This window comes from Paenibacillus sp. HW567 (assembly GCF_000374185.1).
Lineage (GTDB): Bacteria > Bacillota > Bacilli > Paenibacillales > Paenibacillaceae > Paenibacillus_AQ.
This window is the reverse complement of the sequence record NZ_KB910518.1, coordinates 1796162-1853832: the sequence shown is the minus strand read 5'-3', so window position 1 is coordinate 1853832 and position 57671 is coordinate 1796162. Positions and strand designations below refer to the sequence as shown.

Here is a 57671-nt window from a genome sequence, read left to right as displayed (position 1 = left end):
GGACGTCCGTACCATTACGATGGGAATCAGCCTGATGGACTGCGCCCATACGGATATGCGGGTGTTTAACCAGAATGTGTATGACAAAATCACCCGTTCCGCCGAGAAGCTGGTCAAAACCGGCGAAGATCTGGAACGGCAATTCGGCGTGCCGATTGTCAACAAACGGATTTCGGTCACCCCGATCTCCATTGCTGCGGGAGCGGTTCATACCGATACCTATGTGCCGGTGGCCGAAATACTGGACAAGGCGGCCAAGGAGGTCGGCGTTAACTTCATCGGCGGCTTCTCGGCGCTTGTACAGAAGGGCTGCACGAAGGGCGACCGGATTCTGATTGACAGCATCCCGGAAGCGCTCGCGGTTACCGAAAGAGTCTGCTCCTCCGTCAACGTCGGCTCCTCGCGCAGCGGAATCAATATGGACGCGGTAAAGCTGATGGGCGAAATTATCCTCCAGACGGCTGAGCGCACCAAGGAACGCGATTCCATCGGCTGCGCCAAGCTGGTCGTTTTCTGCAATGCGGTTGAGGACAACCCGTTCATGGCAGGCGCTTTTCACGGGGTTGGTGAGCGCGAATGCGTAATCAACGTCGGGGTCAGCGGACCAGGCGTAATTAAGCGTGCGCTTGAGGAAGTAAAAGGACAGGACTTCGAAACGCTCTGCGAAACAATCAAGCGGACCGCCTTCAAGGTTACCCGCGTCGGCCAGCTCGTTGCCCAGGAGGCCTCCAAACGGCTGGACGTGCCTTTCGGCATTATTGACCTGTCGCTTGCACCCACCCCTCTGATCGGTGATTCCATTGCGGAGATTTTCCAGGTAATGGGACTTGAGGAAGCCGGAGCGCCGGGAACTACGGCTGCGCTCGCCATCCTTAATGACAATGTCAAAAAAGGCGGCGTCATGGCCTCCTCCTATGTCGGCGGGCTCAGCGGCGCTTTTATCCCGGTCAGTGAAGACCACGGCATGATCCAGGCTGTGCAGCGCGGCGCACTGACGCTGGAGAAGCTCGAAGCCATGACCTGCGTGTGCTCGGTCGGTCTTGACATGATCGCTATTCCCGGCAGCACCAGCAAAGAAACCATCGCCGGTATCATCGCCGACGAAGCCGCGATCGGCATGGTGAACAACAAAACAACTGCGGTTCGTGTCATCCCGGTCATCGGCAAGGAAGTAGGCGAAATGGTTGAGTTCGGCGGACTGCTCGGCTATGCGCCGGTAATGGCCGTGAACCCGTTCAACTGTGCAGGGTTCGTAGGCCGGGGCGGTCGTATTCCCGCTCCGATCCACAGCTTCAAGAACTAGCAGATCGTAAGACTCTTAGTGTCGGAGTTCAGACGATTCTCCGCCGGACGGAGTAGGGCGTGGAAATCACGCCGCAGGTGTATCTGGCCTATGAATAGAACCATCTCCTGTTCGGGAGAGTCTGCCGCTTTGTAACGGACTGAACCGCTCTTATTCCTATTGGAAGTCAATTTTGCGCAAGTGTTCGGACTCCAGAGCCTTTATGAGCGGACATTCGCCCTAAATATAGCTGCCGAAGAAGCAATAAGCGCTTTACGGTCCGTTCGCTCGGCTAATTGTATCCCTTTCGGGATAATAAGGGCTTTTCGGTCCATAAGGAACAGGAGGATGGATATGACGAATCCCTCTTTCCCTGAACCACAAAGGCTCCGTTATGCGCCACAGATCTAGAACAGATACTGGTTTAGTACGCGCTCATTGGCGTACTCAAAAGCGCCGCTCCCCGGCAGCAGGGGGCGGCGCTTTTGAGTTACAATTGGGGTCTCGGCGTAACTGCGGGGAAGGCTTGGGACTTCCGGCCGCTGTTGTCAACATGCCCAAGCTTGCCCGGGGCCAGCATGAGATACAGTTCTTGAATCTGTTCCCCGCTTTTGCCGAGAGCCAGGCAGAGCACTGCCTTGATCTCCCCTTGCTGCTTGAACACGAGATTCTGCTCTCCATTGATCATGGCGAAGGAAATCTCCCATTCCCGCATCTTCTGCAGAACCCGCTTTGAGGTCAGCAAGGCCAGCACACCCTTGCGTCCAACCATTGGTCGTAGAATCGTTTGTGCCTCCTGCCCGCCGCCGTCGCCGACAAGCACTGGCTGCTCGGCGAGCAGCTTCAGCATTCCGCCGACATCATAGGCGGTGAAAGCTGCGGTGAACCGGCGCAGCAGCCTTTCTCGGGAAGTACCGGAGCCCGGTGCCGCTGACACTGGCAATAGCTGCTTGGCCTGAATCGTCCGCTTGGCCCGGCTGTAAATCTGCCTGCAGTTGCTCCCGGACTTGCCAACCATCTCCGCAATGGCATCATATTCATACTGAAAGGCCTCTCTTAGCACAAACACGGCTCTTTCGGCAGGCGACAGCCGCTCCAGCAGCACCAAAAATGCGTAGGAGAGTGTATCCTTCCGTTCCGCCGCCGCTTCCGGCCCATCGTAAGGCTCGCTCACCGGCTCAGGCAGCCATTCTCCGATGTACATCTCTCTACGGCTGCGCGCCGAGCCCAGCAGGTTCAGACAGCGGTTGGTAATGCCTTTAGCTACATATGCCTTCATGTTGAGAATTCCGCTGCGGTCCCGCCGCTGCAGCTCAGCAAAACAATCCTGCACAGCATCCTCGGCATCAGCCACGACTCCCAGCATTCGATAGGCAATCGAGAAAGCGTACCTGTAATAGCTGCGGTACAGCTCCTCCAGGCTCAAATTCTCCACCGCCCCCGTACCTGTGCCAGCGCTAAGCTCACTGTCCCGGTCCTTCAACGCTACACCTCCAATCAGTTAAAACAGCCCGGATACATCCCTGTCGATATGGCAATCCGGTTCCAGCTATTGATGGTGTTGATCCCCATAATCCAGTCCACGTATTCCTCCTGGCTGAAATGCTCCATAACCTTGTCATACAAGGCTTGAGGCACACCATCTTGACTGATCAGAGTAACCGTTTCGGCAAGCTCCAGCAGCGCTTTTTCCCGCTCCGTAAAGAGCGGAACCTCATGCCAGACGCTCAGCAGCAGAATGTGATCGGCATAATCGCCCAGCTTCAGCAAATCCTTCGCATGCATATCCATACAGAAGGCGCAGCCGTTGATCTGGGAGACCCGTATCTTCACCAATTCATACAATACCTTATCCTTGATGCGTCCGCCCGCATGCTGCTCTAGTGCCATCATTGCCCGAAAAGCCGGTTCATTAGCCGTTCTGTAGTTAAAGCGTAAACTCATTTTCATCGCCTCCATAATAGATATACATAGTGGAGACAACATAACCTTCTGATTTGTGACAAGCTATGCTTTTATCGCTCTTTTTGCTCTTCTTATGGAGAGCATCCGCCAGCCGGTGAGCAGCGCCGACACCAGGCAGATCACCGATGAGGTCAGGAACACGGCATGCATTCCGGTGAGAAAAATATCCGGACGGCCCGGAATCAGGCCGGTTACCCGGTAGCCCGCCCTGCTGCTCATTACGTTGAACAGAATCGAGGTGGCAATAGTGATGCCGACGACCATGCCCACGTTGCGGACAAGTGAGTTGACGCTGCCTGCCGACCCGAGCTGTGTGCGCGGCACGGTGGACATAATCAGCGAATTGTTGGGCGACATGAACAGACCGCTGCCGATCCCCAGCATGGCAATCCACACACCTGCAAGCACAACCGGGCTGCCGTCATGCAGGCGGGCCAGCCCGAATTGGGCGATGACCATTACGATCAATCCCGCGAAGGTAAGGAATTCGGAGCCGATTTTATCCGACAACGCCCCGCTCAGAGGCGCAATGATAACCATACAGATCGGGAAGAGCATAAGCAGAAAGCCCGCATAGAATGGCGACAGGTTCAGCATGTTCTGCGCATAGAACGGGGCAATAATATTGAAGCAGAAGTTAGCGACAAAGACCAGAAATGCACACAGGATGCTGAGCGAGAACAAGGGATTTTTGAACAGCGACAATTGGAGCAGCGGCTGAGTGCGGCGCAATTCCACTATGATAAAAGCGATAAAAGCTGCGGCTGCGGCAATCAGCGACGAGACAATCCGGCTGTCCCCATATCCGAGCTGTTGTCCAAGCAGCAGTCCGGCAAACAAAGCAACAATGAAGACGGCAAACAGCAGGCTGCCGGGAACGTCGATTTTGGATTTTACATGAATCAGATCCTTCGGCAGCACCTTCCACCCGAGAGCGATGGCAATGAGTCCAATCGGAACATTGACCCAGAAAATATACTCCCATCCCAAGGTAGAGACAATGATTCCGCCCAGGCTTGGCCCGGCAATACTTCCGAGTGATACGAAGGTTCCGATTAATCCAAGCGCCTTACCCCGTTCATTGGACGGGAAAATATCCGTAACAATTCCCTGGCTGTTAGCCATCGTCATCGAGGCGCCGATCGCCTGAATGATACGGGAACCAATCAGAAACGGCAGGTTAGCGCTTAGGCCGCAGAGCAGAGACCCGATGATGAAGATCACCGTGCCGAGTTTGAAAATTCTGATCTTCCCGGCGATATCGCCCAGCTTTCCGAAGAATAATATGACCGAGCAGATCGCCATCAGATACCCTGTCGTCACCCACTCTACCTGCGCTATAGGCAACGAGAGCTCCTTCACAAGCACAGGCAGGGCAATATTTACAATGCTGCCGTCCAGCGTAGACATGAAGGTGAATAAATTAAGTACGATCAGGATCATCCAGCGTTTCTTCTGAATCGCCGCATCCTCCTGATAGGTTGCACTGATTGAACTCATACGCAAACACCTCATACATCAAATTTTCGGAGATATAGTTGCATCCGCAACGAAATAATATACCCAGTGTACTCCAACTTAGTTGCGCACGCAACCACTTTGCGGTAGTATTTTAGTCAATAGATTAAGAAGCGTAAGAAAATAGCCAAAGAGGTGCGTATATTGAACTCGAACAGGGAACCTATCGGCAAGCTGCTGTCCCAGCTAAACCGGCAGAGCCAGAAATTCCTCACCAAAGAACTGATGGATTACGGGATCGGCAGCGGCGGACAGCACACCTTTCTCAAGCTGATCGTGAACCAGCCCGGCATTACGCAGGATCAGATGACAAGCGAGTTGAAATTCGATAAGGCCACTACCGCCCGCTCCGTGAAACATCTGGAGCAATCGGGTTACGTTGAGCGCCGAACCGATCCCAAGGACCGCCGTTCCTCCCTGCTCTATCCGACGGCCAAAGCGATTGAGTTCGCTCCGGTCCTTCAAGAGATTCTGAATGAGCTAAACCGCAAGCTTGCAAGCGGCTTAACCTCGGAGGAAGTGGACACGCTCGTTATGCTGCTCCAAAAGATCAGCAAAAATTCTGCGAAACTCTAATCGTCTTATGTTAGAATGTGAACAATATGATCTACTTTCAGAAAGGAGTCATGATCTTGTCAATTACAAGTGTAAAAGAGCACTTCCACCGTGTAGGCAGAGCGCAGGATGTGCGTGAATATGCCACCTCCAGCGCTACTGTCGAGATGGCTGCTGCTACCATCGGCGTGCTTCCAGCCCGAATTGCCAAGACCCTCTCCTTCCGGGGGGCAGAAGATCAGGCCATTCTCGTTGTGGGTGCCGGAGATGCCAAGATTGACAACAAGAAATTCAGGGAGCGCTTCGGCTTCAAGGCCAGAATGCTTACTCCCGAGGAAGTGCTGGAGCAGACCGGACACGAAATTGGCGGGGTTTGCCCCTTTGGACTGGCCCATGAGCTGGAGGTCTACCTGGATGTGTCGATGAAACGGTTCACTACGCTTTTCCCGGCCTGCGGAAGCACCAACTCCGCGATCGAGCTGACCTGCGATGAGCTGGCAATGTATTCGGGGAGCAAGGACTGGGTGGACGTCTGCAAGGGCTGGAACGAGGACGAAACGCCGGTACTAGAGGAAGGAACAACTCTGTGAATAACATAAAGGACAAAAGCCAGACACCGCCGCCAAGCAAGGAGCGTTTTCCGCTGTCTCTGCTCTGCCTGACACTGGGAGCCTTTGCGATTGGCATGACCGAGTTTATCATCATGGGACTTTTGCCCAATGTTGCAAGCGACCTTGGCGTAAGCATTCCTGCGGCCGGGCAGCTTATTACCAGCTATGCACTTGGTGTCGCTATCGGCGCGCCGGTACTGACCATCTTCACCCACCGTCTGCCGCAAAAAAGGCTGCTGATCATTCTGATGGGCATTTTCATCTTCGGAAATGCCGTTTCCGTGATTGCGCCAACCTACACACTGCTGATTCTCGCCCGTATTCTCACTGCTTTTGCCCACGGAACCTTTCTTGGTGTGGGTACCATTATCGCCGCAAGACTGGTTCGGCCGGAGAAGCGTGCCGGAGCCGTATCCATTGTGCTTGCCGGCCTTACCGTGGCCAATATCATCGGAGTACCATTTGGCACGTTCATCGGCCAGCAGCTTGGCTGGAGGGCTTCTTTTGGAGCCATTACCCTGCTGGGCATTGTATCGCTGTTTGGCATCATCCGGTTCATTCCGGTGATTGTTCAAGAGCAGACCGCCGATCTCGCCGAGCAGGTGCGCGGACTGCTGAATCCGAAGGTGCTGCTGATCCTCCTGACAGGGGCGCTGGGCTGCGGCAGCCTGTTCTCCTTATTCACCTATATTACGCCGATGCTTGAGGAGATCACAGGTTTTGCCGAACACAGTGTCACCTGGATTCTTGTGCTGTTCGGGGTTGGCGTGACAATCGGCAATATTGCCGGCGGCAAGCTGGCCGACTGGAAGCTGATGCCTTCGCTGATCGTCAACTTTGCCGTTCTCGCCGTCGTCATCACTACATTCACGCTCACGCTGGACAACCCTATTCTTACGGTGATCAACGTCTTTATCTGGGGCATCGCCGCCTTCGGCATCATGCCGGGCATTCAGCTCCGCATCATGAATCTGGCGCATAAAGCGCCGCTTCTGGCTACCACTTCAAGCCATTCGGCGCTTAATCTGGGCAACGCGGCAGGTGCATATCTTGGCGGAGCTGCGATTAACCAGTTCGGCCTCTCCTCCATTCCCTGGCTGTCCGCCGGTCTGGCCGCACTTGCCTTGCTTGGAGCCTGGTGCAGCTACTTGTCAACCAGCAGCAAATCCCGGGCGACAAGTGCCGGCACTACCGCAGCTTCATAAGCGTATTCTATCAGTCTTCCGCAACTCAGGCCGCAATCCTCAGCACTGGGGGATTCCGGCCTGTTTCTTATTTATTCAGATGCCTGCTGTCCACGATCTGCGTGACCTCCTTGGTAATGATATCTCCGCCCATGCGCTTCCACTTGGCTACGAAGAGATCGAAGTCGCTCAGCGGCGAATCCCCAACAATAATGTTCAGGAAGGTCTCGCTCTCCAGCGTCTGCAGCTCGGGCCAATTCCGCTTCATATGCAGCGTGCTTCCGTAAAAGACACTACGGACTCCTTCAATGGCGGTCGATGACAATACGGCAGCGCCGTATTTATAGGAGTTGGCCGCCTTCCAGCCCTCCAGATTTTTTTTGGGCTGTTCCTCCTCAGTAAGCCAGTGATTATAGAGCAGCCGTGTGTCCGGGTCCAGAGCATCGGGATCAATCTTGCCGTGCAGTGCCTGCTGCATATCTGAATAATGCTTCTCAATGGCCCCGGTATAATCAATCAGCAAATCGAACGGGTAGTAGGCCCGGGGCTGTATTCCGGTCTGTGCAGAGAAATCATCGAGCTGCTTGACCGCCTCCTGATTAGGGTCCCTTCTCCGCTCCAGCCGGGTAAAGACATTCAGCAGCTTCACCACGGCTTCGGGATGCTCATAGCCCTTGCGCACGACCAGATAACGGTCTGTGACCGGAGCCATATGCGTAACGAATTTGCCCGCGGCATCCAGCGGTGCGGCATACGCCCGCCATTCTGCCTTGGTATCAAGCGCTACCGCCTCCGACAGCGGATAAAAGGGCATCCACCACGGACCGAAGAACATCCCGGACTTGCCGGAGATAATCGGCTCCTGGGTTTCCTTATAAAGGGCAAAATCCGGGTCAATCAGCCCCCGCTTGTACCAATCGGCAAGCTTAGCCAAGGCCATCTTGGTCTCCGGGGTAATCGAGCCATAGACGATTTTGCCCTGGCTGTCCTTGATCCAATTGGTGGGAAACGCATGAAAAGCGCTGAACACGGCATCCAGGCCGTTGACATGAGGCTTCGTGCCATACACGATGTTCTTGTACGCGCTGAGGCCAACCGTGTCACGTTTGCCGTTGCCGTCCGGGTCTCTTTCGATAAAAGCCTTGGCGATCCTTTCAATATCCTCAAAGGTATGCGGCGCCGGAAGCTCCAGCCGGTCCAGCCAATCCTGCCGGACCCACAGCATCGAAGGGGAATCGGCATTAATCGCCACATTCGGCAATCCGTACAGCTTGCCGTTCCTAGTTGCGTCGCCCAGCGCTTCGCCATGGGTAGAATCGTACATATCCTTGATCAGCTCGGACCCATACTTCTGGTACGTCTCCGTCAGATCTGCAATCATGTCGCTGTCAATCAGTTTCGATAATTGATCCCTGTCAACGACCAGCGCATCGGGCAGATCATTGCTGTCAATCGCGAGCTGCGCTTTTTGCGTGTAAGGCTCCTCCCCCTTCGCTTCCCAGGAATGAATGACCTTGATATTGGTCAGGCTCTCCAAATAACGGGAGATCGGATTGTTATCATTGCTGTCTCCCGTGTTCAGACGGGAATCCGGCACCTTGAAGCCAATCCGCATTACAACCGGAGCGTCGTATTTGCCGTAGGCTGCCGAGTCTGCACTATTGGCCGAAGCTGCTCCGCCCGTAGCCTTCGCGTCCGGCACTCTGCCGCCGCGGCAAGCCGAGAGAGACAAGAGCGCCACAGCGAGGAGAACATATTTAACCGTTCTGTTCACCGCTCGATCCCCTCCGCGCGGTATTCACTCGGCAGCTTGCCTACACGTTCCCGGAACAGCCTGCTGAAATAACGGTCATCCTCAAACCCCGATCTGCCGGCAATTTCGCATACGGGATAATGGGTCTCCAGCAGCAGCGATTTAGCCAGCTCCAGCCGCATGCCCCGCAGGCTCTCGCCAAAGGTCTCACCGGCAAAACGGGCAAAGCACTGGCTGAAATAACCTCGGCTCATGTTGATCTCCGCAGCGACATCTCCCTGATTGATCTTGTCTCCGGCATGGCTTCTCATATAACGGACCGCACGGATCAGGCAGAACATCACCTCTTTGCTCAGCCCCAGCTCAAGCATCCGCCGCTGCGCATAACCGGAGAATTGCCGCAGCCAGTTTTTCCAGTGCGTCCAGTTCAGGTTGCCAACAGCCAAATCTTCCAGGTGCGCCGTTTCTTCAGCCTTCAGAATCAGCCCGGTCCAGCCGTGGAGAAGACCAGCGCCAAATGCTGCAATCCTGTCCCGGCCGGGCTGCTGCCGCTGCACATGGGCGATGAATGTCTCCCAAGCCTCCCGGTCCAGCGCCCAGCGCAGATTCAGCGCCTGGTCCAGGGTATCTTCTCCGGTTATGGGCAGATTCTCCTCTGCCGCTATCCTTTTCAGCTCAGCATAGTCCAGCCTGGCCGGCTCTTCGGTTCCTTCGTAATAAAAGAGTGCATGGTGCGCCGCTCTGCCCAGCACCTCCTCTACCTCCTGAAGCTGCCGGTCCTTCAGTCCGCAGACCAGCGCCGCAGACCAGCGTCCGCCAAGAACGCTCTTAAGCTCACGCCTAGCCTCTTCTTCGGCAAAACGCCCAAGCAGCGGAGTGAGCCACATGTTCTTCAGCGCAAGCAACGGGTGATTCTTCACGATGGAGAGCCCGAACAGCTCCTCTTCATTGCCCTGCGGCTGCAGCGGAAGATAGAGCAGCGCCCTGTCCGCTGCCACCACCTTGCCCTCTCCGCGCGAGAGCGATTCACGCGCACGGTCCTCCCACTTCACCCGTTCCACCAGACGGCGGATCGTTTCGTCTGCATTCTCAACCTCCAGCAGCGTTTTGACAATATAATCGACCGCTCCAAGACGCAGCGCCTCCTGCACATAATCAAATTCATGATGGCAGGTCAGCACGACACAGCGGATCGCGGGAAAACGCATGCGCACCTGCCGGATCAGCTCAAAGCCGGTCATGCCGGGCATTGTAATATCGACAAACAGCAGATCAGCCTCCTGCTCGCGGAGCAGGGCCAGCGCGGCATTGCCGTCCCCCGCCTCACCGACGATCACCACCCCGAAGGACGCCCAATCAATCAGCGAGATGAAGCCTTTGCGCACCAGCCGTTCGTCATCGACCACAACAGCTTTAATCATCGAAGTCCTCCTTGCTTTTGATGGGTATGATTATGATTACGCTCGTTCCTTCATCTGTTCCGCTCCGAATTTGCAGTGTCACTTGCTCTCCGAAATAAGTCTTCAGCATACGCTTGACGTAGGAGAAGCCGATCCCCAGTCCCCGCTTCCCTACCGCTTCATCCGTAAGCAGCTCCTCCATTTGGGCCTCGTTCATCCCCGTTCCGTTGTCCCTTACGCACAGCCGCACTTCTCCCGGGCTATGGGCCGTAATTATGACATCTACCTTACCGTTGTCGCTAAGGCCGTGATAGATCGAATTCTCCACCAGCGGCTGCAGCAAAAACCGCGGAACCGCCGCGCTCAGCACGGTCTCATCAGCCTGCACATTGAACTCGAATTCATAGTCGTAACGGATGCGCTGCAGCTCCATGTAATTGCGGATCGCTTCAATTTCCTCGCCAATGGTGACAATAATGCTCATCTTGCCAAGGTTGTAGTGAAGCACCTTCACCAGCAGTGTGACCAGCTTGTCGATTTCCTTCTGCCCGTTCAGCCGGGCGAGCCACTGTACCGTGTTCAGCGTGTTATGCAAAAAATGGGGGTTGATCTGGCTGAGCAGCTTCTCGATTTCGAACTGGCTTTTCAGCTTCTCATTGCGGGCTACCGCCAGAATCAGCTCATTGACCTGATCCTTCATCTGCTGGAAGTTGCTCAGCACAAAGTCGAACTCCTCTACATTGGTGTATGCCACCGGAGCCGTAACATTCTCCGCCATGCGGATAATCTCCAGATTCACCTTGCGCAGAGGGCCGTAGATCCGCTTCCAGATGAGCCAGGCCAGAAATCCGGCAAACAGCAGCGTGGACAGGGCAAGCAAAATCATTTTGTAAAACCAGGAATAAATCTCGCTGTTAAATACCGATTTCTTAACCACCGCTACCAGCTTCCAGCCCTGCGGGCTTTCGTAACGGAACAGATGGTAGCCGTCAAGCTCCTCATGCGCTGCGCCCGGGTTCTCGCCGGCTGCCCTGACAATCTCCTGCGGCAGCTCACCGTCAATCGTCTGGGTCACGCTGCCGCTCTGGTTGACCAGCAGATGATTCACCTGCATCCCGTAGGCCTGCTGATTAAAAATTTTGCGCAGCAGACTGTAGTTCGTCTCCAGATAAATGTATAGCTTATGCTGGCCGTTCACCCTGACGATCCGCTGCTCGGAGAAAACCACATTATCGCCAACCGCATACATCGTCTGGTGCGGCCCGTAGTAGTCAGCCCCGTTATAATGCATGAAGGAAGGGAGCTTGCTGATTTCAAAATCCCGCCGCGTGCTCATGTTGGTGAACAGCACCGGATCATCGCTGCCCGGCATGATGTAGGCAGTTAGGCCAATGTAGGGATTGGTGAAATTGACCAGATTAATCTTCTGGTTGATCGAATTCATGATCTGCGATTTACGGTAAATCTGCTTCTCCTCCAGAAAGGAAGACATTTCCTGCACGATTTGACCATCCAGCGCGAACTGCTTGGAAGCGAAATCAAGATTGTCGATGGCGTTCTCCAGGCTAAGCGCCTCCTGCTGCAGACTCGCGCTGATGCCGCTTCCGATTTTGCCGGAAAGCACGGAATAAATCGAGGTATACGATACAATGCCGACAATGAGCAGCGGCAGCATCGTACCGATGAGCAGATAGATCACCAGAGTTGTCCGCAGTGATTTGCCTGCCGGAGCATGCCTTCCCGCCTTCCTTCTCAACATCCGCAGCTCCCTCTTCCCCTTTGATGAAAGCGTTTTACCCGCTGATCCTAGAATACCAGATTTACCCTCAAACGAACAGAATAAGGCAGAGCAGCTTCATCACCGCCCTGCCTTGCTCCTGCCCTTCAGACCATCTTATTTCACACTTTTGCGGGCTTCGAACAGCTCTTCTGCTTTCTTGACCGAGAAATCCATCACGTCGGCATAGCCGAGGCCGTTCACTTTGTCATGCATTTCTTTGTTCAGCTTGTCGAATTCGGCCTGATCCTTGGCAAAGACCATTTTCCAGGAAATCTGCTGGATGACCGTACCGATTTGTTTATTTTTCTGCTCCACTGTTTTGTCCATCGTCAGCGGCTCTTTGCCGGTGAAGCCCTGAGGTGCAACGGCAAGCAGATTATTTTTCTCAAAATATTCCTTCGGCGTCAGCACGCCCATCTTTGCTCTCCAGTCGCTGTCGAGCTTCGACGGGTTGCGTTCCAGTGAGGTTTTCCACAAATTGTGGTCAAACGGCTCATTCGTCTGCGGATTCACCATCGCCGGAACAACAAAGGAGAAGTTCATTTGATTCGAGCCATAGTAGTAGTCGCCGCCGCCGTATTCTTCAGGAACCTTAGTGTTCTGCTGATCGGCATACGCTTTCCAGCCGAAGTCGGTCACCACCGGCTTGCCGCTGCTGTCAATATCCCAGGTCAGCCCCTTCGGCCCGTTCGGAACCGCAGTACCGCTGCCCGCCGAGATCATTGCGCCTTCCGGGGTGTACATCCAGTTGAGGAACTCCATAATCCGCGCCGGGTCCTTGGCCTTCGCGCCGATAGCGATTATACCGTTGCCGCCGTAGACATTGAAGCCTGTGGAATACATCAGCTCATCCTTGAACGGTACAAGGGCGAAGCCTTTGCCTGCCGCGGTTCTTTCGGGTGTGTTGTAGTTGGCAGCGCCCAGCCACGGGAACCAGGAGAAGAGCAGCCGGCCATCCTTGTATTTGGCTACAACATCATCGAACTTCTGTGTCAGCGAGTCGGGATCAAGCAGGCCCATTTGATTGGCCTCATAGTACAGCTTCAGCGATTTCATATACCAGCTATCGTCGGAGAGGAAGTCATAATATTTCTCTTCATCTGCTTTGACATACAGCGCAGTGTCAGGAATTTCGTCATAACCCATCATGTTGGCGAACTGCTTCGCCAGCGTCATTTTATAGTTGCCGTCCCAGTCGGACCAGAGCGAGAAGGCATAGGTTTTCTTGCCCTGCTCATTTTTCGGCTCCAGCTCCTGCATCTTCTTCAGCACCGGCAAATAATCCTCAATCTTGCTGATTTCCGGTGCCCCGATTTGCTGGTACAGGTCCCAGCGCAGGTCCGGTCCCCAAGTCATATCCTTGCCTTCGGACGGTCCGGACGGGTTGGTGGCCACGTTGTTTCCGATGCCGTAAACCGCATTGCCCCCGCCAAAAGCAACCTTGGCCTTCTCAATGGCTTTCGGGAACTGCTTCGTAATTTCAGTGCCGTATTTATCCAGCAGGCCATCCTTGGTCCAGTCCAGCAGCAGGTTCCCCTTGATTGCATTCGGATAATGGTTCTTATCATCGCCGAAGACGATAATATCGCCAAGGTCGCCGGAAGCCATCATTGCCGAAATCTTCGTGTCCCCGCCGGTCAGGTTGGAGGCGACGATATCCAGCTCGATGTTGAACTTGTCTTTGATGATCTTGGCGAACCAGCCGGTTTGCGGACCTGCGTAGTTAGCCGTGGTCGAGAATACCGTCAGCTTCAGCGGTTTGGAATGGTCGAGCGCTCCGTCACTTGGCGCCGTGGTTTCAGCCGCACTGTTCGTTGCCTCAGCCGCAGGCTTATCCGTGCTCTCCGCCGTATTCGTCTTGCCCGAATTTCCGTTTCCTCCGCCGCAGGCCGCCAGCACAAACACCATGATTGCCGTCAGCAGAATGAGCGACATTTGTCTGAACCTCATTGCTTCATACCCCCTAAAAGTTTTGGTAAGCCTAATCGTCTTGAATCACTTCGCAAAACTGTCTTCGAAAGCATCTGCTTAAGTTTTGGTAAGCCTAAATATGCTAAGTTTAAGCTCCCCCTGCTGGCAGAGCCGAACTCCAGTCCTGCATGCCTTGCAGACCGGTCAGCCTTTGACTGCGCCGATCATAATGCCCTTGACGAAAAACCGCTGGAAGAACGGATACACAATCAGAATCGGCAGCACGACGATCATTGTCACCGTCATACGAACCGAGGTCGGCGTCTGCATATTCTGCACGCTGGCCGCCATATCCGGGGAGCTGCGGATGAGCGCCGCCAGCGAGCTGGACTCGTTCAAATACCGCCAGAGCAGGAATTGCAGCGTAAAATATTTGGTGTCCGTCATCAGGAACGCCGTATCCACGAACGAATTCCACTGATTGACGGCCGAGAAAATCGTGATTGTCGCCAGGATCGGGGTTGTAAGCGGTACGATAATGCTCCAGAATGACCGCAGATAACCCGCTCCGTCCATCGCCGCCGATTCCTCCAGTGAGGGCGGGATGGCCTCAACGAAGGTTTTGACCAGAATGATGTTGAATGGTGTAATAATCGTCGGCAAAATATACGCCAGATAGTTGTTGGTCAGATGCAGATTGTGCATCGTAATGTACCAGGGAATCAGCCCTGCGCTGAAATACATCGTAACCACAATGCTGCGGTACCAGATCTGCCGGCCCCACATCTCTTTTTTGGTGAACAGATAGCCAAGAAATGCGGAAGCGCCAACTGTCAGGAGCGTACCGACCACAGTCCGGTAGACCGACACCAGCGCCGCATGGCTAAGTCCGCTGATCCGCAGCACCTTGGAATAATTGTCGAAATGGATCTGCTGCGGATAGAACTTGATGTACCCCGCCGAGCTGAGATCGTTCGAGCTGATCGTATTGATGAATAGATAATAGAATGGATAGATGCAGCTCAAGGTGAATATCCCAAAGAGCACATAGATGATTCCCTGGAACAGAACATCGCGGGTTTTTAGCTTTTTACGCAACTGGAATCACCGCCTTTAAATGATAGATTCATCGCGCACAACCTTGGACAGCGTATTGGCCCCAAACAGCAGGATGACACTGACAACCGACTTCAGCATACTGACCGCTGTGGCGAACGGAAAATTGTTGGCAAATGCGATATTGTACACATATAAATCCAGCACCTCTATCGCATCCTTGTTCATCGCGTTCTGGAAGGCGAAATACTGCTCCATGCCGTTATTGACGAAGTTGCCGATGGAGAGCAGCAGCAGGACGAAGAAGGTCGGGATGATACCCGGAACGGTGATGTGCCAGATTTTGCGGAACCGGCTCGCCCCGTCCACCTCTGCCGCTTCGTACAGCTCCTGATCAATCCCTGCAATCGCCGCCAGATAGAGAATGGCTCCCCAGCCCAGCGACTTCCACCAATACCAGGCAATCATCGTCACCCAGATATGCGAGCTGGAAGCAAGGAAATTGAAGCCTTCATCCACGATGCCCAGTTGCACCAGAAAATTGCTCACTACCCCGTTGTCTACGGAGAACAGCGAGAATGCCAGCGCATACACCAGAATCCAACTGATAAAATTCGGAATCGTCGTCAGCGTCTGCACCATTTTGCGGTACCAGCCGGCCCGGATTTCGGTCAGCAATATCGCGAAAATCACGGGGAAAATGGAGGTGATCAGTCCAAGGGAGCTCATCGCCACCGTATTTTTCAGCACGCGCAATACTTCCTCAGTCTGCGTCGGATTGGCGACAATGGTCCTGAACCACTTCAGCCCGACATACGGCGTGTCCGAGAGCGGAATGCCCGGGATGAAATCATAGAAGGCATAAATCCACCCGCTGATCGGCAAATAGTAGAAAATAAAGGTCACAACAAGGAACGGAAGCGCCATGAGAAACAGCTTATGTTTGTTCTGCAGCTTCCTGCGGGATGGACGGACCGGTTCCACACCGCGAAGCAGCTCGCCAGAAGGTACCCCCATATCGAAATCTCCTCTATCCAGATTTTTGTTTACGCTTTCATTTTATAGGTAAAAGCTCTGCCTGCGGGAGGGAGGACAGATAGCGCTTCTGTGAGAGCCGTAAGACAGCTTCGGACCATTTTCACAGGCCAGCGGACCATTTTCCCGTTCCCCAAAAGAAAAGGAGCCGCCCATCCGCAGATTTCTGCAGATGAACAGCTCCTTCTTTTATATACTCAGCTTATGAATGCAAGTACTTCTCAAGACCGCTGTCGTCTGCTCCGCGCATTGGCGGTAGCCTTGTAGCCTTGGATGGAGTCTCCGAGGTTGGAGGTTGTCCTGCTTCCGCTTATTCAGCGGTCATCCGGTTCGTTAAGCGTCCCAGCTTCTCAATCTCCACCGCAACCTCGTCACCCGGCTGCAGATAAATCTGCTTCTCCGGCGGATAGCCCATAACGACACCCTCGGGAGTTCCCGTAAGAATAATGTCGCCCGGCGAGAGCGTCATGCAATGGGAGATGTAGCTGACAAGCTGCTTGCAGTCAAAAATCATATCCGCGGTACTGGATTGCTGCCGCACTTCCCCGTTCACCGAACACTGGATACTCAGCAGTCCGGGATCGCCCACCTCATCCTTGGACACCACATAAGGACCGACCGGTGCAAACCGGTCGCAGGATTTGCCCGCAAGCCACTGGCTGGTGCGCGTCTGCAAATCCCGGGCGGACAGATCATTGGCGGCAAAATAGCCGAACACCGCATCCAGCGCCTCTTCCTCGCTGACATTCTTGACCGTCCGGCCAATGACAATGCCAAGCTCCGCTTCATAGTCCACCTTCTGTGTGGAACGCGGAAGCGGCACTTCCGCTCCATGACCCGCCAGAGCATTCGCGAACTTGCTGAACAGAATCGGGTATTCCGGCAGCGGCATTCCCGTCTCTTCGGCATGCCTGCGGTAATTCAGTCCGATGCAGATGATTTTGCCGGGATCGGGTACGCAAGGAGCAAATTCCAGATGGTCTTCATTTCTGTAAAAGGACATCGCCCCCACGCCGCTCAGAGGCAGGCGGTCCACGAACTCACGCAGGCGGCGCAGCGCCTCCGCCCCTCCATCGAGCACTTCTCTCAGCGTTCCGGGCGGAGTTGCTGCCGTTCCTTCCGGCATGGCACTTACCGCCGCCGCCACATCCAGGATGCCCTCGTCCCTTTTTACGCCTAACCGCAATTCCCCTGATTCCCAAAAGTTCAAAAGACGCATTCCCGCACTTCTCCTCTCAACAATTAGTCTCAGCCCGGGAACAGATTAGCTCTTACTCCCTTAATGCCCGGGTTAGCCTTGAACAGTCCGCCTGCCAGCGGCCAGCGCTGCAGCTCCTCCTGGCTCATGCCGCTGCGTGCCGTGGTAATATACAGCTCGTCCAGATTGCTGCCGCCGAAGGCACACGAGGTTACAAGATTTGCCGGAACATCGACCTTTCCGAGTTGCTCTCCGGTATGCGGATTCCAGCGGGAGACACAGCCGCCATTCCAGTGAGCCACCCAGATCATGCCTTCGCTGTCAATGGTCATTCCGTCCGGTCCGCCCGCGCCTTGCGGCAAATGAACGGCTGCCCGGCGTCCGCTTACCCTCCCGTTATGGGGATCATAATCCATCACATCCACCCGGCGGGTCTGCGTATCTATGTAGTACATCAGGCCACGGCTGTCATCCCAGGCCATGCCGTTTGAGATGCCTATGCCGGACAGCACCTGCCGTACCTCACCGCCCTGCTCCAGCACATACAGGCTTCCCGCATCCTTTTTGCCTTCCATGCTCATCGTGCCGAACCACAATCTGCCTCTGCTGTCGCATTTGGCATCATTCAGCCGGTTGCCGGGAACGCCGGTCTCTACCGCCGCCAACAACTCCAACGGCTGATCCTCCTTGTACCGGTAGATCCCGTCCTGCAGCGCCAATACCCAGCCTCCGCCGGTGGCCGGAACGGCTGCACTGACCATCTGGTCGAAGGCATAGATTCTCTCGCCGCGCGTCTTCACATCATAAGTCCGCAGCTCCCTGCCCTCAATATTGACCCAATGCAGTCTGCATGCCTCCGGGTCCCAATGGGCGCCTTCGCCAAGCACCACCTTTGCGTCTAATACCAGTTCAGCCTGCTTTACCTCAATCAATGGAAATCCTCCTAAGCACACTCCAGAATATGACACTTCACTTTTCATTCTACCTGCGCAAAGATTATTTATCCACTACCCGCTAATATGACAGACGGCTGTCCAGTTAGGCATGATAAGCTGGAGACAACAACTGACCGTGGAGGTGTCCTATGAAATATGAATGGAAAAAGCAAGACAAAACGCTCTATCTCCCCGCTGCCGAGCCGGCGCTGATCACTGTGCCCGCCCATAACTGCTTCATGCTCCAGGGTGAAGGTAATCCCAATGGCGAAGATTTTACCGAAGCAGTGGGGGTGCTGTACTCCCTCTCTTATGCCATTAAGATGCTGCCCAAAAAAGGTCCGGCACCGGAAGGCTACTATGAGTACAGCATTTTCCCGCTGGAAGGCATCTGGGATTTAAGCGAACAAGGACGCAAAGAAGCCGTCCTCAACAAGGACGAGCTGGTATACACACTGATGATCCGGCAGCCGGATTTTGTCACCCCCGTTCTTGCCGCTGAAATTATCGGGAAGGTGAAGATCAGCAAGCCGCACCCGCTCTTAAATAAAGCCGCCTTCGGCAGCTCCGAAGACGGCTTGAGTGTACAAATGCTTCATGTCGGTCCTTACGACGAAGAGCCGGACAGCTTCATGAGGATGGAACAATACTGCAAGGAACACGGGCTGCAGCGGGTATCCAAGTCTCACAGGGAAATCTACATCACGGACGCCCGCAGGACGCAGCCGCAGAAGATGAAAACGGTGCTGCGCTTCCAGGTATCCCGGGAGAACTATATAAGTTGAGCTTTAGTTTTTATGCTTACGATGCCAGCCGGATCTAATGTCCGGCTGGCAGGTTGCCCTCCGCCGAGGCATCCATCTTCTGGCGGCCCATGAAGCAAGCAGCCGCTAGCGCCAGCAAGGCCGGAACCATAGCCCAGAGAAAGGTGCTGGTGATGGAGTAAGACAGCCCGCTGGTAATTTTGTTCAGAATCTCAGGCGGAATTTGAGCCCGTGTCTCCGGGGACAGCAGCACATGCGGATCTTTGAAGTTCATTGCCATGCCAGTAGTGCCGCCGTTGTTTGAAGCGAATATTTCCGCCAGCCTGCTACTGAGATAATGGCTCTGAATGATGCCGAACGTCGTAATCCCGATGGTCATGCCCAGTGAACGGAGGAAATTCAGCGTTGCGCTGGCTGAGCCGCGCTGCTGTGGCGTCAAGCCATGAATGGCCGCTGTGCTGAGCACCGAGAACGAAGCGCCGATACCAAGCCCGATTAAGATCATGTACAGTGTAACGGGCAGACGCGAGGATTCAGGGACAGTGTTGCCACAAGGCCCGTCCCCGTGACCCAGACGAATTTGTCCATCCCGCCGAGTTCACCGACAATATTGCCCATCGCCGTGGCGACGATGGTGCTGTCCATGGAGGCCATAAGAATCCCCAGCAACAGACCGGCAATCACGACGCCCAGATTGGGCGTTTTTTGGGCTGAGCTCACAGTCTCCACTCCTTTATCTCTTTTGTCTCATTCGTTACTTTTTACAGCTTTATCCGGTAGTTCACATTGGCCTTCTCATGAATCTCCAGCGATTCACGGTACTCCACCCTATCAATATTACAGTCCGTGCCGATGATAACCCGGTTTCCTCTGACAATTCCCGCTTGCGTTCCCTGAAGGTCCACCTCGTCGCCTTCAATTAATCCAGCCGTGAAGGTGGGCCGGCCCGGATGCATCAGCGCTGCGCCAATTTTTCGTTTGATTGCAATGCTTCCGGCTCTGGCTTCGGCGGCATGGCTGGGACCGTACAGCGACAGCTCCACATTCTCCGCATTCAGCACTCCTTCTACCTGAAGCGCACCCGTCACGCGGATTTCTTCGGCCTCGCAGTCTCCCGCTACGGACAAGCTTCCAGCCAACTTGATTTCTTCAATATGCAGGTCACTGCCTGCCCGAACCTCCCCTTGTCCACTCAAGGATTCACCGTCAATGCTTCCCTTCACTGTGCATTCTCCAGTCAATTTGACCTTCTCCATCCGCAGATTGCCATGAACCCAGGCTTCACCCGTCAGCTTAAGCTTCCCGCAATCGACATCGCCGTGGAACTCGCATTCCCCCACCACCTTGACATCCAAAAAGCTTCCGCCGCTCATAGTAGAATTCCCCAGAATCTTCAGATTTCTGCGTGCCGCTGTCTCATTCACCAGTCTTCACCTCCTGGCCTACTACTGCTCCGGGATGCACAGTCAGTCCCGTAAGGTATTCCACCCGCCCGATGCTGCTCCCTTGCCCGATAATTACTATGTTGCCCCGTACAACCTCGGCGGTGGTGTTCTCCACATCAATAAAATCACCCTCAATATACCGTACATTCAGCTCCGGTCTGAGCTTCGCGATAAGGCTGCCCGCCAGCTTATTCAAGCCCCCCGGGCTCCCCTGACGAACAACCAGGCTTTCCACATCCATTCCCTTCATCCTGGTTTGCCCCTGCAGCTTGAGATTCACTCGTCCCGCGCTGAGCAGGCCGTCAATTGTAATCACTCCGTCGCCGGTGAAATCCTCCAGCTCGCAGTCGCCCTTGACATTAATGACCCCGTTCAGAGAGCAGCTCCCGCCCTGCATACTGCCTTCTACCGTAAGCATCCCGTCGTGTTTTATCGAATCTGCCTGCAGGCCGCCTTTTATTTTCAGGTTCCCGCTTACCTCCATTTCGTCCACCGCAAGACTTCCGCCGAGCTTGATAAGACCGTTGCCTTTAAAAGTTCTTGCCGTCACCGGCCCATTAATCCGGCCTACCCCATCCAGAATGACATTGTTGTACAGCCCTCCAGCCGCTCCCCCAAGTCCCGCAAATTTCAAATCCGGCACATTTCCTTTGTCCATCACGAGCATCCTCCCTGATTTTACAAACTCACTGCGTTCGTCTCCTATTCCGCACTTCAAATTGTATTCCATGTCAAAAGCGCGGACCTCCGCCTGAAGGATGATTTGAGCTCGGTCAGTAAACCTATTTCTTGCCCGTTCCTTTTGTTCCGCCCCCATTAGAGCGAAAGGGAGTGATATCCTTCGTTTTCTATATTAGGTGAACAGGAAAAAGAATAAAAGGGCAGAAGTGCGGAGGGGAAGTTTGGAACTGGAGGAGCGATAGCGTTCGCCTTTATGGTTGGATTTCTACCGCAAATAGCGGTTTAAATCAGGAAATCCAACCATAACAGCGACCGGAAGTCCAAACATTTCCCGCAGTTACGACCAGACCCATTATGAAAATACAAAGTACAACTTATCTACTCCTCTTAACAAGCTCAAAACAAATATGATATGATTGATAGGAACAAATGTTCTTATTTAGGTTGTAAAAACATTCCTTTTATTGCCCTATATATACAATCGGAGGAGAGAGGAGAAAGAACATGAGTCAAGCAACTCACATTTATGACTTCTATAGAAGAGAGATCTATCGCATAGGGTGGAGGGTCCAATACCAGGCGAAGAAAGTCAGAACCAGAGAATGCCCTCTGTATGATTACGAGCCTTCGAATATCAATTTCGCCGCGATTTCCGAACAAAAAATATGGGTAGAGCAGCTTATGCAGGATTTACCCCCTCAAGGAAAAGTGATCATCGAAAAAATATATCTGAAGGGCCTTACCGAAGCGGAAGTGGCCAAGCAGCTAAATATCAGCCAACAGGCGGTGAACAAATGGAAACGCAAAATGATTCACCAATTATCTCAGATCTCGAATTGCTAGAATTGCTGCAGGCAGCCAAGCACAAGGAACCCCTTGCGATGCTCAAGCTTATCGAAATTTATAATGAAGATATTGTGCGCATCAGCCAATACATTAAAATGCCCAAAGAAGACGCCATCTCTGCAATTATTGTAGAATTTCTGGATTTGCTTCAAGCGACTGAGGTGCCCGCGGGGTTATGCGATCAGGAAGATTCACTGTGACTTACATCCATTAATTTGGTAAAAAATTCACGCAAAAGAGCAGACAAGTCCTTTCCAGGAACTGTCTGCTCTCATGATCTGCTGCTTATCTTATATTCAAAAGGCTTACTCCGCTGGCTTGTCCACACTGGAAGCTGCTGCTACCGGTTCGGTCTCTGTATCGTCAGACTCTTCCGTAGCGGCTGGAGGCGCAATCCGTACAATCAGCGTATCTCCCGGGGTGAGGATTTCCCAGCCTTCGTGCTTAGGAAGATCGGAAACGAGCAATTGATCGCCAATGTCCAGCCCGCTGATATCCACGTCAAAAGTGGCAGTCAGCTTATCCGGCAAGGTGCGGATATCCAACTCGTGCAGTTCGACCTGCTGAACGCCGCCATTCTTCACGCCAGCCGCCTCTCCGCTGAAATGGAAGGGAACCTTGGTATGGAGTTCGGCCTTCATGTCAATCTGGTGAAGATCCACATGGATCAGCTTGCGGGACAGCGGCTGGCGCTGCACTTCCTGGATCATCACATTTTTCGAGCCGGAGTCCGGCAATTCCACCGTAAGGATAGCGTGCGGGTTTTTGCCCAGAATCTCGTTCAATGTTTTGGCTTCGGCTGCAAAGGACTGGCTATCTGAACCTGCACCGTAGACGACAACCGGTACAAAGCCTTTGCTCCGCTGTGAAGACGACGACCCGGATCTTTTTGTCAAACGTACTGTGGTATTCATGATAATTCCTCCTAAAAGTTTGTAAGCATACGCTTAGTTGCGTTAGCATATCCTCCAACAAAAAAAACAAAGACCGATTAGATATGTAGGTCTAATCAGTCCCTTGTTACCCATATTCGCCTACTGTTGAACAAGTATAGCACTGTGGACAAACCAAGTCAAAATAGGGTGATCTTCAATTTTAACCCATAATTCTGTCAAGTAGAAACGGATACCGTCCTTAAAAGGACGGTATCCGTTTCAGCGAGAAATAGAAGGATAATTTATAGCGTGAAACTTATAAATTCTTCTATTTGAACTACACTAAATGGCAGGCTACAAAATGTCCGCCGCCGGCGTCACGAAACTCCGGAATTTGCGCCTTGCAGATTTCCAGGGCAAACGGGCAGCGGGTATGAAATTTGCAGCCGGAGGGCGGATTGGCCGGGCTTGGGATATCTCCCCTCAGCACAATCCGTTCCCGCTTCAGCTTAGGAATCGGCACGGGCACTGCCGAGAGCAGCGCCTTCGTATAGGGATGCAGCGGACTGTGGAACAGCTCGTCCCGGGAGGCGGTCTCCACCATAGAACCGAGATACATTACTCCTATCCGGGAGCATAAGTGCTCCACCACGCTGAGATCGTGGGAAATAAATAAATAGGCCAGCCCCCTGCTGCTCTGGAGCTTGCTGAACAGATTGATAATCTGCGCCTGAATCGACACATCCAGCGCCGACACCGGCTCGTCGGCAATGATCAGCTCCGGGTTCAGAATCAGCGCCCGGGCAATTCCGATCCGCTGGCGCTGGCCGCCGGAGAATTCATGCGGGAAGCGGTCGATATGGTAGGAGGACAAGCCGCAGGCCGCAAGCGATTCCAGCACCAGCTCCCGCACCTCATCCTTGGAGCATAATCCATGATCCAGCAGAGCTTCTCCGATAGCATCGCCTACCCGCACGCGCGGGTTCAGCGCACTGTAAGGGTCCTGGAAGATCAACTGCATCTTCGGCCGCAGCAGCCGCAGCCCGGCCGGTGAGAGACCGTGAATATCCACTCCCTTGAACTTCACCTCGCCGCCCGTTTTTTCGGTCAGCCGCAGAATGGTACGGCCCACCGTGCTTTTCCCGCTGCCGGATTCCCCGACAAGACCAAAGGTCTCACCAGGCTGAAGCGTGAGGCTGATATCATCCACAGCTTTTACATGTCCTACCGTGCGGTTCAGCAGCCCCTGGCTGACAGGGAAGTACTTCTTGAGATGTTTCACTTCAAGCAGCGGCTCAGACATGGGCCTCCACCTCCTCATACAGCCAGCAGGCAACCTTTTGTCCGCTGTCCAGCTCCTTAAGCTGAGGCTGGCGGCTGCGGCAGACCTGCATGCAATCTCCGCATCGGTCGTGGAAATAACATGAGGCTTCAAGCTCAAGCGGATTTGGCACCTGACCCGGAATGGAGTACAGCTCCTCCAGACGCTGGCCCACCACCGGCTTGGATTTCAGCAGCCCCCTCGTATAAGGATGCTTGGGATGCTTGAACAGTTCCACAACCTCCCCCTCCTCGACGATTTTGCCGGAATACATCACGATCACATAGTCGGCCATTTCGGCAACCACGCCGAGATCATGGGTGATGAGCAGAATGGACATCCCGGAGTTTTCTTTGAATTCCCGCAGCATATCGAGGATCTGCGCCTGGATGGTCACATCAAGCGCTGTGGTCGGCTCATCGGCAATGAGCAGCTTCGGATTACAGGAGACGGCAACGGCAATCATAATCCGCTGCAGCATGCCCCCGCTTAATTCATGGGGATAGCTGTCGGCGATCTGCTCGGGGCGCGAAATGCCGACCTGCTTAATCAGCTCGATCGCCCGTTCACGCGCTGCTTTCTTTTTCATTTTCAGATGCACCATCAGCGGCTCCATAATCTGCTCAGCAATTTTCATTACCGGATTCAGCGATGACATCGGCTCCTGGAAGATCATGGCGATCTCATTGCCGCGGATGGCTCTCAGCGTATTCTTGTCGAGCTTAAGCAGATCCTCTCCCGCAAACTCAATCTTTCCGCCGGTCACCCTCCCGCCGGGTTCCTCAATGAGCCCCATAATCGACATGGCGGTTACGCTTTTTCCGCAGCCGGATTCTCCGACAATACAGACCGTCTCTCCTTCACGGACCCGAAAGCTCACGTTGTCAACGGCTGCCACCTTTCCTTCCTCCGTATAGAACATAGTACTGAGACCTTCTACATTCATTAAATGCTTCATCTGCAACTGGCCACCTACCTCTTCTGTTTCGGATCAAGCACGTCTCTGAGGCCGTCACCAAATATATTTATGGCAATAACCGTGGCAAAAATCGACAAGCCCGGCGGAATCCATAACCAGGGATGATCCTGGAAATCTATCATATTGTTCGCTGCGTCAATCATATTGCCCCAGGTCGGTGTAGGCGGCATTACCCCCAGGCCGAAAAAGCTCAGTACGGATTCACTCAGAATCGCCCCGCCAATATTGAGTGTAGCCATCACGATCAGCAGCGGAAATACATTCGGCAGCAGATGGTTGAACAGCTTCCGCCGGTCGCGCAGGCCCAGCACAGTAGCCGCCTGCATAAATTCGCGTTCCCGCAGGCTGAGCATCTGTCCTCTCACCATCCGGGCGAGCCCCGGCCAATTCACGATGCTCAGCATCAGCATAACGATGTACATCCGGTAATCCGTCGGAACCTTCCATTCCGAGAGCAGCGCCCCGAAGATGAACAGCAGCGGCAGGTTGGGAATAGTCATCAATAAATCCGCTATCCGCATAATGACCTGATCCGCAATCCCACGGTAATAACCGGCTATTGCGCCTAGAAGTGCGCCAATAAACACGGACAGCACCATCGACGCAAGTCCGACAGTCAGCGAGATCCGCCCGGCCTGCATCACCCGGGTCAGAATATCCCGGCCCAGCGCATCTGTTCCCAGCAAGTGCCGCAGATTAGGCGCTTTGTTCATCAACGCCATATTGATTTTGTTGTCGGTGTAAGGCGAGAAGAACGGGCCGATAAAGCACAGTACAAACATAAACAACACCACCCCAAAGCCTGCCACCGCCAGCTTGTTCCTCATTAGCCTTCTGAGAGACTGTCTGAACAGTGAGGACTTCTGCGGCTGTACCCGCGGCTCGCGAAGCTCCGTTAATTTGCTGTTAGCTGCCAAGACGGCATCCTCCTCCCTATAACCGGACGCGCGGATCGGCAACCCGGTACAAAATGTCCGAGAGCAGCGTTCCGATGACGGTCAGAATAGCAATAAACATCGTAAAACCTACGAGCAGCGGATAGTCCCGCAGTCCAAAGGATTTGATATACAATTGGCCGATGCCCGGCCAGTTGAAGATTTGCTCAATGATCAGCGACCCGCCGAACAATGCCGGCAGCTCGAAGCCCACCAGCGTGATCGCCGGGAGCAGCGCATTGCGGAGCGCATGGGTGAACAGCACCTTTCGCTCCTTCAGCCCCTTGGCCCGGGCCGTGCGGATATAGTCCTGCTTCAGCACATCAATCATATTGCTGCGGAAATAGCGGGTTAATGAGCCAAGGCCGAGCAGGGTCATCACCACAACCGGAAGAGCCATATGCCGGACAACCTCCTTCACATACGCCAGTCCCGTTGCATTGCTGCCGGTAGTAATCATCCCACCCGGCGGAAGCCACTTCAGATCTACCGCCAGAATCTTGATCAGGAACAGGCCGATAAAAAAGGATGGCAGCGACATCGCAGCAAAGATACCCACCATGACCAGCGTGTCGAACCAGGAATACTGCTTATACGCAGAGATCACGCCGACAATGACCGAAATCCCCCACGTAAGAAAGGTAGACACAGCAGCCAGCAAAAAAGAATTCCAGATATAATCGCGAAACAACTGAAGCACCGGCTTCTGCTGGGCAAGCGAATATCCGAAATCCCCGTGAAACGCATTGTTCATCCAGATGCCATAACGCTCAAGCACCGGTTTATTCAGGCCGTAGATTTCCCGCAGCTCTGCCTTCCGCTCCGCTGTCAGCTTGATATTTCCTGTAATGAAATCGCCTGGTGTCAATGCATACAAGCAGAAGATGAGCAGCGAGGCCGCAAATAGGATGATGAGCATATACAGCAGTCTTTTCGTCAAATAGGTACTCATGACCCGCTCCTTATGGATCATCCCCTGCCATCACAGCAGGGGATGAAAGTGTTGTTATTTCAGAGTCCACTGCGGCAGGCTTCCGGCAAGTCCGATGAACGGACTGACCGACACATTCTGGATACGGCCATTGTAGGCATAGACTGTTTTTTTATAGTTGGTGAACAGAATCGGGAGCTCATCATTAAAGAGCTGGTACAGCTCTTTGTAAACGGCCTTGCGCTGCTCAATATCGTTAGTCGCAAGCGCTTTGTTATACAGCTCAATGAATTTCGGATTGTTATAATCGGTGATTTCCCCGTCGAAGAACTGCATGAACCCGTCCGCCGGATCGGTCAGCATACTGGTGGAGAACGAAACCAGATCGTAGTCTCCGCTTTCTGACTTGGAGACCAGCGAGTTAAAATCTGCGAACACTTCCGGCTGGAATTCGATGCCGAGCGCTTCGAAGTTCTCTTTAGCTACAGGAATGAAGACATCGGTGAGCTTGCTCTTGAAGGCCAGGTAATGAATGGAGAGCTTCTTGCCATTCTTCTCGCGAATACCGCCCGCACCAACGGTCCACCCCGCCTCATCCAGAAGCTGCTTGGCTTTTTCCGGATCATATTTGTAAGGGTTGATGCCTTCCTCGGTATAAGCCCAGGAGATCGGCGATGCCGGAATATTGGCAACAGCTCCAGCCCCCTGCTGGGCATCTACATAAATGCTCTGGCGGTCAAGACCATACATAAGCGCTTGTCTTACCTTCTTATCCTTCAGTTGCTCATGCTTCAGGTTGACCTGCATGTAGCCGTAAGCACTTGGCGTGTAAGGAATGATATTCACAAAGCCGAGCGCCTTCAGCTTCTCAATGTTCTCGTCCGTAGCACTGAAGGAGGCATAGTCTACTTCTCCCGTTTCGAGGAACTGCCACACATCACCCTCAGAGGTTTTGTAGATGAAATGCTCTGTCTTCGGTTTGCCTTTGAAATAATTCTCATTGGCTGTTAGACGCACTTCCTGTCCGGGCAGGAATTTCTCCAACTTGTAAGGCCCGTCTCCGAGCGGCTTCTCATGCAGCTTCTTGATATATTCCAAATGGCCGAATTTGTAGTCCTTGCCGTAATAAGCTTTCGAGAGCACGTTGGAGCCAAGTGTTACAAGCGCCGTTGCATTTGGCTTCTCCAGTGTCACTGAAATGGTCTGCGGATCAATGACCTTGATGCCATCAACGGTTTTGGCTGTGCCTTCTTTGTAGGCTTTACCGCCTTTAACATTCAGTGAGGGCAGGGAGGAGCCGCCGTCATAGGCCTTGTCATATTGAAGGGTCCACGTGAAGGCAACATCATCCGCAGTGAGCGGCGAGCCGTCGCTGAATTTCAAGTCTTTCCGCAAATGAAAGGTATATGTAAGCTGATCCTCCGATACATCCCAGCTCTCGGCAAGCTCCGGCGTAGGAACGCCTTTGTCATCTACCGTTACGAGTGAAGCATATAGTAGGGAAGACACGTTGCCGTCATAGCCGCTCTCCTGAAAATAAGGTGTAAACGCCCCGCTCGGATCTGTAAGGCCGACAATGATCGTATCCGAACGCTTCTTGGCAACTTCCGGCAGCTTCGCCAAATCCGTGGCGGTAAAAGGCTCGCTCAGCGCGCCCGCTGGAACGGCTGCCGGGGATGCCGAAGCCTCAGTGCCCGCAGTTGCTCCCGCATCAGCCGATGCCGTTGCCGCCGCTGTGTTATTCCCGGTTGCAGCGTTAGAATTGCCATTGTCCGAGCAGGCCGAAAGCGCAAGTGAACCCGCAATCAGTAAGGAGGACAATAAAAACATACTTTTTCTCATAAAATCATCTCTCTTCTCTCCATTTGTGTAATACAATAATTCCTACCCGCTAAGTATGATTAAAGACCGATAGTTCACATTATAGAAAGTATTCTTAGTTCTGTAAAGAGAGAACTTCAAAAAATTTCTTCACGAACAGAATCAAGGCGTTATTATGGCAAAAAAAGAAGCCCGAAAATCCTCTGTAGCAGAGAATTCCCTGGCTTTGATCCCGGCCGCATGGCTGTGGACTCTTATTTCAAATATTGCAAAAGCTGCTCGTTCATCCGCTGAATTCCCTCCAGGCGCAGGCTGTAGGCAGTGACGTTCTCCCCTTCGATGTAGGCATGAAGCAGACCGGCGCAACGGAGACTGAAGATATGGTCATGGACAATCCCCTTGGAGATGCCGGCTTGCTTCACAATCTCTGTAAAGGTTTTGCGCTCGCCGCCGAGCGAGTGCAGAATCTTCAGACGGCTTTTTTCACCCAGACTGCGGATGGTCCTGTACATATAAGGCGATATTTCCTCATCTGCTATAGAGATTCTTGCCGCGTAATGGCAAATCGTAAGCGGCCCGAAGCTGTAAATAATGTTGACCGGCTGAAAATGATATTGCGGAATCAGCACCAGCTTCTTCAGCCGGTCTGCCGGCAGGAAATAAAACCCGTTCGTCGTCTTATTAATAAAATCGGCCGTAGCATTCCCGTTCAGCTCCTTCTGCCGCTCTCCCGTGTGCCGCTGCAGACTGCTGATCACAGCGTCATTGCTGCCGCGGAAATATTGCCGGTTCCACTCCGATAGCAGAAAATGCATCCTGCTGCGGAATTGATCCATTTGTCCCGGAAATACGCTGACATATTCGGCAAGGGTCTCGTACATTTCTCCTACCGTCAAGCCTTCCAGCCAGCCCAGCACATCGTCCACACTTCCTTTGGCGGGACACTGATAGATCAGCAGATTCAGCAGCTTCCACTCATTGTCCAGCTCCGTCTCCGCAAGTGCCGACAACAGCTCCGGGCTAAGGCGCCGCGACACCTCAGAGGACCATGACGTGCCCAGATCAATCTTTTTATTCGATTTCTTGCATATAAATGTATGTATGCTGCCCATTAATTCATACACCGGCTCAAATTCAACCTCAATTTCGTACTCCACGGTCATTCCTCCTGATGCAACTTCAATTCACTACAGCGTTAGTGACTTAATATTAGGGTATTTCACGGCGTATACGCAAGCGGCACAAGTTCTCTTGTGTATTCTTCTCCCTCTCCGTCTCGCTTTTTCCAGATTAGGGGAGTAAAATAAAGGCACATCATTTGATTGGAGTGAAGAATATGGAACAAATTGTACAGGGTGAAGGACGTTTTTATATTGCTGGTGACGGTAAGGACCTTGCCCAGATCACATACAAAACGGATAAGACAACAGGAAATTTGGTGATCGACCATACCTTTGTCTCGGAAGATCTGCGCGGCCAAGGTGCCGGAGAGAAGCTCGTGCGGGCGGTTGTGGATAAAGCGCGCGCAGAGCAGGTTAAGATTGTGCCAGTATGCCCCTATGCGGTTCATCAATTCAAAAAACATGCGGAGTACGGGGACGTGCTGAGCGGGAATGGAGATAGGTCCTAATACACAAGCTGTGCCAGGCTGATGCTTGGACACACATTCGGGAGGACATGCGCTTGACTACAGCAGAAACATTAAAAGATATAGAGGAATTGCAGCAGCGCTGCGAGCAATACGAAGGCATTACATTGAAGCTCAATTGGGACATGCTGCGGCAAGTGACGGCAGCCGGTGGCGCCGAGTGGCTGGTAACTTATGAGGATGATATGCTGGTAGGATTCATAGGCCTGTACGGGTTCGCCAGCGAAGTGGAAATCTGCGGGATGGTGCGGCCGGGATACCGGCGCCGGGGCATATTCACTTCCCTGTGGCAGCAGGCGCAGAGCAGAATCAGGCACAATAATTTCACTACACTGCTGCTGAATGCTCCAGCCTCCTCGGCATCGGCTTCAGCCTACCTGAAGACGCTGCCGCTGGTATTTAACCATGCGGAATACCAGATGAAATGGGACGGCGATTCTGTGCCGCAGGATTCCATGGAGCTGAGCTCAGCAGCCGGGAACGTGGTGCTGCGGCCCGTCCGCAAGGATGAAACTCCTATTCTCGTAGAGTTGGACTGCGAAGGGTTCAACATGTCCAAGGAGGATGCCGCTGTGATCTATGAGCACCTGATGGATGACAACCGGGAGGAGCATATTATCATCGAGATGAACGGACAACCCGCTGGTAAAATGCGGCTGGGGACAGAGGATAACGAGACCTGGATTTACGGGCTCACAGTAGCCAAGAAGCTGCGGGGGCTCGGCATCGGCCGGAGTGCGCTTCTGCAGACGATTGAACGTGAGCGGCGGAATTATAATGGTGTGAATCTGGAGGTTGCCCTCCACAATCCAGGCGCGCTGAAGCTATATGAAAGCTGCGGTTTTGTCATTATGAACAAGCAGGATTATTACCGCTATATCGGCTGACCCGCCTTGGATTGGTGAAGCTGCTAAGATTCAGCCCCATCACAAAGAGCACCCTTTCTCTTGGCGTTAACAGCCCGGAGAAAGGGTGCTTTTGGCGGGAACTCTTCCGGTTACATCAAGCCGTACCCCCGGATAACTTGCTCATCCTTCTCATTTCGGCGTTCCCCATATTTCGCCAGCCGTTCCGCCGACTCTTCCCGCTGCAAAAACACGGATAACAGCCGCACATAATCCAGCGATTCCTGTAACGGAATTCCCGCGCCATCGAAAATACTTTTTCGTCCATCCAGCAGAGAATAGACCTCCACCGTTTCAGCCGGTTGTCCGTAGGCGTTATGGCAAAATACGTTGGCCATATGCAGGAAACCAGTGATAACGTCCTCATTACCGTTCACCATGAATTTCTGAATACTCAAGCACCGTCCTGGAGCCGCCGAGTTCCAGGCAAGTTGAAAAATCATCGCCAGCTCAATATCCAGCTCCGGCACCGGCACATGCCACTGCTCATACAGCAGCACCGGAACCTCCCGCAGATGATTGCCGGATACGATCCGCGTAAGTTCATCGGCGATTCCTGTCTTCACGTCCCAGTAGTGCATCAGCGAAGGAAAAGCATCGCCTTTGGGAGGCCAACGGCGCTCCAGTAGAAACTGAATCGGCGTTTCCCGGCGCACCTCGGGCTGCAGGCTGTAAAAGTCATTCAGCGTATGCCCGACCGCATACTGGACCTGCTGCCTCCAGCGCGGAAGGCCGGTGGCCGCTGCTCCGCTGCCGGTATTCTCCGCGCCGCCCAGCATAATATGCTCCATGCGGAAATCATTAAGCCGGCTGTATCGTACAGCCGCAGCCTCCTCCCGCTTGACTGCCGCCCAGCTACCCGCCGCGCCGCCCATCCTTAAGAAACCGCCGCGCAGGATTCGATAAATTGGCGGCCGAAGCTGCGGCAAGCATCTTTTTCCGCCGCGTTAGGACCGTATTCAATCTTCAGACTGTCCTGCAGAAGCTCCGCGCCGCGCTCCTTCAGCTTCGCCTCGATTACATCCACGGCACCGCAGTATATTTCATATCCGGTATCTCCGCTTCCGAAGGCGGCTGCCTTGCAGGCTGTCAGATCCAGCTCATCCAGCTCTTCGTAGAAGTCCAGGAATTCATCGGGCAGTTCTCCGTCGCCCCAGGTATACGCGCCCAGCAGGACGCCCTCATATGCTTTTATCTCATCCGCGTTGCAGTCAGTGACCGATTTCATTACAGCCTCACCGCCTGCCTGGCGTATTCCCTCTACAATCAGTTCAGCGATCTCTTCCGTATTGCCCGTCAAGCTGGCATAGACCACAAGCACTTTAGCCATAAATCGGTTCCTCCCAAGTAAACATTAAATTTAAACCAAGTTTGAACAACTTCTATTATATTTTATTTGATAATGATTCTCATTGTCAACAGTCAGTAACAAGAAAACGCGGGCCCCTGTCCTCAAAACCGGACAAGAGCCTCGCGTTCACCGTTTGAGCTATTCATTTTACCGTTAGCAGAGTTGTGCCTCTAATAGATCGTCAGACTCTAAATGTAGTTCAAACAATTCTCCGCTGAACGAATTAGGGTGTGAAGATCACGCTGGAGGCGTATTAGGCCCTACGAACAGAATCATCTCTTGATCGGAAGAGTCTGCCCATTTGCAACGGACTGAACAGCTCTTATTTCTACCGGAAGCCATTTCTCCGCAAGTTTATGGACACCAGAGCCCTTATGGGCGGACATTCACCCCAAATGTACCTGCCGAAGAAGCAATATGCCCTGTACGGTCCGTTAACCCGGCGAAATGTAACCCTTTCCGGAAATTAAGGGCTTTACGGTCCGCAAGGATCAGGAGGATAGATATGACGAATCCCTCCCTCCCTGAACCCCAAAGGCTACATCCTAAGCACTTATGCTAATATGCGCCTTCCAGCAGCGTAATGCCGTTGCCGTCCGGGTCGCGGAAATTCATCTCCTGGCCTCCATATTCCATCGTCACCGGCGGCTGACAATCCAGTCCTCTCGCCTTGAGCTGCTCATAGGTCTCATTCAGACTGCTGCAGGAGAATACCAGATTCACCACTCCTGTAGTATGCTTGCCCCATTTGTTCTCATCCCAGATGATCAGCCCGGGCTGTCCCTTGTCAAAACCCAGCTTCGCCCCGTCGGAGTTGCCATAACCCTCGAACGGTACAGGAATGCCCAGCACCTCCGTGTAAAAAGCTACCAGGGCAGCCGGGTCCTTCGTATACAAATTAATACCTTCAAATGCTGAGATCATCTATTCTCTCTCCTTCGTGATCATTTTCTTAGCTGCGCGTTCGCCCGCTGAATACAGCTTAACAGTTGCCGCACTGCTTGTATTGCAAAAAAGCGACATTCACCTCCGCGCATAAGCTAAGGCTTCCAGCGGCGTTCTCCCGGCAAACTTCTTAAAGCTGTTGATCAAATGCGACTGATGGCTGTAACGGTAGTTGTATACCACATCCTGCATAACCATTTGGTGCGGGGAGGATTGATACAGGTCAAGCCATACATTCTGAAAGCGTACAAGATCGGCTGTCTTTTTGGGGGAAAGGCCGATATATTCGCGGAAAAGCCTCTCAAGCTGGCGGCTGCTTACCCCTGCGCTATCCTCTAGCTCTCCTGCGGTAACCACTCCCTTATGCTTCAGAATACTGTACACGGCGTTCATCAGGCTGTCATTGCTGCGCCTGGAGAGGTCCAAACGTCTTAGCAGATAGGCTTCCGCGGCAGCGACCCGGTCTGAAAACGTATGTAAAGCGTACAGCTTTTGTCCCAGTTCTTCGCGAAAGGAAGCGAAATACTGCTGGGCAGGAGCATGAATATTCAGAACATCCCGTAGATGCTCGTCCGCGAACAAATGCACCGCCCAGAAATGAAAGCGGATGGCAAAGCTCAGCCTGCCGGCAGACTGCATACCACCTCCGGCTTCAAACGGAGCGTCATTAATTCCGCAAAAGATTCCGCCAGCCTCACCTGTAGCAGCATCCCATTCCCATATAATATCCATACAAGTATCCGGTATAATTGTCACCGGCCAGGCAGGCTTGAGGGCTGCACCGTCCAGCGGTGACTGTTGCAGTAGTGCATGGCCTTGCTGCCGGGACGAGCTTCCCCAGAAACAGCGGATATACGGGCGCAAGGCTTTGCAGGGCAGGAATTCACCAGCAGCAGCCGGATTTGAAGTAATCGGATAATACATCCCCGAAAGGTCAAACATCAGCTTTCGCCTCCAATCTTCAAGGGTGTCCATAAGCGATACACGCATTTTCTTCTGATCATACACAATCACTGAACGAAGCGCCAGAACACAGCCGTGCATAGACCTCTGCAGCGTCCCGAATTCACCCGAAAGTACGATACCGGGACCCGCTTTGGGGCAAAATGGGAATAGTCTCAGCTTTGCAGCCATTTTGTTTGTAGCAGCAAGCCTAAATGATGTACAATAAAGGCTAAATGACTTTTTGAAGGATGGATAATCATGTATATAGCAAGTGACTGGAAAGACTATGAAGTGCTCGATACCGGGGGCGGAGAAAAATTGGAACGCTGGGGAGATGTCGTGCTGCGCAGACCGGACCCGCAGATCATTTGGCCGCTAGCGGATGAGACCGCCAAATGGCGCGATGTGCACGGACACTATCACCGCAGTTCGGCCGGCGGCGGGCAATGGGAAATGAAGAAAGCCATTCCAAGCGATTGGAAAATCAGCTACGGCAAACTGAAATTCCATCTTCGTCCAACCAATTTCAAGCACACGGGTCTTTTCCCCGAGCAGGCTGCCAACTGGAGCTGGATGATGGACAAGATTGCCGAGGCGGGACGTCCGATATCCGTGCTTAACCTGTTCGCCTACACCGGCGGCGCAACCGTGGCTGCGGCTAGCGCAGGAGCTTCAGTCGTGCACGTGGATGCAGCCAAAGGCATGGTCCAATGGGCTAAGGAAAATATCCAGCTCTCCGGCCTCGCCGAACGGCCGGTCCGCTTCATCACCGACGATGTGTTCAAATTCGTGCAGCGTGAGCAGCGCCGCGGCAGCAAATACGACGCGATCATTATGGACCCTCCATCCTACGGCAGAGGCCCCGGCGGCGAAATGTGGAAGCTGGAAGCGAGCCTGTATCCCTTCCTGGAGAGCTGTATGGAAATTATGAGCGACAGACCCCTTTTCATGCTGATCAATTCCTATACGACCGGTATTTCACCGACCGTTCTGCGCAACATGCTCTCAATGACGATGGGCAAACGCTACGGCGGCAAGCTGACCTCCGGTGAAATCGGCCTGCCGGTTACATCCTCGGGAATGAACCTGCCTTGCGGAATTCTGGGCCGCTGGGAGGCGTAAGCCATGACTGCGATAGTAACCGGGGCCGGCGGCGGGAGCTCCCGCTTCGAAATCCTGTATGAAGACAACCATCTGCTCGGCATTGTGAAGCCTGTGAATATTCCTGTGCAGGAGGATGCTACAGGAGATCCGGACCTGCTCAGCCTGCTCAAAGAAGATGTGAAGGAACGCTTCAATAAACCAGGCAATGTATACATGGGTCTGGTCCACCGGCTGGATCGCCCTGTCGGAGGCGCGATGATTTTCGCGAAGACCTCCAAAGCCGCTTCACGGCTGTCAGAGAGCGTCCGCTCCCACAACCTGAGCAAAGTATATCTGACCGTAGTTCACGGCAAGCCTCCGGCTGCCCAGGGCCGTCTGGTCAATACCTTGCTTAAGGATGCCAAGAGCAATACGGTAACCATTGTCCGTGCCGGAACGCCCGGCGGCAAGGAAGCCATTCTCGATTATACGGTGCTCGGCAGCGCCGAAGGCTACAGTCTGCTGAAGATAGACCTGCTCACCGGACGCTCGCACCAGATCCGTGTGCAGCTCAGCGGCATCCGCTGTCCGCTCTACGGCGACCAGAAATACGGAGCAGCAGTGAACAAGCCGGGGCAGCAGATCGCCTTGTGGTCTGCACTTGTAGGCTTCCCGCACCCCGTAACCAAAGAAGAAATTGAGCTGATTTCGCTGCCGCCGCAGACCCACCCGTGGAGCCTGTGGCCGCAGCAAATGCAAAAGCAGGCCATCCGTTAGGAGGCCTGCTTATTATGCGTAACGATATCTTAGGATGCAGACCCCTCCGGGGCCTGTGCCACCGCCAGCTTCCCCATTAAGTAGATCAGAAGCTGCTGGTTATGCGAGGAGATAGGGTCCAGCACCTCAGCAAAAAAATCACTGCGGATCTGGAGGCCGCGCTCCGTCTCTATTTTGCCAGTCTCCGTAATGCTTACCCACACAATTCGCCGGTCAGCCGCATCACGTTCACGGACAATCAGACCATGCTTCTCCATCCGGTCCAGCAGCATTGTTACCGCCGCCGGGCTGGTCGCCAGATGCGGAGCCAGATCGGAAGGCTTCATCGCGTTACGCTCCTGCAGCAGCTCCAGTACGGTAAGTTGGGCATCTGTAAGTGTAGGGGCAAGGTTGCTGTCCATGTGTAGCTTATAGTCCTTTAATATCTTATGCCAGATCTTACTGAATTCAGTGGCGTGCACACGTATTCCTTCCTTTCTTGCGGACCTCTATCCGGTATATCTACATTTTCGCGAGAAAAATTCCATTTCCTGCAAAAGAAAAAAATAATTCGCCCGCACGATAATTAACTCAACTTTAGACCGTTCATTACATAAGGACGCACAAGATCTGCAAGCATATCCACTCGAGCTTTATCCTCCACATTTAACCAATACAGCGCAGCGCCATAGATTGCCGAACCTGTCATGGCCGCCATGATTTCTATGTAATACCTCTCCGCCCCAGGGTAGGTATCTCCTTTCAGAAAAATGCTTTCTATGGTTTGCTGCAGCATTTTCTTTATCTTTTTATCCACAAGTGTAGCCATAGAATTAGAGCTCATCCTACAGATACGGTAAAAATCCACAATATACCCGTGCGTCGCCAGAATTAGCTGGCTGCATATTTCATCCGTAAATTCTCCTGCACTCTTCACTTGTTCAGGAATCATCTCATGGAATGCCTCTTCTGTAATTTCTTCAAGCAAAGCATATTTATCTTCAAAATGAGCATAGAATGTGGCCCGGTTAATGGTAGCTTGTTGAGCAATATCCTTAATGGTGATTGCATCAAATCCTTTTCTAAACAACAAATCTCTGAACGCTGCTCTAATAAGCTGTCGTGTGCGCAGCACCCTCGGGTCCTCCTGATTTACCATTTCCAATCCCCTTTTTAGACATCAGATCTTACAATGTGTTGCCTATGCAACGTCCTTCTAACTCTGCTGATTGAAATCATAAGCATGCAATATTATCATTTTATCAAACAGGTGTTGCTTAAACAATCTATGGTTGATTCTTTGAAAGAAGGGTTTATGTTGAATACCAAAGGATATAGGATTTTGATAGTTGGCGCCGGCGTGATTGGTAGTGTATACGCACTCCGGTTCGCACAGTCGGGACTGGATGTCACTATACTGGCACGGGGTAAGAGACTGAAGACGCTACAAAGGGAGGGACTAAAATATAACGTTTGCGGAACAAACAAGCAAATATCAATCAAGACGATTGAAACCCTTGATGACGTAGACATTTATGATTTCATTTTTGTCTCTGTCAGATATGATCAGTCCGAAGCTGCCCTATCTGCGATCCAGCATAATCGGAGTAAGACCATTGTCACCTTGACCAACACCATTGGATATGAGCTTTGGCTGAACATCGTGGGCGATCGCTTACTTCCGGGATTCCCGGGCGCAGGTGGAGATATCAAAGAAGATGTCCTATACGCTCAATTCGGATCTGAGAAACATCAAGGAACTATTTTTGGTGAAATAGATGGACAGATAACCGAAAGAGTGAAGGAACTGGCCCAACTGTTCAAATCGGTGGGTTTGCATTATGAAGTGCAAAAAGACATTCAGGCATTCCACATTTCGCATACTGCATTAGCTATCGTTAACAAGCATTTCTATACCGATGACGGAATGGTGAGCTTGGAGAAGGCAAGAAGTGAAAGCATTTTAATCAAAATTGCTACAGCTATTAAACACAATATTCACCTGATTGAGCAAGCGGGCATTCCGGTAATCCCACCCGAAACGAAGGCCATGGGAGAATTGCCAAACAACGATATTATTTCCCGTTATCGCCACATGCTGAGCAATGACTTCATCATTGATGTAAAGCTTGGGAACCATGCGATTAGCCAAAAGGCGGAGATCATGTTATTGGACCAGATGTTTCAAAGTATGTTCAATTCAAGAGGAGGATTATTATGAAAGCTATTGCTTTGACAAGCTTTGGAATCCCAGAAGTATTGAAGGAACTGGAACTGCCGATTCCCTCACTCACCGATACACAGGTGCTTATCGAAATGCGTGCCTCTTCCATTAATCCAGCAGATTATTTGTTTCGCAGCGGCGCGATTCTCCAGAGTCCAATGGCCCACAAATTTCGGGATCAATTGCAATTGCCCATGGTTCTTGGTAATGAAGTAGCCGGCATCGTTCATGAGGTAGGCAGGAAAGTGACCCAGTTCAAACCTGGGGATCGTGTTATGGGGATGGTTCAACGAGGTTCTTATATGGACTATGTTGCGGTGGAAGAAGATCATCTTGCCGTGATCCCTGAAAGTCTCTCCTTTGAAGAGGCAGGTGCCGCTCCTACGGTTGCTCTGACAGCTTGGCAAGCACTGTTTGAGCAGGGTCATCTTCAACCGGGACAACGTATTCTTATTCAGGCGGGCGCCGGAGGAGTGGGACATGTAGCCGTCCAGTTGGCCAAACAACACGGAGCATATGTTATCGCAACCGCGAGGGACTATAATCATGATTTCGTGAGAGGACTTGGTGCTGACGAGGTCATCGACTATACTAAAGCCGACTTTACGACCCAGATAACAGATCCTGTTGATATTGTATTGGATACCGCCAAGGACGCATCCACTTTCGGTACCGGGTTACCAGGTGAAATCGGAGAGAAGAACTTCTCGGTCATCAAGGATGGCGGAACTTATATCTCAGTAGTGGCATTCGGAATCAATCAATATCCGAAGGTCCGCAATATTCACGCACATTTCTTCCAAGCCCAACCTAACCGTACCGATTTTGAATCCATTGCTCACTATTTGAAAGACAATCAATTAAAAATCCATGTCAATGAGACATTTGCCTTTACCGCTCAAGGCCTGCTTCAAGCATATCGCAAAAGCGAAGAGTTGCCGAAACGGGGAAAAATCGTCATATCGAAAAACATCGGATAAATCTCTTGCTTCGTGAGTATGGATGTCTCAAAGTAAATTTCCGCTCTGCCCAATTACATCAAGATTTACTTGCCGATTTCAAGCTGCAAAGGCTGAGTAATTAAATAAACTATAAACGGCACCCGGCTTCTCCTTGCAGAGCAGTCAGGCGCCGTTTATTTATGCTATACAAAGTGATTAACCCGCTTATAAAACCGCCGGGAACAGGCTGATAATCTCGTCCTTTTTCTCTACGGCCACCAATTGCTTGCCAATGGAGCGCCGTTCGCCAAGTGGCGCCGATTCGGAGGAGAAGTTATGTACCGCTCCATGATGGGTAATCGCCGTAAGCTCCAGCGGTTCACGGCAATAGAATGCGCCGGACAATCTGCTGCCGTTCGGCTTGACGCGTTTGCCCTCCTTAAATTCGAAGGTTGGCATGCCTTTGCCGCCGCGGCTTTGTGAAGGATAATCCAGCAGCAGTGTGCGTTTAGCATAGCCAAGCTCGGATACAACCAGGATTTCGCCCTCATCTTCACTTACCCAGAAGCAGGAAACAACTTCATCGCCTTCCCGCAGTTGAATGCCTCTAACCCCGCTGGCCACCCGGCCCATAGGATTAACTTCATTTTCCTTGAACCGGATGCACATGCCCTCGCGGGTCACCAGCACAAGCTCTTTGTCTCCGCTGCTCAACGCCACTGTAATGATCTCATCACCTTCAGCCACCTTGCACGCGGCAACAGCACCGGAACGGCTTGTAGAGTACTCCTTAAGCTCCGTACGCTTCACCTGGCCCTTGCCGGTGACGAAAACCAGACTGGCCTGCGGATCATCCAGATTGCCTACCGGCAGGATGCTGACGATTCCGTCACCTTTGGCTAGACTGATTACGTTGACTATCGCCGTACCCGGATCTTTCCATTTGAATTCCGGTATTTGGTGAACAGGCAGCAGGAAGTATTGCCCCTTACGGGTAAATACAAGCAGGCTGTCCCGTGTGTTCAGATCCAGCAGCTTGACAATATGATCGCCTTCCTTGACCCCTGAGGCATGGCGTTCTCCCCCCGAACGGGTGAAGGAAGGCATGCCGGTCCGCTTGATGTATCCGTCGGCAGAAAGGGCGACGAGAACATCCTCGGCATTCACCAGCACCTCAAGGCTTACCTTGAGCTCCTCCACTTCACCCTGAATGAGCGAACGGCGGTCGATGCCGTATTTGTCGCGGATTTCCAGCAGCTCTTTACGGATGACGGCAATCAGCTTCTTGTCGCTGTCCAGAATGGCCTGCAGTGCGGCAATCCGCGCCTGCGTTTCATCCAGTTCCTTCTGGAGCGAGTGAATCTCCAGATTGGTCAGTCTATAGAGCTGCAAGGTAAGAATGGAATCAGCCTGGCGTTCGCTGAAGCCGAACATCCAGACCAGATTGTTCTGGGCATCCTGACGGTTCTTCGACGCTTTGATTGCGGCAATGACCTCATCCAGAATGTTCAGCGCCTTAACCAGTCCCTCCAGCACGTGAGCGCGGTCCTCCGCTCTCTCCAGGTCAAACCGGGTGCGATGGGTCACCACCTCGCGCTGATGGGCGATATAAGCCTCCAAAATTGCTTTGAGGCCAAGCTGCTGTGGAGCTTTATTGACAATCGCCACCATGTTGAAGTTGTAGGTGACTTGCAGATCGGTTTTTTTGAGCAGGTAGGCCAGAACCCCTTGGGCATCGGCTTCCTTCTTAAGCTCGACTACAATCCGCAGACCATCGCGGCCGCTCTCGTCGCGGACCTCGGCGATGCCTTCGATTTTTTTCTCCAGACGGATATTCTCCATCGAGGTAACCAGCCGAGACTTGACGATCTGGAACGGCACCTCGGTGATAACAATCTGCTGTTTGCCGCCGCGCAGGTTCTCGATCTCAGTCTTGGAGCGCAGATAGATGCGCCCTTTGCCTGTACGGTAAGCGTCCATGATGCCGTCGCCGCCCATAATCGTGCCGCCTGTCGGGAAGTCGGGACCCTTGATGAAGGTCATGATGTCCTCCAGCGCAATATCCGGCTTCTGCATCACAGCGATACAGGCGTCGATGACCTCGCGCAGATTATGCGGCGGAATTTCCGTAGCAAATCCTGCGGAGATCCCGCTGGTCCCGTTGACCAGCAGATTCGGAAAACGCGAGGGAACCACGACCGGCTCCTTGGCGGTATTGTCAAAGTTGTCCTTGAACAGCACGGTCCGCTTCTCGATGTCACGCATCATTTCCATGGCGATAGGGGACAGCCGCGCCTCAGTATAACGCATCGCCGCCGCCGGATCATCGTCCATCGAGCCCCAGTTCCCGTGTCCGTCTACAAGCACATGGCCCATCTTCCAGGGCTGTGCCATCCGCACCATGCCTTCGTAAATGGAGGAGTCTCCGTGCGGATGATAATTCCCCATTACATCCCCGACCGTCTTGGCGGACTTACGGTAGGGCTTGTCCGGCGTATTGCCCGAGTCGTACATGGCGTACAGAATCCGGCGCTGTACGGGCTTCAGCCCGTCGCGGACATCCGGAATCGCCCGGTCCTGAATAATATATTTGGAATACCGGCCAAAGCGGTCACCGACGACCTCTTCCAGAAAAGCCGGCGAAAATTGTTCTGATAAACTGCTCATTCGCTCACCTTCTGTTCCTCAATCTGTCCGACATAAAAATAGTGTGGTGATATCCTTGTCGCTGCGGAGAATGTAGGGACTTCTGTATATCCAGAATTTCCAACGATATCTGTCTTGAACTTATGAATGCTGCAATTGGCTTGAGCCGTAACTGCGGGGAATGTTTGGACTTCCGGCCGCTGTTGTCTGCAGATTTCTTGATTTATACCGCTCTTCGCGGTTGAAATCCCCAGACAAAGGCGGACGCGTTCGCTCCTCCAGTTCCAAACTTCCCCTCCGTTACTTTCGCCCCTTGGAAATTTATTAAGTTCAAAATAAACCAGGGCAAATTCCGTATACTGAATGCTGACGCTCTTACAGTTCCAACCTTCCCCTTTGCTTCTCTAATCACCAAACTATTCTAACCTCGGGATTTTCGTCACTTTCCGCTAACAACCCATGCCGCCCTTTAGCTGCAGCATTTCTAAGAGATACAACCGCTTAAGAGCGGCATCGGCGAATTAAGGGAGACATACCATCCCGCCAAGTCCTCTACTCCACGATTTCCGTGAAATCGACATTCTCGACAATCCAGCGCTTGCGCGGGTCAACCTTGTCGCCCATCAATGTGGATACGCGGCGCTCCGCCTTGGCGGCGTCCTCGATCTGCACCTGCAGCAGGTTGCGCGAATCCGGATTCATCGTGGTCTCCCAGAGCTGATCCGGGTTCATTTCACCAAGTCCTTTGTAGCGCTGCAGCTCGAAATTCTTGCCGAATTCCTTCAGATAGTTCGCGAGTTCCTCGTCGCTCCAGGCATAACGCACCGTCTCAAGCTTGCCCGATTTGCGCGTCAGCTTATACAGCGGCGGCTGGGCGATATAGACCTTGCCCGCATCTATCAGCGGCTTCATATAACGGTAGAAAAAGGTTAGCAGCAGCACCTGAATATGCGCTCCGTCGGTATCGGCGTCGGTCATAATGATGATCTTGGAATAATTGCTGTCTTCTACGGCAAAATCCGGCCCGATCCCCGCACCAATGGAGGAAATAATCGCTTTGTATTCATCGTTCTTAAGAATATCCAGCAGCTTGGCCTTCTCGGGATTCATCGGCTTGCCCTTCAAGGGCAGAATCGCCTGAATCTTGGAGTCACGCCCCTGCTTGGCCGAGCCTCCGGCGGAATCGCCTTCGACAATGAACAGCTCCGTACGCGTCACATCCTTGGACTGCGCAGGCGACAGCTTGCCGCCAAGGTTCGAGCTCTCGCTGCGTTTCTTGCCGCTGCGGATTTCATCACGGGCTTTGCGCGCCGCTTCCCGGGCCTTGGAGGCCTGTATCGACTTCTTGAGCAGGCTTTGCGCCACCTGGGGATTCTCTTCCAGGAAACGCGCCATATTCTCGGATACGATGTAATCCACGGCGCTGCGGGCAGAAGCGCTGCCGAGCTGGTCCTTGGTCTGTCCGACGAATTCCACCTCAGACATCTTGACGCTGATCACCGCCATCATGCCTTCGCGCAGATCATTGCCTTCCAGGTTCTTGTCCTTCTCCTTGAGCAGTTGTGTGCGGCGGGCGTAATCGTTCAGCACCCGGGTGTAGGCTGTCTTGAAGCCCGTCTCATGTGTACCTCCGCTCCGGGTTGGAATAGAGTTAACGAATGAAGCCAGGGTCTCGGTATAACCGGCGTTATATTGCAGTGCCACCTCAACCTCGATATCGTCCTTCTCCGCGCTGAAATGAATCACATCGTGCAGCACGTCCTTGCCTTCATTAAGGAACTGGACGAACTGGCTGGCCCCGCCTTCATAAAAGTATTCATCCTGACGGCCGCTCCGCTCATCACTAAGGGTAATGCGCAGACCGGAGTTCAGAAAGGCAATTTCCTGCACCCGCTCTGCCAGCGTATCGTAGTTGAGAGCAATGCCATTTGCAAAGACGCGAATATCCGGCTTGAAGGTGATCTTCGAACCGGTCTTATTCGTATTTCCCAGAATCTCAAGGCCGGTCACAGGCTCACCGACATGCTCTTTCCCATTGCTGTCCACCCAATATTCGAAGCGCTGGCGATGGATTTTGCCTTCCCGGTAAATCTCAACCTCCAGCCATTCGGACAGTGCATTGGTCACAGAAGCGCCTACGCCATGCAGTCCCCCCGATTTTTTGTAGCCGGAACCGCCAAACTTACCGCCCGCATGCAGAATGGTAAATACCACCTGAGGCGTTGGCACTCCTGTCTTGTGCATTCCGGTCGGAATCCCGCGCCCGTTGTCCAGAACGGTAACTGAGCCGTCCTTGCGCAGTGTAATATCAATCTTTGAGCAAAACTTAGCCAAATGTTCATCTACCGCATTATCCACTATTTCCCATACGAGATGGTGCAGTCCCGAGGAACTCGTACTGCCGATATACATGCCGGGCCGTTTGCGTACCGCAACCAGACCTTCGAGCACTTGAATGTCGTCAGCATCGTATCCAGTGCCGGCAGCTTCGCCGTTCTTGGAGACTTTTGCAAACATATCGATCTGTTCGAGCATTCATGCTCCTCCTTCTTTTTCTCTCTACCCTGCAATATGCAAACAAACGTTTCGTTCACTTTGTACATTCTAATTCAAAATATCCCGTTTCGTAAAGACGGCGAAGGAAATGATCACCGAAACGACTCCCCAAACAGCCAGCACAGCCATGGAAAAAGACAAGGTCATTCCCTCAATCGGCGCAGGCGTCCCCGCCAAATATCCGGTCAGCCCCAGGTTGACCATAAATAAATATTTTGCCGTGCTCCATGCCGAGGCCATATTAGTCAGAATCGTACCCGCAATCAGCGCCGCCATCATCACCACGATGCTTGCAGCCGTGCTGCGCACCAGCACCGACACCATGAAGGCCAGGAGCGCAACGACAATGCTGACGAACCAGATGAGCCCGCCTTGCATCAGCAGATACTTCCACTGCGGCACTGCATGCACGGTAGACATATTAACGGTATCTCCGCTGAGCTGGAAGCCTGTAAAGACAGGAACGTTGAACCCCTTGTATCCAAAAGCAAGACCGGAAATAAGATAGCTGATCACAAAGACCGAGAGGACAATCAGCGAGACGAACATCAGCAGTGCCGCCATTTTGCTGAACAGCACCTTCCAGCGTTTGACCGGCCGGGTCAGGAGCATTTTGATTGTTCCGGTGGTCCGTTCCCCGGAGACCAGATCGGAGGCCACAGCCATAATCAGCAGCGGAATAAACAAAGATACCGAATTGTCCAGAAATTCACGGGTGAAGGTTACACCACTGGGTTCATTTGGATTAACATCATGATCAAGATAATACTGTAGCTGCTGGACAAAAATCTTCCGGTACGATTTCCATTCCTCGGGAATCCGGTCGCTGCCGAGGGAGTTCTGGTTGTCGGTAATCTGCTGCTGGATTTCCAGCCTCCAGTCCGAATTGAATTTGTCCCGGCTGCGCTCGGCGACCCGCATCTGAGCATAAGTGAACATGGGCACGAGTACGAGCAGAATCAGCAGGATTACATAAAAACGTTTCTTCTTAATGATCTTCAGGCACTCATTACGGATGAGCGGCAACAGATTAGTCAATGGATTCACCTTCCGTTAGCTTCAAGAATAGCTGTTCCAGTGTGGGGTTGATTTTATGCACGGCCCTTACTTCCACTTCGTCGGTAACCAATATGGCGACAATCTCGGGGATCAAGTCCTCATCCATAGCCGTGATAAAAGAATTCGGCCCCATGCCGGCAGTGATGGAATCATCCAGCGTAACCTCGTCCAGCTCCAGCAGTGAAACATCCGGTCTTCCGGCTAAAAGCTTCTTTGCTCTGTCAAAAGGCTCCAGCTCCCATAACACATACGGGGAGTTGCGGGTAACCAGCTCTTCCACCCCGCCCACAGCCAGCACACGCCCCTTGCTGATGATTGCGACACGGTCGCACAGGAGCTGAATTTCGCTCAGCAGATGGCTGGAGACAAATACGGCAAGCCCTTCGTCTGCAAGCTGGCGGATGAATTCACGCAGCTCCTTGATCCCCTTAGGATCAAGCCCGTTCGTCGGCTCATCCAGAATCAGGAGCCGGGGCCGTCCCAGCAGCGCCTGGGCTATGCCCAGACGTTGCCGCATTCCCAGCGAATATGTGCTTACCTTATCATGAATCCGCTGGTCCAGCCGGACAATATCCACCACCTCGGCGATTCGGGCCTGATCCACCCCCGGCTGCATACGGGCAAAATGCTGCAGGTTCTCCCAGCCGGTCAGGTAGGTATATACCTCGGGATTCTCCACAATGGAGCCGACATATTGCAGCGCTTTTTCAGGATCACGGTTCACATTGTAGCCGCAGACGGTAATCTTGCCTTCGCTCGGCCGGATCAGATCGACCAGCATGCGGATGGTTGTCGTTTTGCCGGCCCCATTCGGGCCAAGGAAACCAAAAATCTCGCCTTCCCGGACATCAAAGGTAACATCATTAATAATCCATTTGCGGCCAATTTTTTTACGGACATTCTCGACGGAGAGCACGATTGCCCCGGAGCCGCCGCTCTTTTCATTTGTCATCTTCCTCACAGCTCCCCGTTGTGTTCATTTCAGATGTCTGCGGGTACAATGGAGCTTACCGCACAGCTTGTACGATCCGCTCGCTGATCCGCTGATAACCATTGCCGTTCGGATGGAAATGGTCGCTGGACAGATAGCTCTGCCAGTGGCGGTTGAATAAATCGAAGGTCGGAACGAGCGTCATGTTGCTACGTTTATTGATAATGTCCATTGCTGCATTGTTCCAGGCCGTTACCGCCTGATTGCCGGGGACGAGCAGCTCGGGAACATCTCCGAAGGGATTATAGAGTCCCAGATAATAAATTTGTGCGTTAGGATTGATCTCCGCAATCCGGTCAAGAATGACGCCCAGCCGTTTCGCAGCTTCAGGCAGAGCAGCCAGCAGCGATTCCGGCGTTATTTCTTCACTGCCATTAGCCGCCGCAGCGGTACCGGATGAACCCGATTTTTGGGCTGCGTTCCCGGTCCCGGTTTTCTTGTCTGCCGAAGCATTGGTGCTTGTCCCGGTAGAATCCGGCGATTCGCTTGCCGGGCTTTTCGCGTCGGGCGATGCGATTTGCTGGCCTTCATTGCCGTTTCCCAGAAGATCGGCGCCTCTGAAAAGGTCATTACCGCCGATAGAGAGCAGAATGACGTTGGCCTGGCGCAGGGCGTATTTCACGCCTTCATCCTGCAGCTTGCTCTGCAGGCCTGCCGTGGTTAAACCGTTGATGCCCATATTTCCGAGAAGCTCTGCCTTATTGCCGTTTGCCGCAAGACCATCAACTGTTCTTTTGACAAAACCGCTGCCCTCGTTGTCGCCTGTGCCTTTGGCCAAGGAGTCGCCAAGCGCCATGATTCTTACCTCTTTGCTGATTGGCACTGCGGGAGCCGCTGTCTGCTGCGGCAACGAGGAAAAGGACGCCTCTCCCTTCGGGAATAAAATATCGTTCACCGCGTACACAAACCCAACCAGCAAAAGCACGGTTGCCGCTATGGAAATCAGGCTGACACTGCGCCAGGTCCATTTGGAATCTTTCAACGCTATCCCTCCGTAGCCGTTCTATTCTGTAGTGTTCCACATTTTACAAAGTTCTTAACTATGTAGATAAACATAATTCTTCTATGCGTAATTTGCAAATCCTTAACATGCAAAAAATGCAAAGCGCGGCTCCTTATCTTACTGTAAATGGAAGCGACAAAAAAACCGCCCCCCAGTCATGCCGGAGAACGGTTTCCATCCATTCTTAAAGCTGCATTATTTACCGATAAATTCCTGAACCCAATAATTATTGTCGAAGCCTACGCCGATATAATTGAAATTCGGACTCAGAATGTTCGCGCGGTGTCCGCTGCTATTCATCCAGGCTGTCATTACTTCCTGCGGTGTCTTCTGCCCCATAGCGATATTCTCACCGGCATATTGATAAGTGACGCCGAAGGCGGACATCATATCAAACGGTGAACCATACGTAGGGGAAGTATGCGAAAAGTAATTATTCGAACGCATATCGGTCGCCTTCGCTGCCGCCACTTTGTTCAAGCTGTCGAGTGCGGCTACTGGGGCCAATCCGGCTGCGGCGCGTTCCTTGTTGACCAGGGTCACAATCTGCTGGGTAAATGTGCCGTTTGCCACCGATACGGCCGGTGCTGATGTTGCCACAGGCTTCGCTGTTGGTGCCGGCGTAACTACAGGCTTAACCGTTGGCACTGGCGTTGCTACGGGCTTAACGGTTGGCTCCGGCGTTGCTACAGGCTTAACGGTTGGCTCCGGCGTTGCTGCTGGTTTAGCTGTTGGCACCGGTGTTGCTGCCGGTACTTCTGTGGGTACTGGAACCGTCGTAACCGGCTTGGAAATCACAATCGGCTGGAACGTAAAGGTTGATCCGTCGAAAGTAATTCCTTTGAAGCTATATTGTTGCAAATATTGCATGAATTGTGCGAAGCCGGAAGTGCTAACCGTCAGCTCCTGAGGTGCTGCCGCTGCCTTTGCTTGTAATGGAAGCGAAATGCTTAATGCCAGAACAGCCGCTACACTTCCACCAATCACTGCTCTTAAAGATTTGCTCTTCATTCTGTCATCTCCTTGTTCTTGTTGTATTGTCTGAGCTGCCAGGAATTCCGGGACCAAATATTACAAAGTTGTAATCTGTTCCTTAGTTATTGTAGCATAAATCTCTCACCTGTGCTCTTCTAATTTTTTACATTTAGTAGATTGGAGATCAGTTTGTCCAAGCTGCCTGCGCAAGCATGTCTGCTCCTCAAATCAAAAAGAAACGGCACCTCCCCGCAGGAACGGCTGCCGTTTCTTATAGATCTAAGCTTTTATTAATGAAAAGACTGCCAGAATTCGCCTTCGGTCGAGATCAGGCCCATAATCTCCGCATAAGGGATACGGAAGGTTGGGAACCCGGCTGAATAAGGGGCGATTTCATATGGGGCAAAATACAGATAAAGCGCCTCCCCATCCACAAAAAAGGGCTGATCGGCCGTAATTCCTTTATAGCTGTCGGGGAAGACGTAGGAGTACTGCGGATCGGTCGCAATCTGTTTGCCGACAATTTCACTGAGCTTCTGTACATACCTGCTGCCTGGCTTGAACAGATCGCCGAGCTTATAAAACTTCCCGTTCTTCAAATTAATGTGTGTATAGATTTTGGTGGGCATGCCGTGTGCGGCTCCAAACGGAAAGCGGTAGCCATTCAGCTCCAGCACCAGAAGGATTTTACGGAAGAAGGATACGGAAAAATCGCCAGTGTAGCTGAAATCCTGGGCTGTTCCTGCTCCCTCGGCAAGTGAAAGACTGCGCAGCTTGTCGTTCACTTCTCTGGACACATTTGTGATAGCGATACCTTCTACAACGGGGTAATACACCAGGTAATCTCTGTTTGGATGATATTTTTTCTCCAGAACGGAATAGGGCGGTCTTAAAGGAATGACATCATTTTGCCGCCAAACAAGCTTCCCCTTGCGGTCATAATAGGCTGTGCGCAGGTCTACATCCGCCCTGATCAGACTGCCGCTGAAGGACAATGTGCCGGAGCCTGGAACAACGGGGGGCTGGGCAGATTTGTTGCCGGTTTTATCTATAAAATAGGTGTCCTTCGCATCGTATACGGACGCAAGGCCATTCTGGTAATTGTTCACACCGAGCAAGGGGTGATTGGTTAGAATTCTTCCTGTTACCGCATCGGCGATAACATAGCGGGCACCCCGGTAGGGCTGGTCGGCAACAAGCGGTGTTCCCAGTGCCACCCGGTCTTCCCCAAGCTGCAGCACAACATCATAGGTGGCCGGAATAACCGGCTTGCCCTGCATATCTATAAGCCCGTAGGCGTTGCCGAAGTCCGGCGCGGTATTAATCACTGCACGGCCCCCGGAAAAAGGCAGCGCGGACGTGAATTGAGGCGGTATGGCAATTGTGCCGTCCGTGCGGAGATAGCCGTATTTGCCGTTCTCCTCGGCCTGAAAAGCAAGCAGCCCTTCACCCGGATTGCCTACAAAAGGATAATTGTACGTGTGCTGCACAACTCCCTGCGGATTAATCAGCGCGAACTCCCCTGCTTTGATTTTGACCAGCGCCATACCGTCCTCGAAATCTCCGCCATCCTCGTAGACAGCAGGCAGCACTTCCTTGCCTTGTGCATCCAAATAGCCGTAGCGGGAACCGTCCGAAGGACTCTGTCTGGAGAACAGCGCCCGCCCTTCATGCAGCGAATTCAAATAATCATACCGCGCCGGAGTGACCTCCTTGCCTTTTTCATCAATGAACGTATACCCTTTCGCATCGGAGACAACGGCCCGGCCTTCGGAAAAAGGGGCAATAAAGGAATAGATTGGCTTCACCTTTTCCCTGCCGGTGCTGTCGATCAACCCGCTCTTGTCCTTGCGCTGCACAATTGCCAGCCCGTTCGCCTGAAATTCCTCGGCATATTCGTATCTCGGCTCAATGACTGTCCGGCCTTCATTGTTAATGTACCCCCACAGCGTGCCCTCTTTCAGGTTAAAAGGTGCCGGATGCAGCACTTCCGCCCGCAGCTCAGCCTCCTCCAGCTCAGACAGAATGAGCAGCGGCTCCAAAGGTTTTTTGGAGTAATTCACTCGGTATAACCCCGGCTCTGCGGGGATGGTTACGAACAAATCGTCATCCGCACGGATAAAATCCTCCTCCTGCTGCACGATAGCCTCATTCCAGCCGATGCCGTCCCAGCGCCACACCTCGGCCTGCAAGAGGCCGCTATCCATTCCTTTTCCCAGCTCATTCAGCCTTATCCTCAGCATCCAGTCGCTCCCCTTTACCATAGCCTTATGCCTATAGAATATGGGCGGGAGCGGAGTTGTGTGCCTAATCTGCCCATCTGCAACATAACATAATCTGTAATCTTGATATTAACGGCGTTCTCGCATACTATTAAACGTATCATTTTGTATAACTTTGGCGATATGGGCTGAGGGTCTCTACCAGGAACCGTAAAATCCTGATTACAAAAAAATGCCGCCGGCGTTTTTTTGTAATCAGGATTTTTTGGCGTATCCGGCCAGTAAGATCGTCAGACTCTGAATACTCGAGTTCAAATGATACTCCGCGGAACGGATTAGGGTGTGGAGATTACGCTGCAGGCGTACCAGGCCCCACGGACAGAATCATCTCCTAATCGGAAGAATCTGCCCCGTTTGTAAACGGACCGAGCAGCTCTTATTTCTACTAGAGGTACTTTTTCCGCAAGTGGACGGACTCCAGAGCCTTTATGCGCGGACAATCACCCCAAATGCACCTGCCGAAGAGGTAATAAGCGCTTTACGGTCCGCTCCCTCGGGCAAATATATCCTTTCGGGAAAATAAGGGCCTTACGGTCCACAAGGAACCGAAGGATGGATACGACGAGTCCTTCTCTCCCTCAACCACAAAGGCTTCACTCTAAGCCACAGATTTAGAACTGTACTAAGAAGTGCATTATAACAACAACAAAGGATGTGGAGTCTATGAACAGCAATCAAAATCTGCTTGCAAGACGGATTCAGGTAGCGGGTAAGCAAATCCCCGCAGATCTCGTGATCAAGGGCGGAAAGATTGTCAATGTATTTACAGGCGAGCTTATGGAGGGCGATATTGCCATCGTTGACGGCTACATTGCCGGCATCGGCTCCTATGAAGGCAAGCGGACGGCAGACGCCGCCGGTAAATGGATTATTCCCGGCCTGATTGACGGGCATGTGCATATTGAAAGCTCCATGCTGACCCCGCAGGAATTCGCCAAAGTGGTGCTGCAGCACGGCGTAACGGCAGTTGTCACCGATCCGCACGAGATTGGCAGCGTAGCCGGGGTGAAGGGCATTGAATACATGCTGGAGCGCTCAAACGACCTGCCTGTAGATATTTTCGTTATGCTTCCCTCTTGTGTGCCGGCGACAACGTTCGAAACCTGTGCAGCCGAGCTGAAGGCCGCTGACCTGAATCCCCTCTATGCGAACCCTAAAGTACTGGGGCTTGCAGAAGTGATGGATTTCCCTGCACTGGCCGGGCCGGATTCCGGGATGCTGGACAAACTATCCGGTGCGCTGGACCAGGGGAAGCTGATCGACGGACATGCCGCCGGGATCGCAAGGGAGGACGTGAACATTTTCCGGGCGGCAGGCATCCGGACCGATCATGAATGCATAAATGCGGAAGAAGCAAAACAGCGCCTCGACCTCGGCATGTACCTCATGATACGCGAGGGAACTGCCGCCAAAGACCTCGAAGCCCTGCTGCCGGCGGTCACCGCACAGAATGCCAGAAGATGCCTGTTCGTCACCGACGATAAATTAATCGACGATCTGCTGGAGGAAGGCAGCGTGGACCACAACATCCGGCTTGCCATCAGCAAAGGCTTGAATCCCATTACAGCCATTCAAATGGCAACCTTAAATGCCGCCGAGTGCTTCGGCCTTCAGGACAGAGGGGCCATCGGTCCGGGTTACCGGGCCGACCTCGTGCTGCTGGACGACCTGAATTCACTCTCCATTGCAGAGGTGTATAAGCACGGCGAATGTGTCGTAGTACAAGGAAAGCCAGTCACTGAAGCTTTCCCGGGAAATACAGCGGCAGAGACACCAAAGACCATTATCGAGAGCTGCCGCCTGACTGATTTTCAGCTTGGGAATTTGGCTATCCCCCTTCAATCGGATACATGCAACGTTATTGGGATCATCCCGAATTCCATCGTCACCCGCCATTTAAAAGAGAAAGTACAGGTGAAGAACGGCCTCTTTGCCCCTTCAGTCCTGCACGACCAGTTGAAGCTGGCTGTCGTGGAGAGGCATACGGGTACAGGCAATATAGGCCTTGGCATCGTCAAGGGCTTCGGGTTCGCCAAAGGAGCCATCGCCTCAAGCGTAGCCCATGATTCACATAATATCATCGCTGCGGGTGTCTCCGATCAGGAGCTGTTCACCGCAATCCGCCATATTGCCGCAATGAACGGCGGCTTAACCGTTGTATCCGGCGATACCATTCTCGCCTCCCTGCCGCTTCCAGTCGCCGGACTGCTGTCGGAGCAAGGCTATGAGCAGGTGTACGCTGAAATGAAGCAGCTCTACGCAGCCTTGCGCGAGATTGGCGCACCGGAACACTTCAATCCTTTTCTCGCGCTCTCCTTTCTGGCGCTGCCGGTAATCCCCGAGCTGAAGCTGACCGACCGGGGATTGTTCGACTTTGCCTCTTATTCGCATATAGGGATTGAGGCCGCAAATTAGCATTTGGCTTGCAGGTTCATGCACTAAGCAGAAATAAGCGCGTCAAAAAGAACTGTCCAAAGAGCCGCTTTTGTGGTTTAGGACAGTTCTTTGTTTTTGAACCTCTTCGTTCTCTTTGTAAAAAATACTTGCCGGAGACGAAAAATACATGGACGGTCTCATGGAGTACACCGGCCATTTGCCATGAGCCCGCTCAATAGCGTCATTCACCAACTTTTCCAGCCTGTCTGCGAGAAAAACGCAATCATATTTGTCCGTTAACTTTGCACGCTCCACACCTCGAAGAAAGGTGCAATAACCGCCAAGCTCATGGACTTCAATTTGTCCAGACCGCCTCCAGTGCATAGCCAAAACCTTTGTCACAATTTTGATAGACTGAAAGAGCTAGAAGGACCGCCTCCTTGCTCCCGCTTTCAAATTGATATTTCCATATTGTCAAATCAATAGGCCGCGCATTTCGCCCAGGAATCCCGTTTGCCGTATTGCATAAAAGCGACATCAATGAATAAATTCTTTCCACGAGATATAGAAGGATAATTTATAGCGTGAAACATATAAAAAAAACCATCCCGCTTGGACCGGGATGGGATGATCGGTAACGTATAGGATTATAGCAAGGTTTTGTTAAAGCGGTAGCCGGCGATTTTTTCGAAGCCGATGTGGCGGTAGAATGCATGTGCCGGTGCGCGCTCTACACGATTGCCGCTTCTCAGGAACAACTGGCAGCAGCCCTGCTGGCGGGCCCGTTCTTCGGCTGAAGCGACCAGTCTTTTGCCAAGGCCGTTTCCTCTATGCTCCTCTGATACGATCAGCGCGGTAATCTCCATAATACAATCCGCATGCTTGTAATAGGATTTCACCTGCCGGAGTCCAACCATTCCCACAACTTCGTTATCAAGCTCTGCAACCAGTGTGCAATGGAACGGATCATTCTCCATGTCTTCCATTCTCTCTTTCATCACGCTAAGCGTTGTCGGATAACCGAATTCCCGCAGAAGGGCTGTCACTTTCTCCAGATCATTCATGCCGCATTTGCGAATTTGCAGTACCTGCTCCTGAGTACTACTGTTCATCCTCAATTCCCTCCACTTTTAGCATAGACGCCGCCTGCTTGGCTGCTGTCCGCGCGATTTCCACATCTTCCGCCGCACTTAACGCTACGGCCATCCGCCGTCCAGGGCGAACCTCCGGTTTGCCGAACACCCTAATCTGTGTACGGGGAAGCGCGAGCGCTTCGCCGATTCCGGTTACTCTAAAAGCTTGTCCGGCTGCTTCTGCCTTCAGGGTAGCTGATGCGCCCGGTGTCAGCAAATGCACCGAGTCCAGCGGAAATCCAAGAATGGCTCTGACATGCAGAGCAAATTCCGATAAATCCTGTGTAATCATTGTAACCATGCCGGTATCATGGGGTCTTGGCGAAACTTCGCTGAAGAGTACCCCCTGATCCGTAAGAAAGAGTTCCACGCCAAATATTCCATATCCGCCGAGCTGATCGGTTACCGCCTTGGCGATAGCCTGGGCCTCGGCGAGCTGCGGCTCACTCATGTGATGCGGCTGCCAGGACTCTACATAATCGCCATCCTTCTGAATATGGCCGATGGGAGGACAAAATACAGTCCCGCTTACAGAACGCACAGTCAGGAGTGTAATCTCGCTCTCAAAGGTGACGAACCCTTCGACAATGACGCGGGTGCCTTTGGCACGCGCTCCTTCGAGCGCGGTATTCCAGCAGCTCTCCGCATCCTCCGGCTGCTTGCAGATGCTCTGCCCTTTGCCGGAAGAGCTCATAATCGGCTTAATCACGCAAGGTGTGCCGAGCTCTTCCACCGCCTGGCGCAGCTCGTCCAGACTGTCAGCGAAACGGTAAGCTGCGGTTGGCAGGCCAAGCTCTTCTGCGGCAAGCCTGCGGATGCCTTCCCGGTCCATAGTCAACCGGGCCGCACGGGCAGTAGGAACTACGAAGAAACCTTCTTCCTCCAGTTCCAGCAGTGCGTGAGTCGCAATCGCTTCAATCTCCGGCACAATCAGATCGGGCTTCTCGGCACGAATGAGCTTCTTCAGCGCTTCCGCGTCAAGCATATCAATAACATGGGAACGATGGGCCACTCCCATCGCCGGTGCAGCTTCATAACGATCCACAGCTACGGTCTCTACGCCAAGGCGCTGAGCTTCGATAATGACTTCCTTGCCCAATTCTCCACTGCCCAAGAGCAGCAGCTTACGGCTCTGGGCTGAAAAAGGAGCTCCCCACATGGTCGATTCCAACCTCTTTCGGCAATTTAACTGCGGCGTTCTAGTTTTCTGTAAACGAGGCAGTTTCAATTGTAAATTTTCAGGCTCCTTTATTTTCTTCCATCATCCGTCAGAATGCAAGTCTTCTTCGACATTTTCCTACAATCTTCACAGATCATTGTCCATGATATTGTCGAAAGCTGCTTCCAGCCGCAGCAATTCTGTGCTGAGATGCCTCCAATGCTCTGCGGAATCACCCCCTTTCAGCAGTTCCTTCATGGCTGCCTCTCGTTCAGCGAGACTCTCGCGCAGCGCAAGCGCCGCACGGGATAAGGCTGCCTCCAAGGCCTCTGCGTAGAAATCCAGCAGGTAGCTTTCAAGCCCTGAACAAGCCCCGGCTACAGCATCCTTAAGCCAAGGCTCCGCCGCAGCTCTTACCTCGTTCCGTCCCGGACCTTCGAAGAAATGGCGCGGCGATTTGAACCGGCTCCACAGCGCCGGCCAATCCAGCGGCGCGAGATCGGCTTCCAGCTTGGCTGGAGAATTCCAGCGTTCATTACCATTTTCCAAGTACCGAAGCTCCTCCGGCGGTATGGACAGCTCTTCGGCTGCCGATACCGCCGCCGTATGCACAAGTCTGATCCCTGCTGCTTCCAGGCGCAGCGTAGTTGCCCACAATTCCTGTTCCAGCTCACGCCGGACCGTGCGTTCAAGTTCTCTTCCACAGGCTGTAAAGATTTCTTTCAGATGACCGCCATCCTCCCGAAGCAGGGAAGGATGGAACGATTCCTGAAAGAAACGGCCGAAGGAAAAGGCAAGCCGCTGGCGGACATGATAGAACAGCTCCTCGCCTTCCCGGCGCAGATCGCGGCGCGGACGCTCCTCAGCTTCCAGCGCTGCCAGCCGCAGCTCCGCCTGCTGGCGCTGCTCCAGCAGCTTGCGCATCCCCGCTTCACGCTGGCCCGCAGCAAGCTTGGCGGTCTCCAGCCATTCCCCGGCACGGCGGCGCACCGAGACCAGGCTTTCTCTGGCTGATGCCAGCGACAACCGGGGCAGCTCTCCACCCGCGAAATCCGCAAGCGCCTGCTCGAAGCCGGCGAACCGGGACGCCTCATACCCATCCTGGCGGTTTGCGGTCTTGCCCTCCAGCGCGAGCAGACTGGACAACGCATACATTCTGGGTGCGTTCAAGCCTCCGGCACGCAGATTCTGCGCGACATGCTGCCGGACCTCCTCCAGCTCCGCTTCATCCTTTGCCAAATCGGAGGCGTTAATGATGAAGAACATTTTATCCAGCGCGAAGCTGTCTTTAATCCGCCCAAGCTGGGCGAGCAACCCCCGGTCCGCCTTGGAGAAGGCATGATTATAATAGGTCACAAAACATATCGCGTCCGCATTCTTCATGTAACCAAAGGTTACTCCGGTATGACGCGCATGCAGAGAATCCGCTCCCGGGGTGTCAACGAGCACAATGCCGCTTGCCGTCAGAGGGCAGTCATAATACAGGTCAATCCCCTGAACGTAGCAGGCGCGTGTCTCCTCGGCAACGAGCAGGCGGTATTCCTGCAGATCAACGGTACGCACCGTTCCCAGGAGCGGCTCCGCCTCCTTCCAGCCCGCTGCGGCTGCCCGCAGAAATCCGGCATGCGGCAGCGCTGAAGGATGAAGCCCGCTGACCTGGACGTTCGCGGCCGCAGCCGTCCACGAGTGCCGCTGCGGTGCGGCCAGTTGCAGCACGCTGAAGGAATGGAGGATGTCCTCCCAGAAATCCTCCGCCGTCTTCATGGCGACAACCGCGCTGGCGTGACGGAAGTCTCCTTCCGGCGCCAATATGCGGTTAACCGCCGCCGTGGCGGGATGCGGAGACACGGGCAGCACCTCTTCGCCGAGCAGTGCATTGGCGAAGGAGGATTTGCCGGCGCTGAACGCTCCG

Annotated in this window: 52 protein-coding genes and 1 riboswitch (1 of these 53 cut by a window edge); of the genes, 14 read left to right on the top strand and 38 right to left on the bottom strand. The window is 53.0% G+C overall.

The features are described from left to right. On the top strand, window positions 1-1303 hold the 3' portion of the coding sequence (locus B212_RS0108295) for a PFL family protein (RefSeq protein ID WP_269637006.1). The gene continues 53 nt to the left of window position 1, outside the view; only the last 1303 of its 1356 coding nucleotides appear in the window; its start codon lies off the left edge, out of view; its stop codon occupies window positions 1301-1303. A 469-nt stretch (window positions 1304-1772) separates the two neighbouring features. Here B212_RS0108295 and B212_RS0108290 read toward each other — a convergent pair whose 3' ends face one another. From B212_RS0108290 to B212_RS0108280, 3 genes are all read right to left on the bottom strand, one after another. After that, entirely contained in the window at window positions 1773-2765 is a 993-nt protein-coding gene (locus B212_RS0108290; protein ID WP_019910114.1) for a sigma-70 family RNA polymerase sigma factor, read from the bottom strand. A 14-nt stretch (window positions 2766-2779) separates the two neighbouring features. Next, window positions 2780-3226, bottom strand: coding sequence for a carboxymuconolactone decarboxylase family protein (locus tag B212_RS0108285; protein WP_019910113.1), 447 nt, complete (start codon window positions 3224-3226; stop codon window positions 2780-2782). 63 nt (window positions 3227-3289) lie between these two features. Beyond that, a complete protein-coding gene (locus tag B212_RS0108280) occupies window positions 3290-4747 on the bottom strand; it encodes an MFS transporter (protein WP_019910112.1) in 1458 nt (485 codons plus the stop codon). Window positions 4748-4909: 162 nt separating this feature from the next. On the opposite strand from B212_RS0108280, the gene B212_RS0108275 reads away from it, so the two are divergent. Genes B212_RS0108275 through B212_RS0108265 form a run of 3 tightly spaced genes read left to right on the top strand, consistent with a single transcriptional unit; the run spans window position 4910 to window position 7136 of the window. After that, window positions 4910-5341 carry a MarR family winged helix-turn-helix transcriptional regulator gene (locus B212_RS0108275; RefSeq protein WP_019910111.1) on the top strand — a complete coding sequence of 144 codons (432 nt, stop codon included), beginning with the start codon at window positions 4910-4912 and terminating at the stop codon, window positions 5339-5341. Between the two features lie 56 nt (window positions 5342-5397). Further along, window positions 5398-5910, top strand: a complete 513-nt coding sequence (locus B212_RS0108270) for a YbaK/EbsC family protein (RefSeq protein WP_036669107.1) — start codon at window positions 5398-5400, stop codon at window positions 5908-5910. Then, on the top strand, window positions 5907-7136 hold the full coding sequence (locus tag B212_RS0108265) for an MFS transporter (RefSeq protein ID WP_019910109.1): 1230 nt from the start codon (window positions 5907-5909) through the stop codon (window positions 7134-7136). The genes B212_RS0108270 and B212_RS0108265 overlap by 4 nt, the downstream gene beginning before the upstream one ends. 67 nt (window positions 7137-7203) lie before the next feature. On the opposite strand, the gene B212_RS31070 is transcribed toward B212_RS0108265, so the two are convergent. The 8 genes from B212_RS31070 to B212_RS0108225 all read right to left on the bottom strand — a co-directional run bounded on the left by B212_RS31070 (window position 7204) and on the right by B212_RS0108225 (window position 18180). Then, window positions 7204-8889, bottom strand: coding sequence for an extracellular solute-binding protein (locus B212_RS31070; RefSeq protein ID WP_019910108.1), 1686 nt, complete (start codon window positions 8887-8889; stop codon window positions 7204-7206). Next, window positions 8886-10289: a response regulator gene (locus B212_RS0108255; RefSeq protein ID WP_019910106.1), complete on the bottom strand. Its 1404-nt coding sequence runs from the start codon at window positions 10287-10289 to the stop codon at window positions 8886-8888. Before B212_RS0108255 ends, B212_RS31070 begins: the two co-directional genes overlap by 4 nt. Further along, entirely contained in the window at window positions 10282-12027 is a 1746-nt protein-coding gene (locus B212_RS31065) for a sensor histidine kinase (protein ID WP_019910104.1), read from the bottom strand. Before B212_RS31065 ends, B212_RS0108255 begins: the two co-directional genes overlap by 8 nt. Window positions 12028-12162: 135 nt before the next feature. Continuing rightward, complete coding sequence (locus tag B212_RS0108245) at window positions 12163-13998, bottom strand: extracellular solute-binding protein (RefSeq protein ID WP_019910103.1); 1836 nt, start codon at window positions 13996-13998, stop codon at window positions 12163-12165. A gap of 165 nt (window positions 13999-14163) precedes the next feature. After that, window positions 14164-15057 (bottom strand): carbohydrate ABC transporter permease, encoded by an 894-nt coding sequence (locus B212_RS0108240; RefSeq protein ID WP_019910102.1) that lies wholly within the window; start codon window positions 15055-15057, stop codon window positions 14164-14166. A gap of 15 nt (window positions 15058-15072) precedes the next feature. Further along, window positions 15073-16032 (bottom strand): ABC transporter permease, encoded by a 960-nt coding sequence (locus tag B212_RS0108235; protein ID WP_019910101.1) that lies wholly within the window; start codon window positions 16030-16032, stop codon window positions 15073-15075. Window positions 16033-16360: 328 nt separating this feature from the next. Then, window positions 16361-17269 (bottom strand): fumarylacetoacetate hydrolase family protein, encoded by a 909-nt coding sequence (locus tag B212_RS0108230; protein ID WP_019910100.1) that lies wholly within the window; start codon window positions 17267-17269, stop codon window positions 16361-16363. 29 nt (window positions 17270-17298) lie between these two features. Further along, on the bottom strand, window positions 17299-18180 hold the full coding sequence (locus B212_RS0108225) for an SMP-30/gluconolactonase/LRE family protein (RefSeq protein ID WP_019910099.1): 882 nt from the start codon (window positions 18178-18180) through the stop codon (window positions 17299-17301). Between the two features lie 152 nt (window positions 18181-18332). Between B212_RS0108225 and B212_RS0108220 the strand changes: the two genes are divergently transcribed. Further along, on the top strand, window positions 18333-18968 hold the full coding sequence (locus B212_RS0108220; RefSeq protein ID WP_019910098.1) for a GyrI-like domain-containing protein: 636 nt from the start codon (window positions 18333-18335) through the stop codon (window positions 18966-18968). A gap of 34 nt (window positions 18969-19002) precedes the next feature. Here the strand turns inward: B212_RS0108220 and B212_RS31060 are convergent, their stop codons facing one another. The 4 genes from B212_RS31060 to B212_RS0108200 are packed head-to-tail and all read right to left on the bottom strand — an operon-like array spanning window position 19003 to window position 21050. Further along, window positions 19003-19452 (bottom strand): hypothetical protein, encoded by a 450-nt coding sequence (locus B212_RS31060; protein WP_028530686.1) that lies wholly within the window; start codon window positions 19450-19452, stop codon window positions 19003-19005. Continuing rightward, complete coding sequence (locus tag B212_RS33080; RefSeq protein WP_028530685.1) at window positions 19449-19667, bottom strand: hypothetical protein; 219 nt, start codon at window positions 19665-19667, stop codon at window positions 19449-19451. Before B212_RS33080 ends, B212_RS31060 begins: the two co-directional genes overlap by 4 nt. 41 nt (window positions 19668-19708) lie before the next feature. Next, the gene (locus B212_RS0108205) at window positions 19709-20371 is read right to left on the bottom strand and encodes a polymer-forming cytoskeletal protein (RefSeq protein ID WP_019910097.1); all 663 of its coding nucleotides are present in this window, start codon (window positions 20369-20371) and stop codon (window positions 19709-19711) included. Further along, window positions 20364-21050 (bottom strand): hypothetical protein, encoded by a 687-nt coding sequence (locus B212_RS0108200; protein ID WP_019910096.1) that lies wholly within the window; start codon window positions 21048-21050, stop codon window positions 20364-20366. The genes B212_RS0108205 and B212_RS0108200 overlap by 8 nt, the downstream gene beginning before the upstream one ends. Before the next feature lie 527 nt (window positions 21051-21577). On the opposite strand from B212_RS0108200, the gene B212_RS0108195 reads away from it, so the two are divergent. Further along, window positions 21578-21916 carry a sigma-70 family RNA polymerase sigma factor gene (locus B212_RS0108195; protein WP_019910095.1) on the top strand — a complete coding sequence of 113 codons (339 nt, stop codon included), beginning with the start codon at window positions 21578-21580 and terminating at the stop codon, window positions 21914-21916. Next, entirely contained in the window at window positions 21868-22119 is a 252-nt protein-coding gene (locus B212_RS31055) for a hypothetical protein (protein WP_051128162.1), read from the top strand. The genes B212_RS0108195 and B212_RS31055 overlap by 49 nt, the downstream gene beginning before the upstream one ends. A 105-nt stretch (window positions 22120-22224) precedes the next feature. Here B212_RS31055 and B212_RS31050 read toward each other — a convergent pair whose 3' ends face one another. From B212_RS31050 to B212_RS0108155, 7 genes are all read right to left on the bottom strand, one after another. Then, window positions 22225-22833: a 50S ribosomal protein L25 gene (locus tag B212_RS31050; protein ID WP_019910093.1), complete on the bottom strand. Its 609-nt coding sequence runs from the start codon at window positions 22831-22833 to the stop codon at window positions 22225-22227. 298 nt (window positions 22834-23131) lie between these two features. Continuing rightward, window positions 23132-24097, bottom strand: coding sequence for an ABC transporter ATP-binding protein (locus tag B212_RS0108180; protein ID WP_019910091.1), 966 nt, complete (start codon window positions 24095-24097; stop codon window positions 23132-23134). Beyond that, on the bottom strand, window positions 24090-25073 hold the full coding sequence (locus tag B212_RS0108175; protein WP_019910089.1) for an ABC transporter ATP-binding protein: 984 nt from the start codon (window positions 25071-25073) through the stop codon (window positions 24090-24092). The genes B212_RS0108180 and B212_RS0108175 overlap by 8 nt, the downstream gene beginning before the upstream one ends. Window positions 25074-25087: 14 nt before the next feature. Then, on the bottom strand, window positions 25088-26011 hold the full coding sequence (gene opp4C / locus B212_RS0108170; RefSeq protein ID WP_019910088.1) for an oligopeptide ABC transporter permease: 924 nt from the start codon (window positions 26009-26011) through the stop codon (window positions 25088-25090). Between the two features lie 16 nt (window positions 26012-26027). Further along, window positions 26028-26981 carry an ABC transporter permease gene (locus B212_RS0108165; protein ID WP_019910087.1) on the bottom strand — a complete coding sequence of 318 codons (954 nt, stop codon included), beginning with the start codon at window positions 26979-26981 and terminating at the stop codon, window positions 26028-26030. A gap of 54 nt (window positions 26982-27035) precedes the next feature. Beyond that, window positions 27036-28802, bottom strand: coding sequence for an ABC transporter substrate-binding protein (locus B212_RS0108160; RefSeq protein ID WP_019910086.1), 1767 nt, complete (start codon window positions 28800-28802; stop codon window positions 27036-27038). Window positions 28803-29035: 233 nt separating this feature from the next. Then, window positions 29036-29944, bottom strand: a complete 909-nt coding sequence (locus B212_RS0108155) for an ArsR/SmtB family transcription factor (protein WP_442950098.1) — start codon at window positions 29942-29944, stop codon at window positions 29036-29038. Between the two features lie 164 nt (window positions 29945-30108). Between B212_RS0108155 and B212_RS0108150 the strand changes: the two genes are divergently transcribed. After that, window positions 30109-30411, top strand: coding sequence for a GNAT family N-acetyltransferase (locus B212_RS0108150; RefSeq protein WP_198015912.1), 303 nt, complete (start codon window positions 30109-30111; stop codon window positions 30409-30411). Between the two features lie 53 nt (window positions 30412-30464). Next, complete coding sequence (locus B212_RS0108145) at window positions 30465-31316, top strand: GNAT family N-acetyltransferase (protein WP_019910083.1); 852 nt, start codon at window positions 30465-30467, stop codon at window positions 31314-31316. A 110-nt stretch (window positions 31317-31426) separates the two neighbouring features. Here the strand turns inward: B212_RS0108145 and B212_RS31045 are convergent, their stop codons facing one another. The 4 genes from B212_RS31045 to B212_RS0108120 all read right to left on the bottom strand — a co-directional run bounded on the left by B212_RS31045 (window position 31427) and on the right by B212_RS0108120 (window position 34764). Beyond that, a complete protein-coding gene (locus tag B212_RS31045; protein ID WP_019910082.1) occupies window positions 31427-32209 on the bottom strand; it encodes a hypothetical protein in 783 nt (260 codons plus the stop codon). A 2-nt stretch (window positions 32210-32211) separates the two neighbouring features. Continuing rightward, window positions 32212-32664: a flavodoxin gene (locus tag B212_RS0108135; protein ID WP_019910080.1), complete on the bottom strand. Its 453-nt coding sequence runs from the start codon at window positions 32662-32664 to the stop codon at window positions 32212-32214. Window positions 32665-33243: 579 nt separating this feature from the next. Further along, window positions 33244-33609, bottom strand: coding sequence for a VOC family protein (locus tag B212_RS0108130; RefSeq protein ID WP_019910078.1), 366 nt, complete (start codon window positions 33607-33609; stop codon window positions 33244-33246). Window positions 33610-33708: 99 nt separating this feature from the next. After that, window positions 33709-34764: a helix-turn-helix domain-containing protein gene (locus B212_RS0108120; protein WP_084673259.1), complete on the bottom strand. Its 1056-nt coding sequence runs from the start codon at window positions 34762-34764 to the stop codon at window positions 33709-33711. Between the two features lie 69 nt (window positions 34765-34833). On the opposite strand from B212_RS0108120, the gene B212_RS0108115 reads away from it, so the two are divergent. Beyond that, complete coding sequence (locus tag B212_RS0108115) at window positions 34834-35697, top strand: class I SAM-dependent methyltransferase (RefSeq protein ID WP_019910075.1); 864 nt, start codon at window positions 34834-34836, stop codon at window positions 35695-35697. Window positions 35698-35700: 3 nt separating this feature from the next. Further along, the gene (locus tag B212_RS0108110) at window positions 35701-36435 is read left to right on the top strand and encodes an RluA family pseudouridine synthase (RefSeq protein WP_019910074.1); all 735 of its coding nucleotides are present in this window, start codon (window positions 35701-35703) and stop codon (window positions 36433-36435) included. 29 nt (window positions 36436-36464) lie between these two features. Here the strand turns inward: B212_RS0108110 and B212_RS31040 are convergent, their stop codons facing one another. Both B212_RS31040 and B212_RS0108100 read right to left on the bottom strand, forming a co-directional pair. Beyond that, on the bottom strand, window positions 36465-36896 hold the full coding sequence (locus B212_RS31040) for a MarR family winged helix-turn-helix transcriptional regulator (protein WP_019910073.1): 432 nt from the start codon (window positions 36894-36896) through the stop codon (window positions 36465-36467). Between the two features lie 104 nt (window positions 36897-37000). Next, complete coding sequence (locus tag B212_RS0108100; protein WP_019910072.1) at window positions 37001-37549, bottom strand: TetR family transcriptional regulator; 549 nt, start codon at window positions 37547-37549, stop codon at window positions 37001-37003. 108 nt (window positions 37550-37657) lie between these two features. On the opposite strand from B212_RS0108100, the gene B212_RS0108095 reads away from it, so the two are divergent. Together B212_RS0108095 and B212_RS0108090 are read left to right on the top strand one after the other, a co-directional pair. Further along, window positions 37658-38635 (top strand): ketopantoate reductase family protein, encoded by a 978-nt coding sequence (locus tag B212_RS0108095; RefSeq protein WP_019910070.1) that lies wholly within the window; start codon window positions 37658-37660, stop codon window positions 38633-38635. Beyond that, the gene (locus B212_RS0108090; RefSeq protein WP_019910069.1) at window positions 38632-39618 is read left to right on the top strand and encodes an NADP-dependent oxidoreductase; all 987 of its coding nucleotides are present in this window, start codon (window positions 38632-38634) and stop codon (window positions 39616-39618) included. Before B212_RS0108095 ends, B212_RS0108090 begins: the two co-directional genes overlap by 4 nt. Window positions 39619-39804: 186 nt before the next feature. Here B212_RS0108090 and gyrA read toward each other — a convergent pair whose 3' ends face one another. The 7 genes from gyrA to B212_RS0108050 all read right to left on the bottom strand — a co-directional run bounded on the left by gyrA (window position 39805) and on the right by B212_RS0108050 (window position 51052). Continuing rightward, complete coding sequence (gene gyrA, locus B212_RS0108085; protein ID WP_019910068.1) at window positions 39805-42246, bottom strand: DNA gyrase subunit A; 2442 nt, start codon at window positions 42244-42246, stop codon at window positions 39805-39807. A 531-nt stretch (window positions 42247-42777) separates the two neighbouring features. After that, window positions 42778-44760 carry a DNA topoisomerase IV subunit B gene (gene parE, locus B212_RS0108075; RefSeq protein ID WP_019910066.1) on the bottom strand — a complete coding sequence of 661 codons (1983 nt, stop codon included), beginning with the start codon at window positions 44758-44760 and terminating at the stop codon, window positions 42778-42780. 69 nt (window positions 44761-44829) lie between these two features. Next, on the bottom strand, window positions 44830-45819 hold the full coding sequence (locus tag B212_RS0108070) for an ABC transporter permease (RefSeq protein ID WP_019910064.1): 990 nt from the start codon (window positions 45817-45819) through the stop codon (window positions 44830-44832). Then, complete coding sequence (locus B212_RS0108065; RefSeq protein WP_019910063.1) at window positions 45812-46792, bottom strand: ABC transporter ATP-binding protein; 981 nt, start codon at window positions 46790-46792, stop codon at window positions 45812-45814. The genes B212_RS0108070 and B212_RS0108065 overlap by 8 nt, the downstream gene beginning before the upstream one ends. A 55-nt stretch (window positions 46793-46847) precedes the next feature. Next, on the bottom strand, window positions 46848-47813 hold the full coding sequence (locus B212_RS33075) for a GDSL-type esterase/lipase family protein (RefSeq protein WP_019910062.1): 966 nt from the start codon (window positions 47811-47813) through the stop codon (window positions 46848-46850). A 216-nt stretch (window positions 47814-48029) separates the two neighbouring features. Further along, entirely contained in the window at window positions 48030-48845 is an 816-nt protein-coding gene (locus B212_RS0108055) for a CAP domain-containing protein (RefSeq protein WP_019910061.1), read from the bottom strand. 254 nt (window positions 48846-49099) lie between these two features. Then, window positions 49100-51052: a WG repeat-containing protein gene (locus B212_RS0108050; protein WP_019910060.1), complete on the bottom strand. Its 1953-nt coding sequence runs from the start codon at window positions 51050-51052 to the stop codon at window positions 49100-49102. Between the two features lie 124 nt (window positions 51053-51176). Then, window positions 51177-51276, top strand: a riboswitch (purine riboswitch). A 478-nt stretch (window positions 51277-51754) separates the two neighbouring features. On the opposite strand from B212_RS0108050, the gene ade reads away from it, so the two are divergent. Further along, a complete protein-coding gene (gene ade, locus B212_RS0108045) occupies window positions 51755-53506 on the top strand; it encodes an adenine deaminase (protein WP_019910058.1) in 1752 nt (583 codons plus the stop codon). Window positions 53507-54114: 608 nt separating this feature from the next. Here the strand turns inward: ade and B212_RS0108035 are convergent. The 3 genes from B212_RS0108035 to B212_RS34955 form a co-directional block, all read right to left on the bottom strand. Beyond that, on the bottom strand, window positions 54115-54579 hold the full coding sequence (locus B212_RS0108035) for a GNAT family N-acetyltransferase (RefSeq protein WP_019910056.1): 465 nt from the start codon (window positions 54577-54579) through the stop codon (window positions 54115-54117). Next, window positions 54569-55759 carry a formate-dependent phosphoribosylglycinamide formyltransferase gene (gene purT, locus B212_RS0108030; protein ID WP_019910055.1) on the bottom strand — a complete coding sequence of 397 codons (1191 nt, stop codon included), beginning with the start codon at window positions 55757-55759 and terminating at the stop codon, window positions 54569-54571. Before purT ends, B212_RS0108035 begins: the two co-directional genes overlap by 11 nt. Before the next feature lie 147 nt (window positions 55760-55906). Further along, a partial coding sequence (locus B212_RS34955; protein WP_036668048.1) for a dynamin family protein occupies window positions 55907-57671 on the bottom strand: 1765 nt, incomplete at its 5' end.

What these genes read in the sequence shown, in the direction of transcription:
- B212_RS0108120 (WP_084673259.1), bottom strand. Translation starts at nt 34,764, where the DNA reads ATGGCTGCAAAGCTGAGACTATTCCCATTTTGCCCCAAAGCGGGTCCC.
- gyrA (WP_019910068.1), bottom strand. Translation starts at nt 42,246, where the DNA reads ATGAGCAGTTTATCAGAACAATTTTCGCCGGCTTTTCTGGAAGAGGTC.
- B212_RS0108065 (WP_019910063.1), bottom strand. Translation starts at nt 46,792, where the DNA reads ATGACAAATGAAAAGAGCGGCGGCTCCGGGGCAATCGTGCTCTCCGTC.
- B212_RS0108175 (WP_019910089.1), bottom strand. Translation starts at nt 25,073, where the DNA reads ATGAAGCATTTAATGAATGTAGAAGGTCTCAGTACTATGTTCTATACG.
- B212_RS31055 (WP_051128162.1), top strand. Translation starts at nt 21,868, where the DNA reads ATGGAAACGCAAAATGATTCACCAATTATCTCAGATCTCGAATTGCTA.
- B212_RS0108035 (WP_019910056.1), bottom strand. Translation starts at nt 54,579, where the DNA reads ATGAACAGTAGTACTCAGGAGCAGGTACTGCAAATTCGCAAATGCGGC.
- B212_RS0108280 (WP_019910112.1), bottom strand. Translation starts at nt 4,747, where the DNA reads ATGAGTTCAATCAGTGCAACCTATCAGGAGGATGCGGCGATTCAGAAG.
- B212_RS0108050 (WP_019910060.1), bottom strand. Translation starts at nt 51,052, where the DNA reads ATGCTGAGGATAAGGCTGAATGAGCTGGGAAAAGGAATGGATAGCGGC.
- B212_RS0108220 (WP_019910098.1), top strand. Translation starts at nt 18,333, where the DNA reads ATGAAATATGAATGGAAAAAGCAAGACAAAACGCTCTATCTCCCCGCT.
- B212_RS0108135 (WP_019910080.1), bottom strand. Translation starts at nt 32,664, where the DNA reads ATGGCTAAAGTGCTTGTGGTCTATGCCAGCTTGACGGGCAATACGGAA.
- B212_RS0108160 (WP_019910086.1), bottom strand. Translation starts at nt 28,802, where the DNA reads ATGAGAAAAAGTATGTTTTTATTGTCCTCCTTACTGATTGCGGGTTCA.
- B212_RS31065 (WP_019910104.1), bottom strand. Translation starts at nt 12,027, where the DNA reads ATGTTGAGAAGGAAGGCGGGAAGGCATGCTCCGGCAGGCAAATCACTG.
- B212_RS0108095 (WP_019910070.1), top strand. Translation starts at nt 37,658, where the DNA reads ATGCAATATTATCATTTTATCAAACAGGTGTTGCTTAAACAATCTATG.
- B212_RS0108245 (WP_019910103.1), bottom strand. Translation starts at nt 13,998, where the DNA reads ATGAGGTTCAGACAAATGTCGCTCATTCTGCTGACGGCAATCATGGTG.
- B212_RS0108090 (WP_019910069.1), top strand. Translation starts at nt 38,632, where the DNA reads ATGAAAGCTATTGCTTTGACAAGCTTTGGAATCCCAGAAGTATTGAAG.
- B212_RS0108110 (WP_019910074.1), top strand. Translation starts at nt 35,701, where the DNA reads ATGACTGCGATAGTAACCGGGGCCGGCGGCGGGAGCTCCCGCTTCGAA.
- B212_RS0108165 (WP_019910087.1), bottom strand. Translation starts at nt 26,981, where the DNA reads ATGAGTACCTATTTGACGAAAAGACTGCTGTATATGCTCATCATCCTA.
- B212_RS0108200 (WP_019910096.1), bottom strand. Translation starts at nt 21,050, where the DNA reads ATGGACAAAGGAAATGTGCCGGATTTGAAATTTGCGGGACTTGGGGGA.
- B212_RS0108180 (WP_019910091.1), bottom strand. Translation starts at nt 24,097, where the DNA reads ATGTCTGAGCCGCTGCTTGAAGTGAAACATCTCAAGAAGTACTTCCCT.
- B212_RS0108115 (WP_019910075.1), top strand. Translation starts at nt 34,834, where the DNA reads ATGTATATAGCAAGTGACTGGAAAGACTATGAAGTGCTCGATACCGGG.
- B212_RS0108195 (WP_019910095.1), top strand. Translation starts at nt 21,578, where the DNA reads ATGAGTCAAGCAACTCACATTTATGACTTCTATAGAAGAGAGATCTAT.
- B212_RS0108155 (WP_442950098.1), bottom strand. Translation starts at nt 29,944, where the DNA reads ATGACCGTGGAGTACGAAATTGAGGTTGAATTTGAGCCGGTGTATGAA.
- parE (WP_019910066.1), bottom strand. Translation starts at nt 44,760, where the DNA reads ATGCTCGAACAGATCGATATGTTTGCAAAAGTCTCCAAGAACGGCGAA.
- B212_RS0108230 (WP_019910100.1), bottom strand. Translation starts at nt 17,269, where the DNA reads ATGCGTCTTTTGAACTTTTGGGAATCAGGGGAATTGCGGTTAGGCGTA.
- B212_RS0108285 (WP_019910113.1), bottom strand. Translation starts at nt 3,226, where the DNA reads ATGAGTTTACGCTTTAACTACAGAACGGCTAATGAACCGGCTTTTCGG.
- B212_RS31050 (WP_019910093.1), bottom strand. Translation starts at nt 22,833, where the DNA reads ATGAATACCACAGTACGTTTGACAAAAAGATCCGGGTCGTCGTCTTCA.
- B212_RS0108055 (WP_019910061.1), bottom strand. Translation starts at nt 48,845, where the DNA reads ATGAAGAGCAAATCTTTAAGAGCAGTGATTGGTGGAAGTGTAGCGGCT.
- B212_RS0108235 (WP_019910101.1), bottom strand. Translation starts at nt 16,032, where the DNA reads ATGGGGGTACCTTCTGGCGAGCTGCTTCGCGGTGTGGAACCGGTCCGT.
- B212_RS31060 (WP_028530686.1), bottom strand. Translation starts at nt 19,452, where the DNA reads ATGATCTTAATCGGGCTTGGTATCGGCGCTTCGTTCTCGGTGCTCAGC.
- B212_RS0108255 (WP_019910106.1), bottom strand. Translation starts at nt 10,289, where the DNA reads ATGATTAAAGCTGTTGTGGTCGATGACGAACGGCTGGTGCGCAAAGGC.
- B212_RS31045 (WP_019910082.1), bottom strand. Translation starts at nt 32,209, where the DNA reads ATGGGCGGCGCGGCGGGTAGCTGGGCGGCAGTCAAGCGGGAGGAGGCT.
- B212_RS0108130 (WP_019910078.1), bottom strand. Translation starts at nt 33,609, where the DNA reads ATGATCTCAGCATTTGAAGGTATTAATTTGTATACGAAGGACCCGGCT.
- ade (WP_019910058.1), top strand. Translation starts at nt 51,755, where the DNA reads ATGAACAGCAATCAAAATCTGCTTGCAAGACGGATTCAGGTAGCGGGT.
- purT (WP_019910055.1), bottom strand. Translation starts at nt 55,759, where the DNA reads ATGTGGGGAGCTCCTTTTTCAGCCCAGAGCCGTAAGCTGCTGCTCTTG.